The 55,871-nt window shown below is 62.1% G+C and carries 55 protein-coding genes, 1 pseudogene and 1 riboswitch (2 of these 57 only partly in view); of the genes and pseudogenes, 20 read left to right on the top strand and 36 right to left on the bottom strand.

The window, feature by feature from the left end; genetic code table 11:
- The 5 genes and pseudogenes from metG to PVA39_RS06205 all read left to right on the top strand — a co-directional run.
- A protein-coding gene (metG, locus tag PVA39_RS06225; protein ID WP_274123274.1) for a methionine--tRNA ligase crosses the window boundary here: on the top strand, positions 1-184 show its 3' end. Its footprint begins 1,850 nt before the window's first position; only the last 184 of its 2,034 coding nucleotides appear in the window; its start codon lies off the left edge, out of view; the stop codon is at positions 182-184.
- A 129-nt stretch (positions 185-313) separates the two neighbouring features.
- Positions 314-1,003 carry a DUF4349 domain-containing protein gene (locus tag PVA39_RS06220; protein ID WP_274123273.1) on the top strand — a complete coding sequence of 230 codons (690 nt, stop codon included), beginning with the start codon at positions 314-316 and terminating at the stop codon, positions 1,001-1,003.
- A gap of 52 nt (positions 1,004-1,055) precedes the next feature.
- A pseudogene (locus PVA39_RS23380) lies at positions 1,056-1,553 on the top strand (RnfABCDGE type electron transport complex subunit B); the annotation flags it as partial.
- A gap of 767 nt (positions 1,554-2,320) precedes the next feature.
- Positions 2,321-2,959 carry an endonuclease III gene (gene nth, locus PVA39_RS06210; protein WP_274123270.1) on the top strand — a complete coding sequence of 213 codons (639 nt, stop codon included), beginning with the start codon at positions 2,321-2,323 and terminating at the stop codon, positions 2,957-2,959.
- Positions 2,960-3,066: 107 nt separating this feature from the next.
- A complete protein-coding gene (locus tag PVA39_RS06205; RefSeq protein ID WP_013792455.1) occupies positions 3,067-3,246 on the top strand; it encodes a PA3496 family putative envelope integrity protein in 180 nt (59 codons plus the stop codon).
- 83 nt (positions 3,247-3,329) lie between these two features.
- Here PVA39_RS06205 and trxB read toward each other — a convergent pair whose 3' ends face one another.
- Positions 3,330-4,277 (bottom strand): thioredoxin-disulfide reductase, encoded by a 948-nt coding sequence (gene trxB / locus PVA39_RS06200; protein WP_443200937.1) that lies wholly within the window; start codon positions 4,275-4,277, stop codon positions 3,330-3,332.
- A gap of 227 nt (positions 4,278-4,504) precedes the next feature.
- On the opposite strand from trxB, the gene cysZ reads away from it, so the two are divergent.
- Both cysZ and PVA39_RS06190 read left to right on the top strand, forming a co-directional pair.
- Complete coding sequence (gene cysZ / locus PVA39_RS06195; protein ID WP_274123269.1) at positions 4,505-5,272, top strand: sulfate transporter CysZ; 768 nt, start codon at positions 4,505-4,507, stop codon at positions 5,270-5,272.
- Positions 5,273-5,311: 39 nt separating this feature from the next.
- Entirely contained in the window at positions 5,312-6,517 is a 1,206-nt protein-coding gene (locus tag PVA39_RS06190; RefSeq protein WP_274123268.1) for a glycosyltransferase family 4 protein, read from the top strand.
- A 39-nt stretch (positions 6,518-6,556) separates the two neighbouring features.
- Here the strand turns inward: PVA39_RS06190 and PVA39_RS06185 are convergent, their stop codons facing one another.
- Entirely contained in the window at positions 6,557-7,039 is a 483-nt protein-coding gene (locus PVA39_RS06185; protein ID WP_013792459.1) for a glutathione peroxidase, read from the bottom strand.
- A gap of 139 nt (positions 7,040-7,178) precedes the next feature.
- Entirely contained in the window at positions 7,179-7,664 is a 486-nt protein-coding gene (locus PVA39_RS06180) for an FKBP-type peptidyl-prolyl cis-trans isomerase (RefSeq protein WP_070887949.1), read from the bottom strand.
- Here PVA39_RS06180 and PVA39_RS06175 point away from each other — a divergent pair.
- The 4 genes from PVA39_RS06175 (at position 7,557) to PVA39_RS06160 (ending at position 12,303) form a co-directional block, all read left to right on the top strand.
- Positions 7,557-7,976: a DUF3565 domain-containing protein gene (locus PVA39_RS06175; protein WP_274123263.1), complete on the top strand. Its 420-nt coding sequence runs from the start codon at positions 7,557-7,559 to the stop codon at positions 7,974-7,976. The two genes, PVA39_RS06180 and PVA39_RS06175, sit on opposite strands and share 108 nt — an antisense overlap.
- Positions 7,977-9,161 (top strand): acetate kinase, encoded by a 1,185-nt coding sequence (locus tag PVA39_RS06170; protein ID WP_274123261.1) that lies wholly within the window; start codon positions 7,977-7,979, stop codon positions 9,159-9,161.
- 13 nt (positions 9,162-9,174) lie between these two features.
- On the top strand, positions 9,175-11,268 hold the full coding sequence (pta, locus tag PVA39_RS06165; protein ID WP_274123259.1) for a phosphate acetyltransferase: 2,094 nt from the start codon (positions 9,175-9,177) through the stop codon (positions 11,266-11,268).
- A gap of 135 nt (positions 11,269-11,403) precedes the next feature.
- On the top strand, positions 11,404-12,303 hold the full coding sequence (locus PVA39_RS06160; protein ID WP_274123258.1) for an acyltransferase: 900 nt from the start codon (positions 11,404-11,406) through the stop codon (positions 12,301-12,303).
- Positions 12,304-12,555: 252 nt separating this feature from the next.
- On the opposite strand, the gene PVA39_RS06155 is transcribed toward PVA39_RS06160, so the two are convergent.
- From PVA39_RS06155 to PVA39_RS06135, 5 genes are all read right to left on the bottom strand, one after another.
- Positions 12,556-13,212, bottom strand: a complete 657-nt coding sequence (locus tag PVA39_RS06155; protein ID WP_274123257.1) for an OmpA family protein — start codon at positions 13,210-13,212, stop codon at positions 12,556-12,558.
- 127 nt (positions 13,213-13,339) lie between these two features.
- Positions 13,340-13,984 (bottom strand): MBL fold metallo-hydrolase, encoded by a 645-nt coding sequence (locus tag PVA39_RS06150; RefSeq protein ID WP_274123255.1) that lies wholly within the window; start codon positions 13,982-13,984, stop codon positions 13,340-13,342.
- Between the two features lie 169 nt (positions 13,985-14,153).
- A complete protein-coding gene (locus tag PVA39_RS06145; RefSeq protein WP_274123253.1) occupies positions 14,154-15,521 on the bottom strand; it encodes a DUF1329 domain-containing protein in 1,368 nt (455 codons plus the stop codon).
- A 28-nt stretch (positions 15,522-15,549) separates the two neighbouring features.
- Positions 15,550-17,460 carry a DUF1302 domain-containing protein gene (locus PVA39_RS06140; protein WP_274123252.1) on the bottom strand — a complete coding sequence of 637 codons (1,911 nt, stop codon included), beginning with the start codon at positions 17,458-17,460 and terminating at the stop codon, positions 15,550-15,552.
- A gap of 212 nt (positions 17,461-17,672) precedes the next feature.
- On the bottom strand, positions 17,673-19,352 hold the full coding sequence (locus PVA39_RS06135) for a fatty acid--CoA ligase (RefSeq protein ID WP_274123251.1): 1,680 nt from the start codon (positions 19,350-19,352) through the stop codon (positions 17,673-17,675).
- 181 nt (positions 19,353-19,533) lie between these two features.
- Between PVA39_RS06135 and PVA39_RS06130 the strand changes: the two genes are divergently transcribed.
- On the top strand, positions 19,534-20,709 hold the full coding sequence (locus PVA39_RS06130) for an acetyl-CoA C-acyltransferase (protein ID WP_274123250.1): 1,176 nt from the start codon (positions 19,534-19,536) through the stop codon (positions 20,707-20,709).
- Positions 20,710-20,794: 85 nt separating this feature from the next.
- Here the strand turns inward: PVA39_RS06130 and PVA39_RS06125 are convergent, their stop codons facing one another.
- On the bottom strand, positions 20,795-21,424 hold the full coding sequence (locus tag PVA39_RS06125) for a LysE family transporter (protein WP_274123249.1): 630 nt from the start codon (positions 21,422-21,424) through the stop codon (positions 20,795-20,797).
- A 106-nt stretch (positions 21,425-21,530) separates the two neighbouring features.
- Between PVA39_RS06125 and PVA39_RS06120 the strand changes: the two genes are divergently transcribed.
- The 3 genes from PVA39_RS06120 (at position 21,531) to PVA39_RS06110 (ending at position 24,451) form a co-directional block, all read left to right on the top strand.
- Positions 21,531-22,496 carry a 2-hydroxyacid dehydrogenase gene (locus PVA39_RS06120; RefSeq protein WP_274123247.1) on the top strand — a complete coding sequence of 322 codons (966 nt, stop codon included), beginning with the start codon at positions 21,531-21,533 and terminating at the stop codon, positions 22,494-22,496.
- Between the two features lie 72 nt (positions 22,497-22,568).
- The gene (locus PVA39_RS06115; protein WP_274123245.1) at positions 22,569-23,567 is read left to right on the top strand and encodes a class I SAM-dependent methyltransferase; all 999 of its coding nucleotides are present in this window, start codon (positions 22,569-22,571) and stop codon (positions 23,565-23,567) included.
- 61 nt (positions 23,568-23,628) lie between these two features.
- Positions 23,629-23,773: riboswitch (yybP-ykoY riboswitch) on the top strand.
- A gap of 90 nt (positions 23,774-23,863) precedes the next feature.
- Entirely contained in the window at positions 23,864-24,451 is a 588-nt protein-coding gene (locus PVA39_RS06110; RefSeq protein ID WP_093504271.1) for a TMEM165/GDT1 family protein, read from the top strand.
- Between the two features lie 92 nt (positions 24,452-24,543).
- Here the strand turns inward: PVA39_RS06110 and PVA39_RS06105 are convergent, their stop codons facing one another.
- The 4 genes from PVA39_RS06105 to PVA39_RS06090 form a co-directional block, all read right to left on the bottom strand.
- Positions 24,544-25,362, bottom strand: coding sequence for a M48 family metallopeptidase (locus PVA39_RS06105; RefSeq protein ID WP_093503817.1), 819 nt, complete (start codon positions 25,360-25,362; stop codon positions 24,544-24,546).
- A gap of 67 nt (positions 25,363-25,429) precedes the next feature.
- Positions 25,430-26,047, bottom strand: a complete 618-nt coding sequence (locus PVA39_RS06100) for an SOS response-associated peptidase (protein WP_274123242.1) — start codon at positions 26,045-26,047, stop codon at positions 25,430-25,432.
- Positions 26,048-26,080: 33 nt separating this feature from the next.
- Complete coding sequence (locus PVA39_RS06095) at positions 26,081-26,341, bottom strand: putative signal transducing protein (protein ID WP_274123241.1); 261 nt, start codon at positions 26,339-26,341, stop codon at positions 26,081-26,083.
- Entirely contained in the window at positions 26,341-26,523 is a 183-nt protein-coding gene (locus PVA39_RS06090) for a CPXCG motif-containing cysteine-rich protein (protein ID WP_075929669.1), read from the bottom strand. Before PVA39_RS06090 ends, PVA39_RS06095 begins: the two co-directional genes overlap by 1 nt.
- Positions 26,524-26,668: 145 nt before the next feature.
- Between PVA39_RS06090 and PVA39_RS06085 the strand changes: the two genes are divergently transcribed.
- Entirely contained in the window at positions 26,669-27,832 is a 1,164-nt protein-coding gene (locus PVA39_RS06085; RefSeq protein WP_093503821.1) for a 1-acyl-sn-glycerol-3-phosphate acyltransferase, read from the top strand.
- 63 nt (positions 27,833-27,895) lie between these two features.
- Here PVA39_RS06085 and PVA39_RS06080 read toward each other — a convergent pair whose 3' ends face one another.
- Positions 27,896-28,480: a YajG family lipoprotein gene (locus PVA39_RS06080; protein WP_274123239.1), complete on the bottom strand. Its 585-nt coding sequence runs from the start codon at positions 28,478-28,480 to the stop codon at positions 27,896-27,898.
- Positions 28,481-29,302: 822 nt separating this feature from the next.
- On the opposite strand from PVA39_RS06080, the gene mqo reads away from it, so the two are divergent.
- Positions 29,303-30,805 carry a malate dehydrogenase (quinone) gene (mqo, locus tag PVA39_RS06070; protein ID WP_274123235.1) on the top strand — a complete coding sequence of 501 codons (1,503 nt, stop codon included), beginning with the start codon at positions 29,303-29,305 and terminating at the stop codon, positions 30,803-30,805.
- 119 nt (positions 30,806-30,924) lie between these two features.
- Here the strand turns inward: mqo and rpoS are convergent, their stop codons facing one another.
- The 7 genes from rpoS to ispF form a co-directional block, all read right to left on the bottom strand.
- Positions 30,925-31,935, bottom strand: coding sequence for an RNA polymerase sigma factor RpoS (gene rpoS, locus PVA39_RS06065; RefSeq protein ID WP_093503828.1), 1,011 nt, complete (start codon positions 31,933-31,935; stop codon positions 30,925-30,927).
- Positions 31,936-32,044: 109 nt separating this feature from the next.
- A complete protein-coding gene (locus PVA39_RS06060) occupies positions 32,045-32,863 on the bottom strand; it encodes a peptidoglycan DD-metalloendopeptidase family protein (RefSeq protein WP_274123435.1) in 819 nt (272 codons plus the stop codon).
- An 89-nt stretch (positions 32,864-32,952) separates the two neighbouring features.
- Positions 32,953-33,882, bottom strand: coding sequence for a DUF368 domain-containing protein (locus PVA39_RS06055; RefSeq protein ID WP_274123233.1), 930 nt, complete (start codon positions 33,880-33,882; stop codon positions 32,953-32,955).
- Positions 33,883-33,904: 22 nt separating this feature from the next.
- Positions 33,905-34,540: a protein-L-isoaspartate(D-aspartate) O-methyltransferase gene (locus PVA39_RS06050; RefSeq protein ID WP_274123231.1), complete on the bottom strand. Its 636-nt coding sequence runs from the start codon at positions 34,538-34,540 to the stop codon at positions 33,905-33,907.
- 29 nt (positions 34,541-34,569) lie between these two features.
- On the bottom strand, positions 34,570-35,322 hold the full coding sequence (surE, locus tag PVA39_RS06045; protein WP_274123229.1) for a 5'/3'-nucleotidase SurE: 753 nt from the start codon (positions 35,320-35,322) through the stop codon (positions 34,570-34,572).
- Complete coding sequence (truD, locus tag PVA39_RS06040) at positions 35,310-36,368, bottom strand: tRNA pseudouridine(13) synthase TruD (protein WP_274123228.1); 1,059 nt, start codon at positions 36,366-36,368, stop codon at positions 35,310-35,312. The genes surE and truD overlap by 13 nt, the downstream gene beginning before the upstream one ends.
- Positions 36,365-36,838 carry a 2-C-methyl-D-erythritol 2,4-cyclodiphosphate synthase gene (ispF, locus tag PVA39_RS06035; RefSeq protein ID WP_192288625.1) on the bottom strand — a complete coding sequence of 158 codons (474 nt, stop codon included), beginning with the start codon at positions 36,836-36,838 and terminating at the stop codon, positions 36,365-36,367. The genes truD and ispF overlap by 4 nt, the downstream gene beginning before the upstream one ends.
- A 218-nt stretch (positions 36,839-37,056) precedes the next feature.
- Here ispF and PVA39_RS06030 point away from each other — a divergent pair, with 218 nt between their 5' ends.
- Positions 37,057-37,614, top strand: a complete 558-nt coding sequence (locus tag PVA39_RS06030) for a Dps family protein (protein ID WP_274123227.1) — start codon at positions 37,057-37,059, stop codon at positions 37,612-37,614.
- Positions 37,615-37,790: 176 nt separating this feature from the next.
- Here the strand turns inward: PVA39_RS06030 and fghA are convergent, their stop codons facing one another.
- A complete protein-coding gene (fghA, locus tag PVA39_RS06025; RefSeq protein WP_274123226.1) occupies positions 37,791-38,636 on the bottom strand; it encodes an S-formylglutathione hydrolase in 846 nt (281 codons plus the stop codon).
- Between the two features lie 60 nt (positions 38,637-38,696).
- Positions 38,697-39,809, bottom strand: coding sequence for an S-(hydroxymethyl)glutathione dehydrogenase/class III alcohol dehydrogenase (locus tag PVA39_RS06020; RefSeq protein ID WP_274123225.1), 1,113 nt, complete (start codon positions 39,807-39,809; stop codon positions 38,697-38,699).
- A gap of 124 nt (positions 39,810-39,933) precedes the next feature.
- Here PVA39_RS06020 and PVA39_RS06015 point away from each other — a divergent pair, with 124 nt between their 5' ends.
- Entirely contained in the window at positions 39,934-40,821 is an 888-nt protein-coding gene (locus PVA39_RS06015) for a LysR substrate-binding domain-containing protein (RefSeq protein ID WP_274123224.1), read from the top strand.
- A 129-nt stretch (positions 40,822-40,950) separates the two neighbouring features.
- On the top strand, positions 40,951-41,274 hold the full coding sequence (locus PVA39_RS06010; protein ID WP_274123222.1) for an HPF/RaiA family ribosome-associated protein: 324 nt from the start codon (positions 40,951-40,953) through the stop codon (positions 41,272-41,274).
- A gap of 15 nt (positions 41,275-41,289) precedes the next feature.
- Here PVA39_RS06010 and ispD read toward each other — a convergent pair whose 3' ends face one another.
- The 13 genes from ispD to lpxD form a co-directional block, all read right to left on the bottom strand.
- On the bottom strand, positions 41,290-42,000 hold the full coding sequence (gene ispD, locus PVA39_RS06005; RefSeq protein ID WP_093503852.1) for a 2-C-methyl-D-erythritol 4-phosphate cytidylyltransferase: 711 nt from the start codon (positions 41,998-42,000) through the stop codon (positions 41,290-41,292).
- The gene (ftsB, locus tag PVA39_RS06000) at positions 41,997-42,275 is read right to left on the bottom strand and encodes a cell division protein FtsB (RefSeq protein ID WP_027903495.1); all 279 of its coding nucleotides are present in this window, start codon (positions 42,273-42,275) and stop codon (positions 41,997-41,999) included. The genes ispD and ftsB overlap by 4 nt, the downstream gene beginning before the upstream one ends.
- Positions 42,276-42,430: 155 nt before the next feature.
- Positions 42,431-43,720 (bottom strand): phosphopyruvate hydratase, encoded by a 1,290-nt coding sequence (eno, locus tag PVA39_RS05995; RefSeq protein WP_274123221.1) that lies wholly within the window; start codon positions 43,718-43,720, stop codon positions 42,431-42,433.
- 141 nt (positions 43,721-43,861) lie between these two features.
- Complete coding sequence (gene kdsA, locus PVA39_RS05990) at positions 43,862-44,707, bottom strand: 3-deoxy-8-phosphooctulonate synthase (protein ID WP_013792499.1); 846 nt, start codon at positions 44,705-44,707, stop codon at positions 43,862-43,864.
- Between the two features lie 3 nt (positions 44,708-44,710).
- Complete coding sequence (locus PVA39_RS05985) at positions 44,711-46,348, bottom strand: CTP synthase (RefSeq protein ID WP_274123220.1); 1,638 nt, start codon at positions 46,346-46,348, stop codon at positions 44,711-44,713.
- A gap of 292 nt (positions 46,349-46,640) precedes the next feature.
- Complete coding sequence (gene tilS, locus PVA39_RS05980; RefSeq protein WP_274123218.1) at positions 46,641-47,951, bottom strand: tRNA lysidine(34) synthetase TilS; 1,311 nt, start codon at positions 47,949-47,951, stop codon at positions 46,641-46,643.
- Positions 47,952-48,027: 76 nt separating this feature from the next.
- A complete protein-coding gene (locus PVA39_RS05975) occupies positions 48,028-48,978 on the bottom strand; it encodes an acetyl-CoA carboxylase carboxyltransferase subunit alpha (RefSeq protein ID WP_147174937.1) in 951 nt (316 codons plus the stop codon).
- 241 nt (positions 48,979-49,219) lie between these two features.
- The gene (gene dnaE / locus PVA39_RS05970) at positions 49,220-52,759 is read right to left on the bottom strand and encodes a DNA polymerase III subunit alpha (RefSeq protein WP_274123215.1); all 3,540 of its coding nucleotides are present in this window, start codon (positions 52,757-52,759) and stop codon (positions 49,220-49,222) included.
- Positions 52,760-52,835: 76 nt separating this feature from the next.
- Complete coding sequence (rnhB, locus tag PVA39_RS05965) at positions 52,836-53,444, bottom strand: ribonuclease HII (protein WP_147174935.1); 609 nt, start codon at positions 53,442-53,444, stop codon at positions 52,836-52,838.
- Complete coding sequence (gene lpxB / locus PVA39_RS05960; RefSeq protein WP_274123213.1) at positions 53,444-54,577, bottom strand: lipid-A-disaccharide synthase; 1,134 nt, start codon at positions 54,575-54,577, stop codon at positions 53,444-53,446. The genes rnhB and lpxB overlap by 1 nt, the downstream gene beginning before the upstream one ends.
- Positions 54,578-54,580: 3 nt before the next feature.
- Positions 54,581-55,357 carry an acyl-ACP--UDP-N-acetylglucosamine O-acyltransferase gene (gene lpxA, locus PVA39_RS05955; protein ID WP_070884107.1) on the bottom strand — a complete coding sequence of 259 codons (777 nt, stop codon included), beginning with the start codon at positions 55,355-55,357 and terminating at the stop codon, positions 54,581-54,583.
- A complete protein-coding gene (fabZ, locus tag PVA39_RS05950) occupies positions 55,354-55,794 on the bottom strand; it encodes a 3-hydroxyacyl-ACP dehydratase FabZ (RefSeq protein WP_013792507.1) in 441 nt (146 codons plus the stop codon). Before fabZ ends, lpxA begins: the two co-directional genes overlap by 4 nt.
- A gap of 43 nt (positions 55,795-55,837) precedes the next feature.
- On the bottom strand, positions 55,838-55,871 hold the 3' end of the coding sequence (gene lpxD / locus PVA39_RS05945; protein WP_274123211.1) for a UDP-3-O-(3-hydroxymyristoyl)glucosamine N-acyltransferase. It continues 1,028 nt past the right edge of the window; the window shows 34 of its 1,062 coding nt (coding positions 1,029-1,062); the start codon falls outside the window, past its right edge — the gene reads right to left on this strand; its stop codon occupies positions 55,838-55,840.

The raw sequence follows: 55,871 nt of genomic DNA, 5'->3' as shown, positions 1-55,871 counted from the left end.
GAGCGCCTACCCGGACCCCAGCAAGCTCGAAGGCCGCCTGACCCTGTACGTGGCCAACCTAGCCGCGCGCAAGATGAAGTTCGGCGTCTCCGAAGGCATGGTGCTGGCTGCCGGCCCCGGCGGCGAGGAAATCTACCTTCTCAGCCCGGACAGTGGCGCCAAGCCGGGCCAACGCGTCAAGTAACCGATCTGGAGCAAGGATGCTGATCCAACGAACCTGGTTTCTCGCCTCTGCCCGGCCCTGCTGACCCTGGTCGGCTGCTCGCCGTCTGGTGACGGTCGCGCACCGGCGGGCGCCGGGCTGCAGGGTGAAATGGCGCAACAGGGCGTCTTTCTCGCCTACGAACACAGCGTCGGCATTCGCCTGCCGGTCGAGCAGGTCGAACCGCGCCTGGCAGCGGTACGTGAAGCGTGCAGCAGCCAGCGTTTCGGCCAATGCGATTTGCTGGCCATAGAGCAGAACCAGGGCGCCTACCAGGCTGCCAGTATTACCGTGCGAATCGCGCCAGCGGGTGTCGAACCGCTGGTTGGTTTTGCCGGCGAAGGCGGCGAATTGCAGAGCCGCCATACCCGCGCCGAGGACCTGGCTCAGGCAGTCAGCGATACCGAACAGCAACGCCAACGCCTGGAACGCCAGCAGAAAACCCTGCTGCTCTATCAGGCGCGCACCGACCTGAGCGTCAGCGACATGCTCGCCCTGGCCCGCGAACTGGCCGAGGTAGAGGTGCAACTGGCAGGTAATGCCCAGCAGTCAGCACAGCAGCAACGTCGCCTGACCACCAACCTGCTGACCCTGAGCTTCAGCACCGAAGGCGAACCTGTTGGGCGCCTGGCGCGTATCGGCGACGCGGCAAGTGGCATGCTCGACAACGCGACTGAGGGGGCCACCGAAGCGCTCAAGCTGCTTGGCTACGGCATCCCCTTCGTGATCATTCTGTTCCCGCTCGCCCTGCTGGTTCGCTGGCTGTGGCGTAAGGCGAGCCGCGCACGCAACAGCGCATGAGTGAGCGCTGGCGTGGCCGTGCCGCTGTACCGGGCGCGGTCCATGCCGGATAATGCCCGGCTCACGCGCCAGCCAGACCTGCAACAGCGATGATCGACTCCCGCAACTTTACCTATCCGTACCGCCATGGGGCGTTCCCGTGCCGGCGCGCCTGGGTGCGCCCGTGAGGGGCGCTCAGCGTATTGCCGCCATCGACGCGCTGCTGCCGCAGACGCAATGCGGCAAGTGCGGTCATCCGGGCTGCCTGCCCTACGCAGAGGGCATTGCTGCGGGTGAGGCGATCAACAAGTGCCCGCCCGGCGGCACAGCGACCATCCATGCCCTGGCCGACCTGTTGCAGGTGCCGGAGCTGCCCCTGGCGCTGCCGGCAACGCCGCCGCAGGTGGCGGTGATCCGCGAGGCCGAGTGCATCGGCTGCACCAAGTGCATCCAGGCCTGCCCGGTGGACGCCATCGTTGGCGCGGCCAAGCTGATGCACACGGTGATCAACGATGAATGCACGGGCTGCGAGTTGTGCATCGCCCCTTGCCCGGTGGACTGCATCGACCTGATCGCCCTGGCGCCGCCCGAGGCCGAGGAGCAACGCGCGCGCGCCGACCTATTCCGTACCCGCCACCAGAATCGTCTGGCCCGCCTGGCGCGCAACGATGCCCGTCGCCGCGCGGCCCGCCCGGTACGTCCTGCGCCTGTAGAGGCGCCTGCTGTCGCGCCCCTGCAGACCTACGGTGCGTCCTCGCTTAAACAGGCGAAGATCGATGCCGCCATGAGCCGGGCTCAGTTGCAGAAGGCCCTGAAAGCCTTTGGCGACTCGCCCAGTGACGCGCAGCGCCAGCAACTCGCACTGTTGCAACAGGCGGCCGAGCGCGATCAGCAGCGCCTCGCCGAGCTGCAGGCGGCGCCCGTACAGCACGTGCCAAGCCCCGGCGAGCAGGCGCTCAAACAGGCCAAGATCGACCTGGCCAGCCACCGCATGGCCCTCAAGGCTGCCGAACGCCGCGGCCTCGACGAACAAGCTCTGGCGCCGTTGCGCAGCGCCTATGCCAAAGCCCAAGAGGCGCTGCACCTGGCAGAAGAGCGTTGCGGCAAGCCAGCGCCCACTCGCACGCTGATCGACAAGGCCGGTCTCAGCGCGCAGCTGCGCCAGTTGAAAACCGACCTGGCCTACGCCCGCGCCGAGCTCAGCAAACTGCAGCGCAGCGAGCCGGCTGACTGCAGCAAGATACGCGATGCCCAAGAGTGCCTTGCAGCGGCAGAAAGCCGCCTGCAGGCGCATACCAGCGCCAGCTAGAGCGCCACGATGGACCCTGATGCCCAACCATGAACGCCGCCAAACGCCTTGAAATCTTCCGTCGCCTGCACGAAGACAACCCAGAGCCCAAGACTGAACTGGCCTACAGCACACCCTTCGAGCTGCTGGTGGCGGTCACGCTGTCGGCCCAGGCCACCGACGTCAGTGTCAATAAGGCCACGGCCAAGCTGTTTCCCGTGGCCAATACGCCAGAGGCCATCTACGCCCTGGGTGTCGAGGGGTTGAGCGAATACATCAAGACCATCGGCCTGTACAACAGCAAGGCGAAGAACGTCATCGAAGCCTGCCGCATCCTTATCGAAAAACACGGCAGCCAGGTGCCGGACAACCGCGAGGATCTCGAAGCCCTGCCAGGCGTGGGCCGCAAGACCGCCAACGTGGTGCTCAACACCGCCTTTCGGCAGCTGGCCATGGCCGTGGACACGCACATTTTCCGGGTCAGCAACCGCACCGGCATCGCCCCTGGCAAGAACGTGGTGGAGGTCGAGAAGAAACTGCTCAAGTTCGTGCCCAGGGATTATCTGCTCGACGCCCACCACTGGTTGATCCTGCATGGCCGCTACGTGTGCCAAGCACGCAAGCCGCGCTGTGGCAGCTGCCGTATCGAAGACCTGTGCGAATACAAGCAGAAGACTTCGGACGATTGATGCTTCATAGCTTTCTGATATGAGTTGATTGAAAAAATCTTTTTTACTCCCTTCACGTTTGCCCTTATAAGGTCGGCAAATGGCCCCTGTAGCCGGGAGTGAAGCGCATGAGCAACGGCAAAGAAGACCTGGAACTGGACGACGACTTCGTCAGCGACGAAACGGACAGCAGCGAAGCCCCGGTGGAAGTGGCGAAAACCAACCTCACCAAGCGACGCATCATCGACAATTTCCTCGAGGAGCGACGCCTGCACAAGCAGCTGGCCGAGTACGATTTCGATCTGTAAACCGGTCACCAGCGGCGAGACATGAAAAAATGCCCGTATCCATGGATACGGGCATTTTTCGTTGCGGGACTCGCACCGGACATTTACAGCCCGTCGAGAAAACGCTCCACATCCAGCGCCGCCATGCAGCCGGCACCTGCCGAGGTGATGGCTTGGCGGTAAACGCTGTCGGCCACATCGCCAGCAGCGAACACGCCCGGCATGGTGGTCGCCGTGGCATTGCCATCACGCCCACCATTGACCTGCAGATAACCGTCCTTGAGCGCCAGTTGCCCTTCGAACAACGCGGTATTGGGCGTGTGGCCGATGGCCACGAACAGGCCATCCACGGCCAGATCGCGTGTACCGCCATCCTGCTCGCGAATGCGTACGCCGGTAACGCCCGAGTCGTCGCCCAGTACCTCGTCCACCTCGGCATTCAGCGCCAGCACGATACGCCCTTCGGCCACCCGCGCCTGCAGCTTGTTCTGCAGGATCTTCTCGGCGCGAAAGGCGCCACGGCGGTGGATCAGCGTGACCCGGCTGGCGATGTTTGCCAGGTACAACGCTTCCTCTACGGCGGTATTGCCGCCACCGACCACCGCCACTTCACGGTTGCGGTAGAAGAAGCCGTCACAGGTGGCGCACGCCGAGACGCCCTTGCCCATGAAGGCAGTCTCACTCGGCAAGCCCAAATAGCGGGCACTGGCCCCGGTAGCGATGATCAGCGCATCGCAGGTGTAGGAAATACTGTCGCCTACCAGGGTGAAGGGAAGCGCGGCCAGGTCCACGGCCTGGATATGGTCGAAGACGATCTCCGTCTCGAAGCGCTCGGCATGGGCCTGCATGCGCTGCATCAGCTCCGGACCGGTCAGGCCATGGGCGTCGCCTGGCCAGTTGTCGACCTCGGTGGTGGTGGTCAGTTGCCCACCGGCCTGCAGGCCGGTGATCAGCAGCGGCTTGAGATTGGCCCGTGCGGCGTAGACCGCCGCACTATAGCCGGCCGGGCCGGAACCGAGAATGATCACGCGGGCGTGTCGGGTACTCGACATCAGAGACTCCTCACAGCGCAGTGCTGCAAAAAAGCCGCCACCGACCGCAAGCGGTCGGACATCGGCGGCTGAACAAGGGACGCGAGCAGACTAGGCTGCGCGGCCCGTGCCATGGAAATGTACTTTGCCAATCCCCGGGATAGCCGCGCGCTATCGCCCTGCCCGGCTTTCACCCACGCCACAAAATGGGTAAGGTCGCGCCACGATCACTTGTTGGAGACCCCCCGATGCGCGCTCCCGTGCTGTCCGGCCCGCAATACCTGGGCGAAGGCCTGAAGCTGGTCATGAGCCCCGGCCTGCGGCTGTTCGTGCTGTTGCCGCTGGCGATCAACCTGATCCTGTTCAGCCTGATGATCGGCTTTGCCGTGCAGCAGTTCAGCGGCTGGGTGGACACCTTCATGCCGTCGCTGCCGAGCTGGCTGAGCTTTCTGCAGTACATCCTCTGGCCACTGTTCGTGGTGCTGGTCATTCTCATGGTGTTCTTCACCTTCACCATGGTAGCCAATATCGTCGCGGCGCCCTTCAACGGCTTTCTCGCCGAGAAGGTCGAGGTGGTGGTGCGCGGCCAGGACAACTTTCCGCCGTTCAGCTGGGGCGAGCTGATCGCCATGGTGCCGCGCACCCTCGGCCGCGAGGGGCGCAAGCTGGCGTATTTCCTGCCACGTGCCCTGGGCCTCTTGATCCTGTCGTTCATTCCGGTGGTCAACCTGGTCGCGGCGCCGCTATGGCTGCTGTTCGGCGTGTGGATGATGGCCATCCAGTACATCGACTACCCCGCCGACAACAACAAGGTCAGCTGGCAGGACATGCTCGCCTGGCTGCGCGAGAAGCGCTGGCAGTCACTGGGCTTTGGCGGCATCACCTACGTTGCGCTGCTGGTGCCCTTCGTCAACATCCTGATGATGCCGGCTGCGGTGGCGGGCGCAACACTGTTCTGGGTGCGCGAAGGTGGGGTGAGTTCGGGAACGAGCGCTGTCACGCAAACGCCACGCTGATGTCACAAACGCTACATGACGGCAGCACAGACTGCTGTCATGAGCACTTCCCCGCTATTCATCGCCCTGGTCAGCGAGACCTACAGCCCCGAAATCAACGGCGTGGCCAATACCCTTGGCCACCTGGTCAAGGGCTTGCGTGCCCGCGGCCATCGCCTGCAGTTGATCCGCCCCCGCCAGCACCAGGACGCCCCCGCCGCCAATGACGACGACCTGCTGCTCACCCGCGGCTGGCCGCTGCCCGGTTACCGCGGCCTGCAGTGGGGCCAGTCGGCGCGCCACAAGCTGCTGCGCCTGTGGCGACGCCAGCGCCCGGATGTGCTGTATATCGCCACCGAAGGCCCGCTGGGGCTGTCCGCCCTGCGCGCAGCACGGCGTCTGCAGATACCGGTGATCAGCGGCTTTCACACCAACTTCCAGCAGTACACCGGGCATTACGGCATCACCCTCTTAACCCGCCTGCTGACCAATTACCTGCGCTGGTTTCACAACGCCTCACGCATGACCCTGGTGCCAAGCCTCAGCCAGCGCTGCGAGCTGCAACGTCGCGGCTTCGAGCGCCTGGAACTGCTCGCCCGCGGCGTGGATGCCGGGCTGTTCAACCCGTCACGGCGCAGCGAAGAGCTGCGCCGCAGCTGGGGCCTGGGCGAGCAGGACATCGCCGTGCTGCATGTCGGCCGGCTGGCCGCCGAGAAGAACCTGGATCTGCTGGTCAGTACCTACCAGGCGCTGCAGCACCAATCTGCCGGCAAGCGCCTGCGACTGGTGATGGTCGGTGACGGGCCGCTGCGTGAGGGCCTGCACAAGCGGCTGCCGGATGCGCTGTTCTGCGGTACCCAACGCGGCGAGGCGCTGGCGCAGCATTACGCCAGCGGCGACATCTTCCTGTTCCCGAGTCTTTCGGAAACCTTTGGCAATGTGCTGCTCGAAGCCATGGCCTCGGGGCTTGGCGTGGTCGCCTTCGATCAGGCCGCCGCCGCCCAGCATGTCGAGGATGGCCACAACGGTATGCTGGCCAGCGCCGATGATGAACGTACCTTTATCGACGCGGCCGGCTGGCTGCTGGAGAACAGCGAGAACCTGCGCCGGGTGCGCCTCAACGCGCGTCAGCATGCGGCCAGGCAAGGCTGGTCGAGCATCGTCGAACAGTTCGAACAGCACCTGTACACCGCGCGGCTGGACAGCAGCGTGCCGAAGGACAGCCGCAAGCCAACCCTGGCGATCGAGAGCAAACGCGCGAATTGAGACCGGGAAGATGAAGGGCCGCTGGCCGCGGCCCGAGAGTCAGGCCAGGGCCTTCTCGATGGCCTGGATCAGCGCCGGATCATCCGGCGCGGTGCGCGGCGAGAAACGCGCGAGCACACGGCCATCCTGGCCCACCAGAAACTTCTCGAAATTCCAGGTGATGTCGCCGGGAAACTCCGCGCCCTCACCGGCCAGCAGACGATACAGTGGATGACGACCGCTGCCGTTGACTTCCAGTTTGCTGCTCAGCGGAAAGGTCACGCCGTAGTTCAGGCTGCAGAACTGGGCGATGGCTGCCTCGTCATCCGGCTCCTGCCCGGCGAACTGGTTGCAGGGCACGCCGAGCACGCTGAACCCCTGGGCGGCGTAGGTCTGCTGCAAGCGCTCGAGGCCGGCATATTGCGGCGTGAGGCCGCATTTGGAGGCGACGTTGACCACCAGCACCACCTTGCCCTTGAGCGGCGCCAGCGGCAGCTCCTGGCCATCTAATGCGTGCAGTGTCAGGTCGTGGAAGGCGCTCATGATGGGTGCTCCGGGTAACGCGAAAGGCAGCGAAGATGAAACGAAAAAGGCGCCTGAAAAGGCGCCTTTTCATGACTGCAGCTTAGCAGTCACTCATGACCATCTGCCAGCAGCGAAGAATCGGCTGCCGACATACGGATCAGTGGTGGTGACCACCTTCGCCATGGATGTGACCATGGGCGATTTCTTCCTGGCTGGCGTCGCGCACATTGACGACCTTGACCGCGAAGTTCAGGCGCTGGCCAGCCAGCGGGTGGTTGCCGTCGACGATCACGTCATCGCCTTCCAGCTCACGGATGGTGACGATCTGCATGCCACCATCCGGGCCGGAAGCGTGGAACTGCATGCCGACTTCCAGCTCGTCGACGCCTTCGAACATCGAACGATTCAGGGTGGCAACCAGCTCGGCGCTGTACTCGCCGTATGCTTCTTCGGGCTCGACGGCAACCTTGACCTCGTCGCCAGCCTGCTTGCCGACCAGGGCCTTCTCGAGGCCGACGATGATGTTGCCGGCACCGTGCAGGTAAACCAGCGGCGCGCCGCCAGCGGAACTATCGATCACCTCACCGGCATCGTTGGTCAGGGTATAGTCGATGGAAACGGCCTTGTTGGCGGCGATCTGCATGGGGCGAACCTTTTGCTCGAGGAAAATGAACGTGTAAGTGTAACCAACGGCGGTGGCGAAAGCGACCCAAGCCCAGACGGGCGGGCCGCATCCGCGGTCGTCGTGGTCGGTTTTGAGCAAGATCATGACGGCTATTGGGTGGCTGTCCTATCTTGTGGCCATACTCAACACTTGCGCCATCAACCGCCCTGGCAAAATCGCGCCTGGGTGCTCGACGCCACGCAGCGTCAGGCGCGAATCGGCACGAACTTCACCTGTGGCTGGTGTGTCGCAACAGCAGCTTCAACGCCATCCAATGCTAAGGATTCCTGAATGCCCGCACGCAATATTCTGGTGATCAACTGCGGTAGCTCCTCCATCAAGTTCGCCCTGGTCGACCCCGATCAGCAGGCGTTCGCCATTAGCGGCCTGGCGGAGCGGCTCGGCAGCGCCGATGCGGTGCTGCATTGGCAACTGGGCGGCATCAAACACAGCCAAGCCATTCCCGGCGATGACCATCGCGCCGCACTGGCCCACCTGTTGCAGCGCGTGCAGGAGGCCACTGGCGGCCAACTGCACGGCATTGGCCACCGGGTGGTACACGGCGGTGAACACTTCACCAGCGCCCAACGTCTTGACGACGCGGTGATCGCCGCGATCCGCGCCGTCGCGCCCCTGGCGCCGCTGCACAATCCGGCGGGCCTGCTGGGCATCGAGGCGGCCCTGGCGCTGTACCCCGAGCTGCCCCAGGTGGCGGTGTTCGATACGGCCTTCCACCAGAGCCTGCCCGAGCACGCCTTCCGCTACGCGGTGCCGGAGCAGCTGTATCGTGATCACGGCGTACGCCGCTATGGCTTCCACGGCACCAGCCACCGCTTCGTCAGTGCCCGCGCGGCCGAACTCACCGGTCTGCCGGCGAGCGACAGCGCCTGGCTGGTCGCCCACCTGGGCAATGGCTGCTCGACCTGTGCGGTGGTCAATGGTCAAAGCCGCGACACCAGCATGGGCCTGACGCCACTCGAAGGCCTGGTGATGGGCACGCGCAGCGGCGACGTCGACCCCAATCTGCACAGCCACCTCTCGCGCACCCTGGGCTGGAGCCTGGAGCAGATCGATCGCATGCTCAATCACGACAGCGGCCTGCTGGGCCTGTCGGGGCTTTCCAACGATATGCGCAGCCTCGAGCAGGCGCGTGAGGAAGGTCATGCCGGTGCCACCCTGGCCATCGAAGTATTCTGCTATCGCCTGGCAAAATCCCTGGCGGCCATGAGCTGCGCCCTGCCGCGCCTGGACGGCATGATCTTCACCGGCGGCATCGGCGAGAACTCACCGCTGATCCGCAGCAAGACGGTGGCGCACCTGAGCCTGCTCGGCCTCAAGCTCGACGAAGCGGCCAACGCCCGCTGCCTGCGCGGCGTCAGCGGGCCGATCCACGCGGAGGACCATACGCGGGTGCTGGTGGTGCCCACCAACGAGGAGCTCCAGATCGCCCTCGACACCCTGGCGCTGCTCGACTGAACCGGAGAACCCCATGCACACCTTTTTCATTTCGCCGACCGGCTTCGGCGTCGGCCTCACCTCCATCAGCCTGGGCCTGGTCGGGGCGCTCGAACGCGCCGGCCTCAAGGTAGGGTTCTTCAAACCCATCGCCCAGCCGCACCAAGGTGACGCCGGCCCCGAGCGCTCCAGCGAACTGGTAGCGCGCACCCACGGCCTGCACTCGCCCAAACCGCTGGCACTCGCCCATGTCGAACGACGCCTCGGCGACGGCGACCTGGACGAACTGCTGGAAGAAATCATCAGCCTCTACCATGAGGCCGCCAAAGACAAAGACGTGGTGATCGTCGAAGGCATGGTGCCGACGCGCCAGGCCAGCTATGCGGCGCGGGTCAACTTCCACCTGGCCAAGAGCCTGGACGCCGACGTGATCCTAGTCTCGGCCCAGGAGCAGGAAAGCCTTGGCGAGCTGTGCGACCGCGTGGAAATCCAGGCCCAGCAATTCGGCGGCCCGAAAGATCCCAAGGTGCTCGGCGTGATCCTCAACAAGATCCGCAGCGACGACGGCCTGGAGGCCTTCACCGCGCGCCTGCGCGAACAGTCCTCGCTGCTGCGCCACCCGGAATTCCGCCTGCTGGGCTGCATCCCCTGGCTCGACGAGCTGAATGCACCGCGCACTCGCGACATCGCCGAACTGCTCGGCGCGCGCATCCTCAATGCCGGCGACTACGAGCAGCGGCGCATGCTGAAAATCGTGCTGTGCGCCCGCGCCGTGGCCAACACCGTGCAGTTGCTCAAGCCCGGCACCCTGGTGGTCACGCCGGGTGACCGCGACGACATCATTCTGGCCGCCAGCCTGGCCGCCATGAACGGCATGCCGCTGGCCGGCCTGCTGCTGTGCAGCGACTTCGCCCCCGACCCGCGCATCATGGAGCTGTGCCGCGGCGCCCTGCAGAGCGGCCTGCCGGTGATGACGGTGAGCACCGGCTCCTATGACACGGCCACCAACCTCAATCGCCTGAACAAGGAAATCCCGGTCGACGACAAGGAGCGCGCCGAGAAGGTCGCCGACTTCGTCGCCAGCCACCTGGATCACGACTGGCTGGCCGCCCGCTGCGGCAACCCACGGGAGCTGCGCCTATCGCCGCCGGCGTTCCGTTACCAGCTGGTTCAGCAGGCCAAGGCCGCCAACAAACGCATCGTTCTGCCCGAAGGCGCCGAGCCACGTACCGTGCAAGCTGCGGCGATCTGCCAGGCCCGCGGCATCGCCCGCTGCGTGCTGCTGGCCAAGCCCGAGGAGGTGCACAGCGTCGCGCAGGCTCAGGGTATCGAGCTGCCGCCGGGGCTGGAGATTCTCGACCCGGACCTGATTCGCGAGCGCTACGTCGAGCCGATGGTCGAGCTGCGCAAGGGCAAGGGTCTCAACGCGCCAATGGCCGCCGCACAACTCGAAGACACGGTGGTGCTTGGCACCATGATGCTGGCTATGGACGAGGTCGATGGTCTAGTCTCCGGCGCCGTGCACACCACCGCCAACACCATCCGCCCGGCGCTGCAGCTGATCAAGACCGCGCCGGGCTACAACCTGGTGTCGTCGGTGTTCTTCATGCTGCTGCCTGATCAGGTGCTGGTGTATGGCGACTGCGCCGTCAACCCGGACCCCAACGCCGAGCAACTGGCGGAAATCGCCCTGCAGAGCGCCAGCTCCGCCCAGGCATTCGGCATTCCGCCGCGGGTAGCCATGCTCAGCTATTCCACCGGTGATTCGGGCAGCGGCGAGGAAGTGGAAAAGGTTCGCGAGGCCACACGACTGGCGCGCGAAGCCAACCCGGAGCTCCTGGTCGACGGCCCGCTGCAGTATGACGCCGCGGCCATCGAAAGCGTCGGCCGGCAAAAGGCGCCCAACAGCCCGGTGGCTGGTCGCGCCACCGTGTTCATCTTCCCCGACCTGAACACCGGCAACACCACCTACAAGGCGGTGCAGCGCAGCGCCGACTGCATCAGCGTCGGCCCCATGCTGCAGGGCCTGCGCAAGCCGGTGAACGACCTGTCGCGCGGCGCGCTGGTGGACGATATTGTCTTCACCATCGCCCTGACCGCCATTCAGGCCGCCAACATGCGCCACTGAATACGGCCCGATCCGAACGCGGGTGAAACACCCCGCATTCGGATCGGCTTGCAGTTCCCCCGCCAATCGTTACCCTGTGCGCCATTCACGCCCGCTCTGCTTGCGGGCGCCAACCTGCCTGAGGTTCGCACGCCCATGCTGCACTTTCTGCCTGCCCCCTTGCTTGGTCTCTTGGGCAGCCTCTCCCTGGCGCTGAACACGCTGTTCTGGTGCTGGCCCCTGTTCGCCGTAACCCTGCTGCGTATCCTGCTGCCCCTGCCGCTGGTGCAACGCGCCTGTGACCGGCTGATGATCTTCATTCAGGAAGGCTGGATCGGCTGCAACAAGGCGTGGATGAACTTGCTGGGCAAGACCCGCTGGCATATCGAGGGCAACCAGAATTTCGATTACGAGCATTCGTACCTGGTGACCAGCAACCACCAGAGCTGGGTGGACATCCTGGTGCTGCAGTACCTGCTCAACCGACGTATCCGTCCGCTGAAGTTCTTTCTCAAGCAGGAGCTGATCTGGGTGCCGGTGATCGGCCTGTGCTGGTGGGCGCTGGGCTTTCCCTTCATGAAGCGTTATTCGAAGGAATACCTGGCCAAACACCCGGAGAAGAAAGGCAAGGATCTGCAGACCACGCGCCGCACCTGCGCCAAGTTTCGCCACAACCCGGTGGGCATCTTCAACTTCGTCGAGGGCACCCGCTTCACCCCGGCCAAACACCAGGAACAGCAATCACCCTACCGCTATCTGCTCAAGCCCAAGGCCGGCGGCCTGGCCTTCGTGCTCGATGCCATGGGTGAGCAGCTGCACGGCATGATCAACGTCACCCTGCATTATCCCCAGGGCAGCCCCGGCTTCTGGACCCTGCTCAGCGGTCAGCTGGACCAGGTGGTTGTGGTCGTCGAGCAGCTGGAAATCCCCGCCCGCTTCATTGGCCGCACCTACGATCAGGACGAGGCTTATCGCAAGGATTTCCAGCAGTGGGTCAATGCGCTATGGGAAACCAAAGACGCCCTGCTGGATGACCTGCACCAGCAGCATTCCTAAAGTCAGTCCGCCCTTTCGTGAAAGCGTACCGGCCCCGTTTAGCAGGCCTTCAGCTGCGCCGCCGCACGGGCGATACCGATACTGAAGCTAAGCGCGACAGCTCTCGTTCCAAGGTCAGTTCGACTGACTTGCACCGAGCGGGGCAATCTGTCGAGCCTCACAGCCTAGCCAGCACGCACCAGGCAGGCGACAGAAATGAGGCAGGCATTAGAACTCCCCGCCCATAGCAGGGGGTTCTAATGGGCAGTTGATCTACAGCGGCCGCAGGTTGATTTCCACGCGGCGGTTCTGTGCGCGTCCAGCTTCATTGGCGTTGCTGGCAATAGGCTGGTTCGGCCCGGCGCCGTAGGCCGAGATGCGCGAGGACGCCACGCCGTTGGCCGCCAGGTAGGACGCCACGCTCTGGGCACGGCGGGTGGAGAGATTCTGGTTCAGTTCCGCCGAGCCGGTGCTGTCGGTATGGCCGACGATGCTCACACCGTTCTTGTTGAATTCCTTGAATGTCAGCACCAGGGAATTCAACGTCGGGTAGAAGCTGCTGGAAATGTCCGCCGAATTGCTAGCGAAGGTGATATTGCCAGGCATGATCAGAGTCAGGTCATTGCCGTTACGCTGCACCTGCACGCCGGTACCCTGCAGCTGTTGGCGCAGCTTGGCTTCCTGGGTATCGACGTAGTAGCCGTAACCACCGCCTGCGGCGCCACCCACGGCGGCACCGATCAGGACGCCTTTCTTACGGTCCTTCTTGCTCGAAGTGGCGGCGCCGACGGCCGCACCGGCCAGCGCGCCCACACCACCGTAGATACCGGCTTTGCCCGCCTGGCTTTCACCGGTATAGGGGTTGACCGTACAGCCGGACAGAACAACGAGAACGGCCGTTGCGGCAATCAGGGAGCGGCACTTGAACATGGGTAATCCTTAGAGTCGTGTTACGGAATGGAGGCAGTTTTATTCGCGGCTTCGAGCCAACGAACGCCGCCAAGTTCCCGACCAAGGCTAACAATCACCACGTAGAAAATCTGTAACCGCTTGTTTTTCAAGCCCGCACAAATGGATTTTCGCGCATCTCGTCACCCAACCGCGTGTCCGCGCCATGGCCGGTCACCACGGTGGCGTCCTCATCCAGGCGATACAGACGTTGCTTGATGGAGCGCTCGATGGTCGAGTAGTCACCACCCCACAGATCGGTACGGCCTATGCCACGGCGAAATAGCGTGTCGCCGGCAATCAACAGTTTGGCTTCGGGGAACCAGAAGCTCATGGAGCCCGGCGTGTGTCCCGGCGTATGCAGGGCCACACCGCAGCCGCAGGCCAGTGCCTCGTCATCGGCCAGCCATTGATCGGGCGCGGGTACGGGCGTGTAGGGAACACCGAACATCTGGCACTGCATCTCCAGGTTGTCCCAAAGGAACTGGTCATCCTTGTGCAGGTGCAGAGTGGCGCCGGTCTTTTCTTTCATCTGCCCCGAGGCCAGGAAATGATCAAGATGTGCGTGGGTATGGATGATGCTCACCACCTTGAGGCCGTGGGCCTCCAGCCGCGCCATGATCAGATCGGGATTGCCACCCGGGTCAACCACGATGGCTTTGCCGCTGATGGAATCGCCAATGATGGTGCAGTTGCACTGCAAAGGGCCGACGGGAAAGGTTTCGCGGATCAGGGCAGGTGAAGTGAGTTGCATAAGGATTTCCTGTAACGCGGATGGCAGGCGATAGCCGATTGTAACCGTCGCGCGTTGGAACGGCAGGTCGCCTATCGCCGTCAGCTACCTAGCACCCTGGCCTCGAAAGCCAGTCGAACAGGCAACAAAAAGCCGGCCCGAGGGCCGACTTTCTGGTTTCAAGCAGCGATCAACGCACGCCGGACTGACGCAATGCTGCCGGAGTGTAGTCGCTCTCCTTGGCAGGATAATCGAACTCGTAGGCCTGCTTCTCCTCGTTCTTCAGGCCCAGGGCCAGATAGCGACCGGAGAGCAGATCGTGGATCACCTCGACGGCATACCACGGCACCTGCTTGTCGTAGTAGTACTGTGCGTGGGCTTCCGCCACGCGCCACAGAGTACCGCGACCGTCGTAGTGGTCGATGGCAGCGGCCTGCCAGGTATCCTCGTCGATGTAGAAGTCACGCTTGGCATAGATGTGGCGCTCGCCCTGCTTGAGGGTGGCGGTCACGTGCCAGACGCGGTGCAGCTCGTAGCGGGTCAGATCCGGGTTCAGATGGCCTGGCTTGACGATGTCGGTGTACTTCAGCTTCGGCGAATCGAGACGATAGCTGTTGTAGGGAATGTAGATTTCCTTCTTGCCCAGCAACTGCCAGTCGTAACGATCAGGCGAGCCGTTGTACATATCCAGGTTATCGGAGGTACGCAGGCCATCGGCCGCAGTGCCCGGACCGTCGTAGGACACCTGAGGCGCACGGCGTACACGACGCTGACCGGCGTTGTAGAGCCACGCCATGCGCGGCTCCTTCACCTGGTCGATGGTCTCGTGCACCAGCAGTACGTTACCCGCCAGACGCGACGGTGCGGTTACCCGCTGTTTGAAATAGAACAGGATGTTGCTCGGCTGACTGGTATCGACGCCTTTCATCATGCTGCGGAAGGCGAACTCTTCTTCCAGGCTGACCGGGCTGAACGAGCCATTGGCCTGCGGCGTCACCTGCACCACATGACGACGTACGCTGGCACCACGGTAGCGAGTGATGTGGTTCCAGATAGCTTCCAGGCCGTCCTTCGGAATCGGGAACGGATTGGCAAACTTGAAGTTCTCCAGCCCTTCGCCACCCTGAATCAGCTTGGTGTTGGTGGCATTTTCCTTGGTCGCCGCGATGATGCTGTCCGGCACGTTCGCCGTGCGGTGCGTGGTGTAGACCGGCATCCGGTAGGTTTCCGGGTAGCGCTTGAACATCGCGTACTGGCCAGGCGTCAGCTTGTCCTTGTATTGCTCGACGTTCTGCGCGGTGATGGTGAACAGCGGCTTTTCGTTTGGGAACGGATCGGCCAGAAAGCCAGCCGAATCAACCGCACCGGCATTGACCGGCAGCCCGCCGGTCCAGGCCGGGATGCTGCCATCAGCATTGCCTGCCTTTTCCGCACCAACCGGCGTCAGGGTATTACCCAGCTTGGCCGCCTCATCCGCAGACACTGCAGCCATCACACCAGTGGCCAGCAGCGAAAGAGTCAGAGCGCCAGTTTGCAACAGCCTTTTTGTTGTTTTCATGAATACGTTTTCCTATGAATACGGGCGCTTAGAAGTTCATACCGAAGCTGAGGGCCAGGAAGTCACGATCGACAAGGGTGTTGTATTTGCCGCCGAAGAAGTCGGTGTAGGCGAGGCTGGCGGTGTAGGTGTTCTGATACTCAGCATCCAGACCCAGACTCACAGCTTTTGCACCTTCAGTGAACAAGCCATTGGGGCCATAACCATTCACATCATGAGACCAGGCGACGTTGGGTTTAAGGTTCACGCCTGCAAATACATCTGGGTACTCCCAAATTGCACGTGCGCGATACCCCCACGAGGTACTGGTTACGAAGCCGTCGTTCTCACAATACCGGGAAACGTTTTTCCTTGACGCCCCACCGAGCGTAGACCCGTTTAGCGTTTCACATGTATTGACGACTGTCCCGGGTGCAACTTGTGTGGGCGGTAACGGCCCTGGGCCGAAAACGGGATCACGGCCGTAACGAGCCTCGGATGTACTTTCCAACCCGCCTACATGCACAACACCTATTTCTCCAACAACTGTAAAGCGGCTAGCCCCCATTACCTGATCAAAGAAATGCGTAAAAGTTGTCTGAAACTGAGTAATTTCCTTGCGCCGATAACCATGTAAATCCTGCCCAGCAGCACCATCCAACACAGATGCATTACCGAATAGCCCGCCCAGAGACCCAACACCGGCAAAGAGAATATCTGTAGTATTCAGCTGAACAGGAGCATTGGGACGATAGCTGACTTCACCACTCCACGCCGTACCAGTGGGCAATGTGGTAGAGAAGCTTAGACCGTAGAGCTGTATATTTTCGGGGTATTCAATAAAATAACGAGAGGACCCAGCCACCGCTAAAGGCCTTAAGTTTGCCGGGTTATTAGCACCTAAAGCAGGAACGTTTGGTAACCCCGCATTAATCGCATTTAGTTGCGCTTGGGTAGCGCTAGTACCGCTAAACACTGGGTTGCGGCTATGATAATTCATAAAATAAGCACCGAACTCAGTATCAAGGGGCGCAACGTAATACCTGAAAGCCGTTCCCCATTGCCCACTATCAGACGGATCCCTGTCACCCCCTCGCCGAACCAAAACCCCCTCTTCATTGGCATTTACACCGAAATTCCCTAACGCCCCCAGGGCAGCGGTACTTAAGGAAGAAGCAGGACGAAGAACCCTCAAATTGTCATCGCATCCATCGGCTACGATATCTGCCTGAGAAAAAAACGTGCCGCAGTTCTCGACAACTGTTTGATCCCACTCGAGTTGATAAAAAAACTCAGCAGATAAGTTTTCTGTCAACCCCTGAGAAACATAGAACATGTTAACCGGGATCAGAGCTTCTTTAATCTCGGACCCTGGGCGACGAAAAGCGGCGACATCAACAGGGTTTATAGAATTGATACTATTCTGTAGGAAAGTACTCTCCCCCCAACTGACAACTTGCTTGCCAAGACGGACAGAACCTGGCTGATCCGCAATTGAATAGTTATGGTAGACAAAAGCGTCAAGCAGCTGCGCACCGGACGATTTCGCGCCCTCTTTCCGATTAGAATCGCTGATATCCTTAAACTCGCGCCCTTCATCTTTCAGCTCGAAGTCATACCAGTATTTACCTCGAACAAAAACACCGGTATCTCCGTACTTTAACTCCAGATCATGGATGCCTTTAAAAATCTTCGAGAACGTTTCACCACGCTTGAAATTGAGATGCCCATCATCAGACGTCTGCGACAGTCCACGCCCCCCATTATTTGAGCCAATCAAATCTTTGTTCGGCGAAGCCATCGACCAACTAGCCCCCACCGACAACGACGAGTCAAACTGACCTTCGATTTCCCCGATATTGAAGTTCACCGCGAATGCCGGGCTGGCAAGAGTTGATGCGAGGCTGACGGCCAGCGGCAGTTTTGCCAGACGCCAGAACGGCCTTGTTGTGTTGGTCATCGACGCTACTCCATTTGTTTTTGTTATGGCTGATTGACTAAATCCAGCGAGCCTTCCCACGAGTGGCTTGCAGTGCCCGAGACACTCTGGCTCGCCGGTTTAGAGGGATCAGTCCCATCCGTGACAAGCCAAGGATGGTCCGAATCCAGCAATTAGCAAGCCAAACGTTTGTTTGACTGACCAGTCACTTTTTTGGCGTTGAAATTCGTGCCTTACAGGGACGATAAAAACTCGCTTCCGGCCTCCTGCCACTGCGCCAGATCAACGCGGATACGCTTTTTGTCCAGCTTGCCCACACTCGTCTTGGGAATTTCGGTAACAAGGGCTATCTGTGAGGGAATCGCCCACTTGTTGATTACGCCCCGCTCGACGAATGGCTTGAGATGCTCCTTGAGTAGGCCTGCGTTCAGCGACTGGCCTTCCTTCGCGACAATCAGGGCGAACGGGCGCTCGCCCCACTGCGAGTCGACCACGCCCACGACAGCCACTTCCTTGACCGCAGGCTGACGGCTGATCAGGTCTTCCAGCTCCAGCGAGGAAATCCATTCGCCGCCAGTCTTGATCACATCCTTGAGGCGGTCGCGAATGTCGATAACGCCCATTTCGTCCAGGGTTGCTACGTCGCCGGTGTGCAACCAGCCGTGGGCCCACAACTCCTGTCCCTTCTCCGGCTCGCGGAAGTAACCCTGAGTCAGCCAGGGTGCGCGCAGCACCAGCTCGCCCTGGGTCTCACCATCAGCAGGAAGGCGATTGCCCTCGCTGTCCATGATCGCCGCCTCGACCAGCGGCACGGGAACTCCAGCCTTGATGCGATAGGTCGTACATTGCTCATCGCCCGCAGCGAGCAACTCGTCACTCAGGTAGCCACAGGAAATCAGCGGGCAGGTCTCGGACATTCCATAAGCGGCCGTCAGCTGAATACCCCTGGCCTTGGCCGCGTCATACAGCGCGCGGTTGAGCGCGCTGCCACCGATGATCACTTTCATACCCTTGAAGTCATGGCCTTGAGCGCCTGGTGCGGCCAGCACCATCTGCAGGATGGTCGGTACGCAATGGGAAAAGGTCACATGCTCTTGCTTGATCAGTTTGCAGAGCATCTCCGGCTCGTAGCGCCCTGGATAGACCTGTTTTACACCCAGCATCGTCGCCACATAGGGCGCCCCCCAGGCATGCACGTGGAACATGGGCGTGATGGGCATGTACACATCGTCGGTGCCCATCAGGCGGATGCTGTCCAGGCTGCCCAGGGTGGTGGCCATCGACAGGGTGTGCAGTACTAGCTGGCGGTGGGTGAAGTAAACGCCCTTCGGGTTGCCGGTGGTGCCGGTGGTGTAGAACGTGGTGGCGACGGAGTTCTCGTCGAAATCGGCGAATGCGTAGCTAGGCTCGGCTGCCGCCAACAGGCTCTCGTATTCACCGACCGAACCGGGAAGCTCGACGGAGGCAGCATTGTCAGTCAGCAGCATGGTGCCGGTCACCGTGGTGAGCTGCCCGACGATGCCCTGGTACAACGCTGCGAAATCGCTGTTGACCAGCACGAAGCGATCTTCGGCGTGGTTCATGGTGTAAAGAATCTGCTCGGGCGACAGACGAATGTTGATGGTGTGCAGTACCGCCCCCAGCATCGGCACCGCGAACATGCACTCCAGGTAACGGTGACTATCCCAGTCCATCACCGCCACGGTATCGCCGGCCTTAACACCGGCCTCGGTGAGCACATTGGCGAGGCGCGCCACCCGTTCGTTGAAAGCTGCGTAGTTGTAACGCAAGGTGTCGCGATAGACGATTTCCCGATTTTTTTCGTAGCGGCTGCCTGAAAGCAGCAAGCTCTTGATCAACAGCGGGTATGGGTGGGCATTTGCGGCGGGGGGAATGATGCGAGTCTGCAACATGGGCTCACCTGTTCTGGACTATTGTAGAAAGCGTCGAAATTGAAGCGAAACCTGATCGTTAATGGGCACCTTGCCTAACAGTAGCCTGCACCAGCGTCTGCTCAATCAGCCGAAAGGAGGATTGTGGCCCAAGCCAAGCACAGGCCGGTTTCGCCCCTTCACTGCGAATTGAGGTGGATTCATGTCAGATATTGTTATCGTCAGTGGCGCTCGCACGCCGATGGGTGGTTTTCAGGGTAGCCTGTCTTCGCTAAGCGCAACGGATCTTGGTGCAGCGGCGATTCGCGCCGCCATCGCTCGGGCGGGTGTAGCGGCAGACGACGTACAGGAAGTGATCATGGGCTGCGTGTTGCCTGCCGGCCTCAAGCAGGGCCCGGCGCGTCAGGCATCGCTGGCCGCTGGCCTACCGAGCGCCACGGGTTGCACCACCATCAACAAGCTCTGCGGCTCGGGCATGAAGGCGGTGATGCTCGCCCACGACCTGATCAAGGCCGGCAGCGCCGAGGTGATGATCGCTGGCGGAATGGAGAGCATGTCCAACGCGCCCTATCTGCTGCCCAAGGCACGCGGCGGCCTGCGCATGGGCCATGGCGAAGTGAAGGATCACATGTTCTTCGACGGCCTGGAGGACGCGCGCACCGGCCGGCTTATGGGTTCCTTCGCCCAGGAAACCGCGGATCGCTACGGCATTACCCGCGAGGCGATGGACGCTTACGCCATCGAATCGCTACGCCGCGCGCAGCAGGCCATGCAGTCCCGTGTACTGGCCGATGAGATCGTACCTGTGACCGTGGCGAGCCGTAAGGGCGATACCGAAGTGAACGAAGACGAACAGCCGCTGAACGCCAGGATAGACAAGATCGCCAGCCTGAGGCCGGCCTTCAGCAAGGACGGCAGCATTACCGCGGCAAATGCCAGCTCGATATCCGATGGCGCCAGCGCGCTAATGCTGATGAGCGCCGAGCACGCCAGGGCACGCGGCCTGCAACCGCTGGCGCGTATCGTCACCCACGCCACCCAGAGCCAGGATCCCAGCGAATTCACCATCGCGCCCATTGGCGCCATCAGCAAGGTGTTGCACAAGTCCGGCTGGCGGAAGAACGAGGTCGACCTGTTCGAGATCAACGAAGCGTTCGCCATGGTCACCATGCTGGCCATGCGCGAACACGATCTGGATCACGCCAAGGTGAATATCTACGGCGGCGCCTGCGCTCAGGGGCATCCGGTCGGTTCCACCGGCTCGCGCATCATCGTCACGCTGATCAACGCCCTGCGCCAGACCGGCGGCAAGCGCGGCATCGCCTCGCTGTGCATCGGCGGCGGCGAAGCAACGGCGGTCGCGGTTGAGGTGTTGTGAGAGACCAGTCAGGGGCGCGCTCGCGCCCCTTAGAACCTATTCAAAGTCTGCTGCGCGTCGGCACTGCTGCGTTAAAAACAGGCTCTTATTTCAACTCGGTAAACGCCAGCTTGATCCCCAGGCCGACCAGCACCGCGCCCATCAGACGATCAAACCAGTGGCCCAGACGCGCGAAGCCTTCGCGCACGCGCTGCTGACTGAACAGCATTGCCACCAGGCAGAACCACAAGGCCGTCGCCACGGCCAGGTAAACGCCATAGCCGCCCTGCACGAGCAGCGGGGTGTGCGGGTCGATCACCACGGTAAACAGCGACAGGAAGAACAGCGTCGCTTTGGGGTTAAGGCCATTGGTCACGAAGCCGGTAACGAACGCGCCACGCGGCGACCTCGCCGGGGCGTCGGCTTGCTCCTGAACCGCGCCGGGCGCTGCTGGTCGCGCCTGCAATGCCTTGAAACCGATATACAGCAGGTAGGCGGCGGCCAGCCACTTCAGCGCGTTGAACAGCACGATCGACTGGGACACGATCAGGCCGATGCCCAGTAGCGAATAGGCTACGTGCACAAAAATTCCGGTGCCCACGCCCAGCGCACAGAACACACCGGCACGGCGCCCATGGGCCACGCTCTCACGCACCACGATGGCGAAGTCCGGTCCCGGGCTGGCCACGGCCAGCAGATGGATGAGAGCAACGGTAAAGAATTCCATCCAGTACACGGCGACTCCAGGATTGGCTAGTGGGTCCAAGGGCGCACTCTGCGGCAGAGCACTTCTGATAGGCTGCACTTTACTTCCCGACAGGACAGCCAGAAAGGTACAGCTGATGAGTAAAACAGGCCGCGCAGTGTTTCTCGATTATCGCTCCCTCGACCTCGGCGATCTGGACATGGCGCCGCTGCGCGAGCCCTTCGCCGAGCTGGTACTGCACGACCAGAGCAGCCCGGTGCAGATCATCGAGCGTCTGCAGGGCGCCCGCGTAGCGATCAGCAACAAGGCGGTGATCGATGCGGACGTGTTGGCAGGCTGCCCCGAGCTCGAACTGATCCTCGTTGCTGCCACCGGCACCAATAACATCGACCTCGCCGCCGCCCGGGCGCATGGCGTCACCGTGTGCAACTGCCAGGGTTACGGCACACCTTCGGTGGCCCAGCACACCCTGACACTCCTGCTCGCCCTGGCCACAAGTCTGCAAGACTATCAGCGTGATGTTCGCGCTGGCCGTTGGCAGCAGTCGCCCATGTTCTGCCTGCTCGACCACCCCATCGTCGAGCTCGAAGGCAAGACGCTGGGGCTGCTCGGTCATGGCGAGCTGGGCGGCGCAGTAGCCAGATTGGCCGAAGCGTTCGGCATGCGCGTGCTCTATGGCCAACTGCCGGGGCGCCCGCCCCGCGCTGATCGGCTCGCGCTGGACGAGTTGCTCACCCAGGTCGATGCCCTGACCCTGCACTGCCCGCTCACCGAACAGACCCGCAACCTGATTGGAGTCCGCGAGCTCGATCTGCTCAAGCCAGGCGCCTTCGTGATCAACACCGCCCGCGGCGGCCTGATCGACGAACAGGCTCTGGCCGACGCCCTACGAGCGGGAAAGCTGGGCGGTGCAGCCACCGACGTGCTGACCCAGGAGCCACCCAGAGAAGGCAATCCATTGCTGGCCGACGACATTCCGCGACTGATCATCACCCCGCACAGCGCCTGGGGCGCTCGCGAGGCGCGCCAGCGGATCGTCGGCCAACTGGCGGAAAACGCCGCGGGCTTTTTCGCAGGCCATGCCAAACGCCAAGTCAACTGATCCTTTGGTGCCTCGGGCTTGCAGCTTAAGGTCCACGCCCCTACCCTTCGCGCTTTTGCCGGGGTATAGCTGATGGATCCGCGAAGTGAAGTACTGCTGCGCCAGGCCGAACTGTTCGCTGGCCCCGCCCTGCTCGCGGGCTTGCCGGCCGATGATCTGCTCGGGCAGTTACCACAGGCTGCAGGCTGGAGCTGGCATGCAGGCGATCACGCCCGACTGGACGGGCGTTTTGCCGGGCGTAGCGCCTTTGGCGTCATGCCGCCGGCGGCCGCCCGCGAAACGGCCGTGCTGTTCCTGCCTAAGTCCCGCGAATTGACGGCCTATCTGCTCGACGCCCTGGCCGCCCACCTGCCCGGCAAACTGCTGTATCTGGTGGGCGAGAAGCGCGCCGGCGTCGAACGTGCCGCCAAGCAGATGGCCGCCTACGGCAAGCCGCGCAAGCTCGACAGCGCACGCCACTGCCAGCTGTGGGAGGTGCGGGTTGATCTGGCTCCGGCCGAACCCGACCTGAACGCACTGGCTCAGCGCTACAGCCTGCCGCTGGCTGACGGCCCCCTCGAGATAGTCACCCTGCCCGGTGTATTCAGCCACGGCCGCCTGGATATCGGCAGCGCACTGCTGCTCGAATACCTGGATCAATTGCCAGATGGCCATCTGCTCGACTTCGGCTGCGGCGCAGGCGTGCTCGGTGCAGTGCTCAAGCGCCGCTATTCACAGAGCCAGGTCACGATGCTGGACGTCGACGCCTTCGCCGTCGCCAGCAGCCGCCTGACCCTGGCCGCTAACGGGCTGCAGGCCGAGGTAATCAGCGGCGACGGTATTGCCGCCGCGCCCTTCGAACTGAGCGCGATTCTGAGCAACCCGCCCTTCCATCAGGGCGTACATACTCATTACCAGGCCAGCGAAGACCTGCTGCGCCAGGCCTCGCAGCATCTGCGCAAGGGCGGCCAGATCCGCCTGGTGGCCAACCGCTTTCTCAAGTACCCGCCGCTGATCGAACAGCATATCGGCCCCTGCCAGACCCTGGCCGATGCCGATGGCTTTCGTATCTACCAGGCGACCCGCCCGTAACGCAGGTCGCCTGCGGCAGAGCGGCGCAGGCCTTGCCCAACGTGAGACGTTTGGGCAGAATGCGCGCGTCCTAGGGGAGTAGTCTCCCGCGAGCACCAGCTCGCCCGGCATGCATCAACATACTTGGTCCACAGACCATGGTGCGTGCGACCCAAGATCCGCCGAGATGGATCTGCGCCGTTCGGCTCGAACGCCGCGCAGGGTTTGACAAGACCTATGACACGAACACCTTACCCGGGGCGGGGAGGCTGTACGTGTCATAGCCGTGTCTACCCGCCCCTTTAGGAAGCCTGATGCTGGAATCTCTGTTCGTTCCCACTCTGATCGTTGCCCTGGCGGAAATCGGCGACAAGACGCAACTGCTCGCCCTGTTGCTGGCCGCGCGCTTTCGCAGGCCCTGGCCAATCATCTGGGGCATGGTCGCCGCCACCCTCGCCAATCACCTGGCCGCCGGCGCGGTGGGCAACTGGGTCGCAGGTCTGCTCTCGCCCGCGCTGCTGAGCTGGATTCTGGCGGCGTCCTTTATCGCCGTGGCACTGTGGACGCTGATCCCCGACAAGCTCGACGATGACGAAAGCTCCAGCCTCAAACGCTATGGGCCGTTCCTGACCACCCTGGTGGCCTTCTTCCTGGCGGAGATGGGTGACAAGACTCAGGTGGCGACAGTAATGCTCGCCGCCCAGTACCCACACTTCATCATGGTGGTGCTGGGGACTACGCTGGGAATGCTGATTGCCAACGTACCGGTGGTGCTGGCAGGCAACTTTGCGGCCGACCGCCTGCCGCTCACTCTGATTCGCCGACTTGCCGCCCTCGCCTTCGCCGTACTGGCGATCTATGCGGCGTACCAGGCCATGCTGTTGAGTGGCTTTTTAAACGGCTGAACTCCTCAGGGACAAAACCAACGCCGGCACAAGGTTTTGGCCTTGAAGCTGAGCCGCCACCAAGCAGACGGTGGCGGCTTTTCACATCGTGATCAGCCTTTCTTGGCCTGCTGATACAGGGGCATGACTTTCGGGATAGCCGCCTGCAGCGAGGCGATACGGCTCGACGAGGACGGGTGCGTGCTCATGAACTCTGGCGGCGCACCTTCGCTGGCCTTGGCCATCTTTTGCCACAGACTGACCGCCGCATTGGGGTTGTAGCCTGCACGTGCAGCGAGTTCAAGGCCGATCAGGTCGGCTTCGTTCTCGTTGCCGCGGCTATTGGGTAGCGTCATACCGTAATTCACTGCAGCATCAGCCAGTGCCATCTGGTCCGAGCTGACGCCCAGTAGCGCGGCAGCGCCCTGCTTCGCCAGGTTCACACCATAGGCCTTGGACATCGCTTCGCGGCCGTGCTCGCGCAGGGCATGGGCGATCTCATGGCCCATGACCGCGGCGATTTCGTCATCGGTAAGATTCAGCTTGTCGATAATGCCGGTGTAGAAAATGATCTTGCCGCCTGGGCCGCAGTTGGCGTTCAGCTCAGGGCTCTTGATCAGGTTGACCTCCCATTGCCACTGGGCCGCATCCGGACGGAACAGCGGCGCCTGCTTGATCAGGCGGTCGGCCACGCGCTGCAAGCGCTTGGCCTCGGCACTGTTCTTGTCCAGCGCGCCCTGGCTGGAGGCTTCCTTCAACGTTTGCTGATAGGACTGGGCATACATCTGGTTGACCTCATCGGTCGACAGCGCACTGAACATGTACTGTTTGCGCTCGACGCCGACCGAGCCACCGCTGGTGGTATTGACGGCTTGGCATCCTGCCAGCAGCAGAGCCGCGGTCAGCGTGGTGATGGACAACGACGGTTTCATGCTGGATCTCCCTGGTAACTAAGAAAGGTATGCTAGGGGCTGCCCGTATTTCAGTGCAAGCAAAGCCTCAGGCAGGCGTCAGGCACTCCGGCCCGTCGAGCTTCGGGTCATTGACCAGATTGCTCAACACGCGTTCGCGCAGCGCTATCGGCTTGGCGACGAGCAGCGCCTGCAATTCCTCAAGCGGCGTATCGGCGGCCAGCCAGCGCTGCCGTTGCTCGGTATCGAGAATCAAGGGGCGACGCAGCGTCGCGGCCGCCTGGGTGATCATGGCCGTGCTCAGGTACACGTGCCCTTCCACTGGATAAGCCTCCCACACCGCTGCGAAATACAGCAGCGAATCCTCGCCGCTCAGCCAGTACGGGCGCTTGCGCGCCGCGCCGCGCCATTCGTAGAAACCGTTGGCAGGAATCAGGCCGCGGCGCAGACGAAACGCATCGCGAAACATCGGTTGCTCGCTCAGGGTTTCGGCGCGGGCGTGGGATGGCGTCTTCGACAGATCCTTGAGCCATGGGGGAGTCAGCCCCCAGCGCGCACGAACCAGAGCGGGCTGCTCATGTGCGCTGCGCAGCAGCAACACCTGGGAGCCAGGTGCCAGGTTCCAGTGTGGTAGCTGGTCAGCGGGAAAACCAGGCTGCGCCGCGAAGGCGGGCGTCCAGCGAAACAGCGCGAAGCGTCCACTCATGAAAGGCTCATCGGGATGGGTGGCGCAAGCTGCTCAACACAGCAGTACGCCCTGAAAAGAGTCCGGCTCGTCACCGGGTAGCGGTTGCGCGCCATTGTACTCGCCGATCAACCAGCGGGCGCGCTCGGCGTCGACGTCCTCGACCAGCATGCCAAGCAGCCCGCAGGCCGGCAGTTCGCCCACGGCGCCAGACAGATGGGCGCCGACCAGATGTGCCTGGATGCCTTCGCTGGCCAGCATGGCCTTGAGCAACTCGCCCTCCATCAAGTCCTGCGGCTCGTAAACGCGCTTCATCAATCGTTCTCCCCGCGCACATCCAGATGCCAGCTCTGTCCATCGGTTTCGAGCAGAAAGACGATGGGCCTGCAGCATACCGGGCAGTCCTCGATGTATTGCTGATCACCGGCCGACAAATCCAGCACAGCCTCGACCGGTTCACCGCAATAGGGGCACTGGTAATCCTGGGTTTCCAACATGGGGCGCCTCCGGGTGACTTGCAGGGTATAATGCTCGACCACTTGCCGCTCCCGGGTTGCCGTCACGCTGTCATCAGGCGTTATCACGGCACGGGGCGCAGCGCTTTCAACTCTTCAATCGCAGCGATAATCACAAGAGATCATGATGGGCGAATTCGACAGCATCCGACCCTATGCCGACGCGGAAATTCCAGCGGTTCTGGCGCGTCTGTTGGCCGACGATGCGTTTCTCGACATCCTTACCCAGTTTCGTTTTCCGCGCCTGGCCGGCCCGTTTGGCTGGGCGCTCAAACCTCTTATAGCTCATCGGCTGCGTTCGCAGTTCCGCCATATCGATTCGGTTCGCGCGCTGCAGGAATCTATCGAGCCGTATATCGACCGCACCGTCGAGCACGCCACCGATGGCGTGACCTACTCGGGCGTGGAAACGCTGAAGGCCGGCAGCCCCTACCTGTTCCTGGCCAACCACCGCGACATCGTCATGGACCCGGCCTTCGTCAATTACGCCGTGTATCACGCCGGCCTACAGACGCCGCGCATCGCCATCGGCGACAACTTACTGCAGAAGCCTTTCGTCAGCGACCTGATGCGCCTGAACAAGAGCTTCATCGTGCACCGCTCGATCACCGGGCGTCGCGAAAAACTCGCGGCCTACCAGCTGCTGTCGGCCTACATCAGCCACTCGATCGGGCAGGATGGCGAATCGATCTGGATCGCCCAGGCAGAAGGCCGCGCCAAAGACGGTGATGACCGCACCGATTCGGCAATCCTCAAGATGTTTCACATGAGCCGCAAGGACGAGCCGTTCGCCGACGTCATCGCCAGCCTCAAACTGACCCCGGTGTCGATCAGCTACGAGTACGACCCCTGTGACCAGGCCAAGGCGCGAGAGCTGTACACCCGCGCTACTACCGGCAGCTACACCAAGCAGCCGGGCGAGGATGACAAGAGCATCGGCCTGGGCATCACCGGCTACAAGGGCCGCGTACATGTGCATTTCGGCGACCCGATCACCAGCGGCTTCGAGGATGCCAAGCAGCTGGCAGCGCTGACCGATGCGCAGATCCTCACCGGCTACCGGCTGTTCCCGGTACACTACCTGGCCTACGCCATGTGGAGCGAGCGCGATCCGCAGCTTGAAGTGCCGGCAGCCGAATCGCTGTTCGGCGCAGACGAACTGGCCGCCGCCAAGGAACAGTGGCAACAGCGCCTGAGCCGCTGCCCGAGCGAACAACAGCCTTACCTGATCCTGCAGTACGCGATGCCGGTGCGTAACCAATATCGCGTCAAGGCCGGTCTGCCGCTCTGATTCAGCTGCCCCGAAAAACGAAAAAGCCCCGACGAGTCGGGGCTTTTTTACATCTGCCGGCAGTTACTGACCGTTGAGGATCTGCCCCAGGGTCGGGTCCTTGAATGCACGGGTGAGCGCGTCGCTCAGCACATCACTGACCAGCTTGGTGTTGGTTTCCTGGTTCGGCGCCATGCCGAAACGCTGGTTCAACGAAGCGCCGTAGCGACCGCTGTAACGACGACTGCTGTTCTGCACATCAGCTCGGAAGCTGGCGGTCATGTCGGCCTCAGTCACGTACATGCCTTCCTTGGGCGACTGATATTTCAGCTCGGCCAGGGTCAGGGTCAGTTGCGGTGCGTTATAAGCGTTTGGCGTCGGGGTGAAACCCAGCAAACGCACAGCAGCTTCGGCCTGCGCCTGCAGCTTGGGCAGAATGTCCTGGCCGGAAACGCTGATCGCGCTGGTTTCAGGGTACAGACCGCCTCGGGTGCCCAGCACCGGAGAAGGACGTCCATCGACCACCCGCACCACCACAGGCTGACCCTGGCCTACCGCGTTGAGCGGCCCGGTCAGTTTGGGCTGCGGGCTGAGTTGCTGCGGGCTGTGGGCACAACCAACAAGAGCCAGACTGAAAACGGCAACCAGACCAAACAACAGGCGTTTCATACTCGGTTCTCCATGAGGGGCGCTAAAGGCTGGCGAAGTATAACGAATCGACCTGTAAACGGTCAGCGCGGTTCCGCGTCACCCACTCGTCACATGCTAGCGGTATAAGACTTTGGTCGCTTTGCATGAACGGAGCTTGTTTGATGCGTGCATTCCTCAAGAAAGTCGCCAGCGCGCCTAACCCGCGCATTTTTGCCTGTCTGGACGAACACGGCATTTGCCGGGCCTTTCGCCAGAGCGCCCAGCCGCCGGGCCCTACAGGCTGGCATGAGGTCAACGAGCAACGTCTGAGCTGGCTTGGCGCGCCCTTACCGAAAAGCGCATTTACCCGCCACTGAGCGCTCATAGGGGCGTTTTCCTACCCTGATGCGTGTGCAATAAAAGTCACACGCAGCTGATCACTTCCCCCGCTTTCGCCTTATAATCGCGCCCCGATTATAAGGACGCCTCCTGATCGGCATCGCCGTACCGCTGATGCACTCATGCCATCGGCAACGCCACAGAGAGTCGCCCACTTCGTGCTGCTCGATATCGAAGGCCATCACCCGCTGCAGAAGCTGCGTTTTCGCGGAACATCTGCCGGCTGAGACGGCCCAACAGGCACATGAACTTTTGAGGTTCGCGTTCCAAAAGAACGTGAAAAAACGGTTTCAATAACTTCACAAGAGTGTGGCGAACATATGAATCAGCTTGCGGCAGGACAAGGCGACCTCCTTCCGTCATCCCATTCCTCATTACAGCTCTGCAACCGCTGCTGACAGGCGCCTTTGACGCCCAGGCCGACGGCCTATGACTGGACGCTGATTTTTTGGAGATGTGGTAATGGCGCAGAACGATTACGAAGCTGTAGATGTAGTGCTGGTCGGTGCCGGCATCATGAGCGCAACGCTGGCCGTGCTGCTCAAGGAGCTCGACCCTGGCATCAAACTGGAAGTCGTCGAGGCAATGAGCGCCGGCGCGGCAGAAAGCTCCAACCCGTGGAACAACGCGGGCACCGGGCATGCCGGTTTGTGCGAACTCAACTACACCCCCGAGTCCGCCGACGGTTCCATCGACATCAAGAAAGCCGTGAGCATCAATGCTCAGTTCGAGGAGTCCAAGCAGTTCTGGGCCCACCTGGTCAAGAAAGGCACCTTTGGCTCGCCCAAGTCCTTTATCAACCCGGTACCGCACCTGAGCTTCGTCCGCGGCCAGAAAGGCATCGACTACCTCAAGAAGCGCTTCGAGGCGCTGCACGTGCATCACGCTTTCGAAGACATGGTGTACAGCGAAGACCGCGCCACCATGAGCGAGTGGATGCCGTTGATGATGCCGGGCCGTGACCCGAACGAGCCGATTGCAGCGACCCGCATGGCCAATGGCACCGATGTCAACTTCGGCGCGCTGACCAAGAGCCTGCTCGATCATCTGGTTCAGCAGAGCAATGCCCGTGTGACCTTCAATCAGCGCGTCACTGATCTCACTCGCAACGAGCACGGCTGGCGTGTGAGCACCAAGGATCAGCAAAGCGGTAATCATCGCCAGATCCAGGCGCGCTTCGTATTCCTCGGCGCCGGCGGCGGCGCCCTGCCCCTGCTGCAGATGTCCGGCATCGCAGAGGGCAAGGGTTTCGGTGGCTTCCCGGTCAGTGGCCAGTGGCTGCGCTGCGACAACCCGGAGGTGGTCAACCAGCATCAGGCCAAGGTATACAGCCAGGCCGAAGTCGGCTCACCGCCCATGTCGGTACCGCACCTGGATACCCGTGTGGTCGACGGCAAGAAATCGCTGCTATTCGGGCCTTATGCCGGCTTCACCACCAAGTTCCTGAAGAAGGGCTCGTTCCTGGACCTGCCGATGTCGGTGCGCCTGAACAACATCGGCCCGATGCTGGCCGTTGCCCGCGACAACTTCGACCTGACCCGTTACTTGGTCAAGGAAGTCATGCAGTCCCAGGAGCAGCGCCTCAATACCCTGCGCGGCTTCTACCCGGAGGCCAAAGCCAGCGACTGGCGCCTGGAGATTGCTGGTCAACGTGTGCAGATCATCAAGAAGGACGCCAAGAAAGGCGGCATCCTGCAGTTCGGTACCGAACTGGTGGCGGCTCAGGACGGCTCCATCGCCGCTCTGCTGGGTGCCTCTCCAGGCGCCTCGGTAACCGTTTCGATCATGCTCGACCTGATTCGCCGCTGCTTCCCCGAGCAGGCGGCCTCAGCCGAGTGGAGCACCAAGCTGAACGAGATCTTCCCGGTGCCTGCCTCGGTCCTGATCAAGGATGCCGAGCAGTACCGTGCTGTTCAGGCGCAGTCCGATACGCTGCTGCAGCTGCGAGATGTCTCGCCGGTCTGATCGATGGCCTGACGAAAACGGCGCCCTTGAGGCGCCGTTTTCATTTCTCCATCCAAAGCCCGAGACAATAAAAAAGCCAGTCAGCAAGCTGACTGGCCGAGGGCCTGGCAGGCCGGGCGTTACTGGAACAGCGAGTCGGCGGAAAGGCCGTTTTTCTCAAGTATTTCGCGCAGGCGCTTGAGTGCTTCGACCTGGATCTGCCGCACGCGCTCACGGGTGAGGCCAATTTCCTGGCCTACCTCTTCGAGCGTGCAACTCTCGTGGCCACGCAGACCGAAGCGGCGTACCACCACTTCACGCTGCTTGTCAGTGAGCTCCGAAAGCCACTGGTCGATGCTCTGGGACAGATCATCGTCCTGCAGCAGCTCGCAAGGATCCGTAGGACGGTCATCGGTCAGAGTATCGAGCAGCGTCTTGTCGGAATCTGGGCCCAGCGACACATCCACCGAGGATACGCGCTCATTCAGGCCCAGCATGCGCTTGACCTCTCCAACCGGTTTTTCCAGCAGGTTGGCGATTTCTTCCGGGGAAGGCTCGTGGTCGAGCTTCTGGGTAAGCTCCCGCGCGGCGCGCAGGTAGACGTTAAGTTCTTTTACTACGTGAATAGGCAGGCGGATGGTGCGGGTCTGATTCATGATCGCCCGCTCGATTGTCTGCCGGATCCACCAGGTTGCGTAGGTGGAGAAACGGAAACCGCGCTCCGGGTCAAACTTCTCGACAGCGCGAATCAGGCCCAGGTTGCCTTCTTCAATCAGGTCCAGCAGCGACAACCCGCGATTCACGTAGCGCCGGGCGATCTTCACCACCAGCCGCAGGTTGCTTTCGATCATGCGTTTGCGCCCGGCGGGGTCGCCCTTCTGCGCGAGACGCGCGAAGAACACCTCTTCTTCCGGGGTAAGCAGGGGAGAAAATCCTATTTCGTTGAGGTAAAGCTGAGTGGCGTCGAGCGCCCGGGTGTAGTCGATGTACTTATGCTGCTTGCTGCCGGCCGGCTGCTTGGCCTTGCTGCGCGTGGCGACCTTGGCACAGGCCGCTTTGTCATTAGCCTCGTCAAGATCGATGTCAGGCTCCATCAGGAGCACGGCGTCATCGATGTCAAACTCCGGCGCTGCCTTGGTATCGAGTGCCATTTTATTATTCCGTCCCTTGCTGAGTTCGACCAGCAAGCTCCGATGTGCCCGTCTCCTTGGCTACATCCGAGCCCGTCCATCCCACGTGAGCGGGTGAACGAGCGACAGATCAACGGCTTGGCAGGTATTGCATTGGATCTACAGGCTTACCTTGGCGGCGAATTTCAAAGTGAAGTTTCACCCGGTCAGTTCCCGTAGAACCCATCTCGGCAATCTGTTGCCCGACCTTGACCTGCTGCCCCTCCCGTACCAACAGCCTGCGGTTGTGACCGTAGGCACTCACGTAGGTATCGCTGTGTTTGATGATCACCAATTCGCCGTAGCCCCGTAATCCACTCCCGGCGTATACAACGGTTCCACCAGACGCAGCAAGGACAGGCTGTCCCAATTCCCCTGCTATATCAATGCCTTTATTCAAACTACCGTTTGAGGAAAATCGGCCGATAATCGCACCACCAGCGGGCCATGCCCAGCCAGTCGAAGAGCGAGGAACGCTCTGCACGGGTGTGGTCGCAGGTGTCACTACAACCGGTGTCGAGGGCCGCGCAGGCGTTTGTGCTGGAGGAGTCTGCACTGACGTGGATGGCCGGCTGGGCGTGCTCACCACAGGTGTTGAGGCAGTCGGCGTGGAAGCCACGACAGGCCTGCTCGCTCCCCCCGAGCCGAAGCGAATAACCTGGCCAACACGGATCATGTAAGGCGGTGCGATGCTGTTGTGCGCCGCCAGTGCTTTCCAGTCCCAGCCATAGCGAAAGGCGATGGAGTAAAGTGTGTCGCCACGTTGCACACGGTATTGGCCGGATGTAACCGGCTGACGCTGCGCCGCCGCGTTGTTGCGATCGACGACCTGCACACCACCGGATGGCGAGCTGGCGCAGCCGGCGGACAACGCACCCACGGCGACCAACACCAGCAGGTTGCGCAGCATGCCCGAGGAACGGTGTCCTTGTTTGGCTGTGGAACTCACCCCAATCTCCCTTGCAGACGGCCTCGAGCGACCAGTAAAGAATGTCAGGCTCACGCCACGTCGACCTGGCGGCGGCGTGCCAGCCACTCCACACCCAGTACCAGAATGATGGCGCACAGGCTCAGCGCAACGGCCAATAGCAACTGCGCATTCTCACCCGTGATCTGAGCGAACTGCCATGGCAATAGATTGACCTGCTCAAGGGGAAACGATTCACCGTGGCGATTGGTCTGCCAGGTCAGCGTCTGCTTCCAGGGCCAAACCTTCACCAGAGAGCCCAGCATCAGCCCGGCCAGAAACGCCATGGTCAGGTCTCGCATACGGGCCAGCAGCCAACTCAGCAGCTTGGAAAAACTCAGTAGGCCCAGCAGGCAGCCGGCGGAGAATACCGAGAGTACCGCAACATCGAGATTTTTGATCGCCCCTAACACCACGGGATAGAGCCCCAACAGCACCAGAATGAAGCTACCGGAGATACCCGGGAGGATCATGGCACTGATGGCGATGGCGCCGGCCAGAAACAATGTCAGCGGGTCGGCGGAAAGCTGGACGGGCGCGGCCAGGGTGATCCACAAGGCAAATATCAGACCGAGAGCAAAACTGACCACACGGTTGCTGCACCATACCGCCACTTCACGCCCGACCAAGTAGACGGAAACCAGCACCAGCCCGAAGAAAAAGGCCCACAGCTGTATGGGGTGTTCATACATCAGGTAGCTGATGAGGCGCGCCAACGTGAAGATGCTGCTGAGAATGCCCAGCATTACTACCAGCAGAAAGGTGGCATTGCACACCTGCCAGGCTGCCACGATGCGCCCACGTAGCATCAGCATCAGCGCTTGGGGAATAGCGGCGAACGAAGCGAGAAGTTTGTCGTATATACCGGTGATCAGGGCAACGGTGCCGCCAGAGAAACCAGGCACCACATCGACCGCGCCCATCGCCATTCCTTTGGTATACAGCAACAAGGTTTTCTTCATGCATCCTTCCGTTCTATTTGAATCAGGCCAACGGGCCGCTAAGCAGGGGCACAAACCGTACTGCGTCGAGTACGTGCCGGGAGAAACCCTGTTCCTCACGAATGATCAATAACAGTTGCTGAACATCGCCTGAACCGACCGGTATCACCAAACGACCACCCGGAGCCAGTTGATCCAGCAGCGCCTGGGGTACTTCCGAGGCAGCCGCGGTGACGATGATGCCGTTATAGGGTGCCAGCGCCGGCCAGCCTTCCCAGCCGTCGCCCCATCGAAAGACCACATTACGCAGGCTGAGTTTGACCAATCGTTCCTTGGCCCGTTCCTGCAAGCCCTGAATGCGCTCGACGGTGAAAACCCGTTCGACCAGTTGCGCCAGAATCGCCGTCTGGTAGCCGGAGCCGGTGCCGATCTCCAGCACCTTGTCCAGCGGGCCAGCGGCAAGCAGCAGCTCGCTCATACGCGCGACCATATAAGGCTGCGAGATGGTCTGGTTGTGGCCGATGGGCAGCGCCGTGTCTTCATAGGCGCGATGGGCCAGGGCTTCGTCGACGAACAAATGCCGCGGCGTGCGCCGGATCACCTCGAGCACGCCGGCGTTGGACAGCCCTTCTTCGTAGAGTCGCTGGATCAGGCGTTCGCGGGTACGTTGCGAGGTCATGCCAATCCCGTGGCGGTCATGCTCCCGATTCATTTCATCAACCCCTCCAACCAGGGTTTGAGGCGGTTGAGTCCATCCTGATAAGTACGGTCGAGCTGCAACGGCGTGACCGACACATAGCCCTGCATCACGGCGTGGAAATCGGTGCCCTCGGCGCCGTCTTCGACGTCACCGGCAGCGGCGATCCAATAGCCGGCTTTGCCGCGCGGATTGACGTCCCGCACCGGTGCGGCGGCGCGGGCGCGATGGCCCAGGCGGGTCAGCTGCACGCCACGGATACGCTCAAGCGGCAGGTTCGGTACGTTGACGTTGAGCACGGTGCGCGGCGGCAGGTCTAGCTGCTCATGGGCCGCGACCAGCTTGCGGGCGAAATGGGCGGCAGTGCCCAGATTCTCGGCCGACCGCGAAACCAGCGAAAAGGCGAATGCCGGCCGGGCCAGAAAACGGCCTTCGAGCGCGGCGCCGACGGTGCCGGAATACAGCACGTCGTCACCCAGATTGGCGCCCATGTTGATGCCCGAGACGACCAAGTCCGGCACGTCGGGCAGCAACCCGTTGATACCCAGGTGCACGCAGTCGGTGGGCGTGCCGTTGAGGCTGATGTAACCATTGGCCAGCGTGCACGGATGCAGCGGGCGATCTAGAGTCAGCGCGCTGCTGGCGCCGCTGCGGTCACCATCAGGGGCAATCACCGTGCAGTCGGCGTAATCAGCCAGCGCAGCATGCAACGCGGCGAGGCCCGGTGCGGCCACGCCGTCATCGTTAGAAATCAGAATACGCATGGGTTGTCCGTCTGCCCTGCCGGCAAAAGCTCGACGATTTCGCGCACCAGAGCGGTGGCGAAACATCCAGCCGGCAGGACGAATTCCAGTTGCAGAATGTCAGGCTCGGGATAATGCCACGTCAAACCGCTAATGGGGAGGCGCAGGATACGCCGTTCGTGCGCCATGTCCGCTTGTGCGAGCCACGCCGTCAGCTGTGGCTCGGTAGCAGCGACGCGCTGCTCGAGATCGAGCGTGGCGCCCAGGGCAGGCGAAGCGCCCTCGCCCCACAGCGGCCCGGTGGGATGCAGGTCCAGTTCAGCCAGACGAGGATCCCGGCATTCGGCCTCACCAGCGGCGAAAAAGCTGCGGCTGTCGGTGAATGCCAACAGGTCGCCGGGCAGCGCCTGGTTCCAGGTGCCGGCCGCCACACGCTCGGCCAATACACGGTTGAACAGAAAGCTGCGCGCCGCCGACAGCACCCGCGAGCGCACATTGCGCTTTTCCGGCAGCTCACCGCGTTCGGCGAAATGTCGGGCATGGGCGACGTTACCGCCCTCGAAACCGAAGCGCTGGGCGCCATAGTAATTGGGAATGCCTTGCTTGCGGATCGCCTGCAGGCGCTGTTCCAGCGCGGCCTGCTCGGCCTTGAGCTGGGTCAGACGCAGGGTGAAGCCATTGGCGGCATGGGCGCCGCGTTGCAGCTTGCGGCTGTGACGCACCTGTTTGAGGATCGTCAGGGTATCGTCCTGGGCGGCGCTCAGATCAGGATCGTGCTTGCCCGGCAGATGCAGGCTGAACCATTGTCGGGTCAGCGCCTGCTTGTCCTTCAGGCCGGCGTAGCTGATCAGCCGGATCGGTACGCCCGCGGCGCGCGCCAGGCGACGTGCGGCATCCTCGGTATTCAGCCCGCGTTTCTCGACCCACAGCCACAGGTGCTCACCGGCGCCAGACAGTTCGATGTCCAGCACTTCATCGACCTGAAAATCCTCGGCCGTGGCCTTGAGAACGGCCTGACCGCAGGGTTCGCCATGGGCGCGCGGGCCGAGCAGCTCCTGTTCGGTCATGCGCTGACCAGCAGCGCGACGGCGTGTACGGCGATGCCTTCCTCACGGCCGACGAAACCGAGTTTTTCGGTGGTCGTGGCCTTGACGTTGACCTGATCGAGTTCGACCTGCAGGTCTTCGGCGATCAGCTTGCGCATGGTCTCGATATGCGGCGCCATCTTCGGCGCCTGGGCCTCGATGGTGGCGTCGACGTTGCCAACCTTCCAGCCCTTGGCGTGCACCAGGCCGACCACGTGACGCAGCAGCACGCGGCTGTCGGCGCCCTTGAAGTTGGGGTCGGTATCCGGGAAGTGCTTGCCGATATCGCCGAGCGCCACGGCGCCCAGCAGCGCATCGCTCAGGGCATGCAGCACCACGTCGCCATCGGAATGAGCAACCAGGCCGAACTTGTGGGGAATGCGCACCCCGCCCAGGGTGATGAAATCCCCGTCGCCGAACCGGTGCACGTCGTAACCATGGCCAATCCGCATGAGCCGCTGCCCTCGCAAAAAGGCCGATTCTACCCGAAAGCGCGGGGCGAGGCGGACTTGCACCGCAATCAGGCCAGGCGGCGAGGCTGTGATTTCGCCCGGCGATTACCGGCGAAACCTGCGCCGCGAAGTGAACGCGTCGAAAAACGTGGGAATGTTTTGCCAAGTTGGGGAGTCGACAAGAGAGAGCAGAATTTCTAGCAACCATGGAGACCATCATGGCCGTAGCAAAGAAACCGGCAGTAGCCAAACCCAAGAGCAAAGCTGCACCCAAGGCTGCACAATCTAAACCCAAGGGCGATGGCCTGAGCATCAACACCAGCGTTGATCGCGGTGCTCGCGAGAAGGTCGCCGAGGCCCTGACCAAGGCAGTGGCCGACAGCTACACCCTGTATGTGAAGACACTGGGTGTGCACTGGAACGTGCAAGGCGCCAACTTCTATGGCCTGCACAAGCTGACCGATGAGCAGTACAACGAACTGCATCAGGCCGCCGACGAAATTGCCGAGCGCATCCGCGCCTTGGGCAAGCTGGTACCGACTGGCGGAGAAACCTTCCGCTCGCTGACCGTTATTGATAACGAGGCGCCCCACGGCACCACGCCGCAAATGATCAAGCAACTGGTGCTGGACAACGAAACCGCTGCCCGTCGCATGAGCGAGTTCGCGGAGCTAGCCGAAGAGGCTGGCGACCTGTTCAGCCACGACATGCTGGTAGCGCGCATCGGCGTGCACGAGCAGAACGCCTGGATGCTGCGCTCCAGTCTGGGAGAGTAATCGTCAGGCGTTAAAAGGGCGCTGCGGACTTGGTCTGCAGCGCCCTTTTTCCGTTCTGTGCTTTCACTATCGCTTCGCGGGCATGGCCCGCTCCAACAATATAAGCGAAAACCTTTGGCAGCGGGCGGGCACGCCCAGTCCATGCCCGCGAAAGTCTCTCCTATCGAGGAACTACTTCAGCCTGCCAACGCCTCGGCATGATGGCGCAGGTGATCTTCGATGAAGCTGGCAATGAAGTAATAGCTGTGGTCGTAGCCCGGCTGCATCCGCAAAGTCAGCGGGTGCCCTGCCGCCTTGGCGGCTGCCTCCAGCGCCTGGGGCTTGAGCTGACCATCGAGAAAATCATCGCGATCACCCTGATCAACCAGAATCGGCAGTTTCTCCCCGGCCTCGGCGATCAGGAGGCTGGCATCCCACTCGCGCCAGCGCGAACGGTCCTCACCCAGATAGTTGCTGAAAGCTTTCTCGCCCCACGGGCAATTGACCGGGTTGGCGATCGGCGAAAACGCCGATACCGACTGGTAACGACCCGGGTTCTTCAGCGCACAGATCAGCGCACCGTGGCCGCCCATGGAGTGGCCGGCGATACCGCGCTTCTCCGATACTGGGAAGTTGGCCTCGATCAGCGCCGGCAACTCCTGCACCACGTAGTCGTACATGCGGTAATGGCGTGCCCAGGGTTCCTGGGTGGCGTTGACGTAAAAGCCGGCGCCGAGGCCGAAGTCATAAGCGCCATTGGCGTCATCCGGCACGCCCTCGCCCCGCGGGCTGGTGTCCGGCGCGACGATGATCAACCCCAGCTCGGCGGCCATGCGCTGGGCGCCGGCCTTCTGCATGAAGTTCTCGTCGGTGCAGGTCAGACCACTGAGCCAGTACAGCACCGGCAACTTGGCGCCTTTTTCGGCCTGCGGCGGCAGGTAGACGGCGAACACCATGTCGCAGTTGAGGCTGGAGGAGCGGTGCTTGTAGCGCTTGTGCCAGCCGCCGAAGCTCTTGTTGCTGGAAACGATTTCCAAGGTCATGGCAAATCCTCACGGGCGGAGGATAGCGCCCTCTTGCGAAGGCGCCATCCGCCCCACTGATCAGTAGTGGATGACGGTGCGGATGCTCTTGCCTTCATGCATCAGGTCGAAGGCGTCGTTGATCTTGTCCAGGCCCATGGTGTGGGTGATGAAGGTGTCCAGCGGAATCTCGCCGCTCTGCGACTTCTCGACGTAGCTTGGCAGTTCGGTACGGCCTTTGACGCCGCCGAAGGCGCTGCCGCGCCAGACGCGACCGGTCACCAGCTGGAACGGACGAGTGCTGATCTCCTGGCCAGCGCCGGCCACGCCGATGATCACGCTCTCGCCCCAGCCCTTGTGCGCGCATTCCAGCGCAGCACGCATCAGTTGCACGTTGCCGACGCACTCGAAGCTGTAGTCCACACCGCCGTCAGTGAGCTCGACGATGACGTCCTGGATCGGCTTGTCGTAATCCTTCGGATTGACGAAATCGGTCGCACCCAGCTCCCGAGCCACGTCGAACTTGGCCGGGTTGATGTCGATGGCGATGATGCGCGAGGCCTTGGCCATCTTGGCGCCGATGATGGCCGCCAGGCCGATGCCGCCCAGGCCAAAGATCGCCACGGTGGCGCCCTCTTCCACCTTGGCGGTGTTGAGCACGGCGCCGATGCCGGTGGTCACGCCGCAACCGAGCAGGCAGACCTTTTCCAGCGGCGCTTCCTTGGGAATGACGGCCAGGGACACTTCCGGCAGTACTGTGTACTCGGAGAAGGTCGAGCAGCCCATGTAGTGATAGATCGGCTCGCCGTTGTAGCTGAAACGCGTGGTGCCATCGGGCATCAGGCCCTTGCCCTGGGTGGTGCGCACCGAACTGCACAGGTTGGTCTTGCCGGACAGGCAGAATTTGCACTTGCGGCATTCGGCGGTGTACAGCGGGATCACGTGATCACCGACGGCCACCGAGGTCACGCCTTCGCCGATAGCCTCGACGATGCCGCCGCCTTCATGACCGAGAATCGACGGAAATACGCCTTCGGAGTCAGCGCCGGACAAGGTATAGGCATCGGTATGGCACACGCCGGTGGCGACGATGCGCACCAGTACTTCGCCGGCCTTTGGCGGCTCGACATCCACTTCGACGATTTTCAGCGGCTCATTGGGGGCAAATGCTACAGCGGCGCGCGACTTGATCATGTTTCGGCTCTCCAGATGAATTGCGATGGCGACGAGTGTAGTAGAGCCATCGATTGAGATAATCAGGCAGAATGCAAAACATTATTGCTCTACAGGGATAATCGATAATGTCGCGAGTGATGCCGTGAACCGCTGGGAGGGGCTGGACGAATTCGTTGCCGTCGCCGAATGCGGCCAGTTCACGGCAGCGGCAGAACGCCTGGGGCTTTCGTCTTCGCAGGTGAGCCGGCAGATAGCGCGCCTCGAAGAACGCCTGCATACCCGCCTGTTCTACCGCACCACCCGCAAGGTGGCGCTGACCGAAGCCGGCCAGACCTTTCTGCAGCACTGCCAGCGCCTGCAGGACGCGCGCGAGGAGGCGCTGAACGCCATCGGCGATCTGGGCAGCGAGCCCAAGGGTCTGCTGCGCATGACCTGCGCGGTGGCCTACGGCGAGCGCTTCATCGTGCCGCTGGTGACCAGCTTCATGGCGCGCCACCCCAGGCTTTCCGTGGAAATCGAGCTGAGCAATCGCACCCTCGATCTGGTGCAGGACGGCTTCGATATCGCCATCCGCCTCGGCCGTCTGCAGGATTCACGCATGCTGGCCACCCGCCTGGCACCTCGGCGCATGTACCTGTGCGCATCGCCGGACTATTTGCAGCGCTACGGGCGCCCCCACAGCCTGTCGGAACTGGCTCGGCACAATTGCCTGATCGGTAGCAGCGACGTCTGGACCTTCCAGCTCGAAGGTCGCGAAGCTTCGCAGCGGATCAATGGCAACTGGCGCTGCAACAGCGGCCAGGCCGTTCTGGACGCTGCCCTGGCCGGGCTCGGTCTGTGTCAGTTGCCGGATTACTACGTGCTCGAGCATCTGCGCAGCGGCGCCCTGATATCGCTGCTCGACAATCACCAACCGCCCAACACCGCGGTGTGGGCGCTGTATCCCCAACAGCGTCACCTGTCGCCCAAGGTCAGGCAGTTGATCGACGCATTACGTTACGGTCTTGCCAAGCGCCTTGAATACGCCTGATGCCGGTGCCTGCAAGCCCAGCGCTCACAGAATGTCACAAGCGCCGGCGAACACCGCCGCCGACACTCCGTCGGAATCCATGAGGCCCCTGCTCGGGGCGTTGCAAACCACCAGCATGAGGACAGGGTTATGCAAGTCATGGTCAACAGCGGAAAGCACGTCGACACCTCAATGGCATTCAAGACCGACATTCGCAGTCGAGTGCGTGACAAACTCCAGCGCTATGAAGAGCATCTCACCCGGGTGGAAATCCACCTCTCGGACGAGAACGCCCTCAAGAGCGGCCCCCAAGACAAACGCTGCAAGGTCGAAGCACGGATGAAGGGTCGCGACCCGATGTCGGTGTCTTTTGATGCCTGCGAATTGCAGCAGGCTATCGACGGCGCCATGAACAAGCTAACTTCGGTGCTGGAACGCAACATCGGCAAGAACGCCAAGAAGTGGATTCACTAAGCTCCAGACTGTGACTCAGTGGCGGCCTCGCCAGAGGCGCTCCAGATAGTGCAAGTCTTCCGGGCGGGTGACCTTGAGGTTGTCCGCCCGGCCCTCGATCAGCCGCGGCGCTTGCCCTGCCCATTCCATGGCCGAGGCCTCATCGGTGACCGCGACGTCCGACACCAAGGCTTCAGCCAGTGCCTGATGCAAGGCGCCGAGACGGAACATCTGCGGCGTGTAAGCCTGCCAGATTACCGAGCGATCAATGGTTTCGCGCACGCGTCCATCGCTACCCACGCGCTTGAGGGTATCGCGGGCCGGCACGGCGAGCAGCCCGCCGATGGCGTCGTCGGCCAATTCGGCCAGCAGCAGATCCAGATCGGACTGAGCCAGATTCGGCCGTGCGGCATCGTGCACCAGCACCCAGTCCTGTTCACCAGCACCCAGCTCGGCCAGACGCAGCAGGGCGTTGAGTACCGAGTCAGCGCGTTCGGCCCCGCCGGCAGCGGTGTGGATTCGCCCATCATGGGCGCAATCGAGCGATGGCCAGAACGGATCGTCCTCGGCCAAGCTGACCACCACGCCACGCAAGCACGGGTGATCGAGAAAACAGTGGAGGGTGTGTTCGAGAATGCTTTTACCGGCCAGCTGCAGATACTGCTTGGGCCTGTCGGCACGCATGCGGCTGCCGATACCGGCGGCCGGAATCACCGCCCAGAACGGCGGCAGATCAGGTGTGTTCATTCAGCCAACTGATAGAGGGTTTCGCCGTCCTTGACCATACCCAGCTCGTGGCGGGCACGCTCTTCGACGGTTTCCATGCCTTTCTTCAGCTCCATCACCTCGGCTTCGAGGATGCGGTTGCGTTCGAGCAGGCGCTCATTCTCGCCCTGCTGATCGGCGATCTGCTGCTGCAGCTCGCTCACTTGCGCCAGACTGCCCTCGCCCACCCACAGGCGATATTGCAGGCCTGCAAGCACGAGGATCAGAACGGGAAAGAGCCAGTAGGGACTACGCATGGCAGGTGAGGCACTCGGGTTGGAAAGGGTCGCTGCGGCGGACATCCGTGGATTCTCCCTGCGTCATTGCTATCCGGCAAGGCCGCCAGTGAGCCTGGCGTTACTCCAGGGAAGCCCGCGCGGCAGGAAATACATCCCTGCCGCGCGAACCTGACTCAGCCGCGGAACTCGCTGCGACCGCGGTACAGCGCCTTGGCGCCCAGTTGCTCTTCGATACGCAGCAACTGGTTGTACTTGGAGACGCGGTCGGAACGGCACAGCGAACCGGTCTTGATCTGACCAGCGGCAGTACCGACAGCCAGATCGGCAATGGTGCTGTCTTCGGTTTCGCCCGAGCGATGCGAGATCACTGCGGTGTAACCGGCCGCCTTGGCCATCTGGATAGCTTCCAGGGTTTCGGTCAGCGAGCCGATCTGGTTGAACTTGATCAGGATCGAGTTACCGATGCCCTTGTCGATGCCTTCCTTGAGGATCTTGGTGTTGGTCACGAACAGGTCGTCACCCACCAGCTGAACCTTGGCGCCGATCTTGTCGGTGAGGATCTTCCAGCCCGCCCAGTCGGACTCGTCCAGACCATCTTCGATGGAGATGATCGGGAAGCGCTCAGTCAGCCCCTTGAGGTACTCGGCGAAACCTTCCGCATCGAAGGATTTGCCTTCGCCGGACAGGTTGTACTTGCCATCTTCATAGAACTCGGAAGCCGCGCAGTCCAGGGCCAGGGTCACGTCACTGCCCAGCTTGTAGCCAGCGTTGGCTACGGCTTCGGCGATGGCGGACAAGGCGTCTTCGTTAGAGGTCAGGTTCGGTGCGAATCCGCCTTCGTCACCTACCGCGGTGTTCAGGTCACGAGCCTTCAGCACAGCCTTGAGGTGATGGAAGATTTCGGTGCCCATGCGCAGGCCGTCGGAGAAGGTCTTGGCGCCTACCGGCTGCACCATGAATTCCTGGATGTCGACGTTGTTGTCGGCATGCTCGCCGCCGTTGATGATGTTCATCATCGGCACCGGCATGGAGTACTGGCCCGGGGTGCCGTTGAGGTTGGCGATGTGCGCGTACAGCGGCAGATCCTGATCCTGAGCAGCAGCCTTGGCAGCGGCCAGGGACACGGCGAGGATGGCGTTGGCGCCCAGCTTGGCCTTGTTCTCGGTGCCATCGAGCTCGATCATGGTCTTGTCGAGGGCTTTCTGGTCGACCGGGTCCTTACCCAGCAGTGCGTCGCGGATCGGACCATTGATGTTGGCCACGGCCTTCAGCACGCCCTTGCCCAGGTAACGGCTCTTGTCGCCATCACGCAGTTCCAGCGCTTCGCGCGAACCGGTGGAGGCACCGGACGGCGCACAGGCGCTGCCAACGATGCCGTTGTCGAGGATTACGTCCGCTTCCACGGTGGGGTTGCCACGGGAGTCGAGAACCTCACGACCCTTGATGTCGACGATCTTTGCCATTCTTGTAAGCTCTCCAGAAGTTGTCGAAAACGCACTGCTGCATTCGCTGATCGCGACCGGCCGCACGCGATGGCAGCCAGCCGGACATACAAACCCGGCCAAAAGGCCGGGCGGTGAAACAGACGAGACCGGGAAACGCCATCAGGCGGTTTCGATCGGATCCTGACTTTTGATCAGATCATCCAGCTGCTTGAGCTGCGCCAAGAACGGCTCCAGCTTGTCCAGACGCAATGCGCACGGGCCGTCGCACTTGGCGTTTTCCGGATCCGGATGCGCCTCGAGGAACAGACCTGCCAGGCCCTGACTCATGCCGGCCTTGGCCAGCTCGGTGACTTGGGCGCGACGCCCGCCGGCGGAATCCGCACGACCACCCGGCATCTGCAGGGCATGGGTAACATCGAAGAACACCGGGTATTCGAAAGCCTTCATGATGCCGAAGCCGAGCATGTCGACCACCAGGTTGTTGTACCCGAAGGACGAGCCACGCTCGCAGAGGATCAACTGATCGTTACCGGCTTCGACACACTTGGCGAGAATATGTTTCATCTCCTGGGGAGCCAGAAACTGCGCCTTCTTGATGTTGATCACCGCGCCGGTCTTTGCCATGGCAACCACCAGGTCGGTCTGCCGGGACAGGAAGGCTGGCAGCTGAATGATGTCGCAGACATCGGCCACCGGTTGCGCCTGGTAGGGCTCGTGCACGTCGGTGATCACCGGCACGCCGAAGGTCTTCTTCACTTCTTCGAAGATCTTCATGCCCTCTTCAAGGCCGGGGCCGCGGAAGGACGTCACCGAGGAGCGGTTGGCCTTGTCGAAACTGGCCTTGAACACGTAGGGGATGCCGAGCTTGTCGGTAACCCGCACGTATTCCTCGCAGGCACGCATGGCCAGGTCACGGGACTCCAGCACGTTGATGCCGCCGAACAGCACGAATGGCTTATCGTTGGCGATGTCGATCTTGCCGACACGGACGGTTTTCTGTGCCATGGGTCAGGCCTTCTTGGCTTTAGCTTGATGGGCGAGCGCCGCGTTGACGAAACCGCTGAACAGCGGGTGGCCATCACGAGGCGTGGAAGTGAATTCCGGGTGAAACTGGCAGGCAACGAACCATGGATGGTCAGCGCTCTCCACCACTTCGACCAGGGCGCCGTCGCCAGAGCGACCGGTAACCTTGAGGCCCGCGTCGATGAGTTGTGGCAGCAGGTTATTGTTCACTTCGTAACGGTGACGGTGACGCTCGACGATCACGTCCTTGCCGTAGCAGGCATGTACCTGAGAGTTCGGCAACAGCTGGCAGTCCTGAGCGCCCAGGCGCATGGTGCCGCCCAGATCGGAAGCTTCGGTGCGCAGTTCGGTGGCGCCGGTGGCGTCCTGCCATTCGGTGATCAGGCCGACCACCGGGTGACCGCTGGCGATATCGAACTCAGTGGAGTTGGCATCGCTCCAGCCCAGCACGTTACGGGCGAACTCGATGACAGCCACCTGCATACCGAGGCAGATACCCAGATAGGGAATCTTGTTCTCGCGCGCATATTTGACGGTGGTGATCTTGCCTTCCACACCGCGCAAGCCGAAACCGCCCGGCACCAGAATGGCATCGACGCCCTGCAGCAGATCGGTGCCCTGGTTCTCGATGTCTTCGGAGTCGATGTAACGCAGGTTGACCTTGGTACGGTTCTGGATACCGGCGTGGCTCATCGCTTCGATCAGCGACTTGTAGGCATCCAGCAGCTCCATGTACTTACCGACCATGGCGATGGTGACTTCCTTTTCCGGGTTCAGCTTGGCGTCCACCACGCGGTCCCACTCGGAAAGGTCGGCACCGCGGCAATCCAGGCCGAAACGCTCGACGACGAAGTCGTCCAGGCCCTGAGCATGCAGCACGCCTGGAATCTTGTAGATGGTGTCGACGTCTTCCAGGCTGATCACCGCGCGCTCTTCGACGTTGGTGAACAGGGCGATCTTGCGACGCGACGATACGTCGATCGGATGATCGGAGCGGCACACCAGCACGTCAGGCTGCAGGCCGATGGAGCGCAGCTCCTTGACCGAGTGCTGGGTCGGCTTGGTCTTGGTCTCGCCGGCGGTGGCGATGTAGGGCACCAGGGTAAGGTGCATCAGCATGGCGCGCTTGGCGCCCACTTCCACGCGCAGCTGGCGGATCGCCTCTAGGAACGGCTGGGATTCGATGTCACCGACCGTACCACCGATCTCGACCATGGCGACATCAGCATCACCAGCACCCTTGATGATGCGGCGCTTGATCTCGTCGGTGATGTGCGGAATGACCTGGATGGTCGCACCCAGGTAGTCACCACGGCGCTCCTTGCGCAGTACGTCTTCGTAAACGCGGCCGGTGGTGAAGTTGTTGCTCTTGGTCATGGTGGTGCGGATGAAACGCTCGTAGTGACCCAGGTCCAGGTCGGTCTCGGCGCCATCGTGGGTGACGAACACCTCACCATGCTGGAACGGGCTCATGGTGCCCGGATCGACGTTGATGTACGGATCCAGTTTGAGCATCGTGACCTTCAGGCCCCGCGCCTCCAGGATTGCCGCCAAGGATGCCGAGGCGATGCCTTTCCCCAATGAAGAAACAACACCACCCGTGACGAAAATGAAGCGCGTCATGAAAAACCCTAAGAAGTCAGCAGTGGCGGTCGTGCCGCCGGGGAGCAGAGAAGGCCTTGGTTCACCTTAGCAAACATGGCGAACCATGCCGGCAAATAGCAAACATCCACCGCTTCCGGAAGAAGCAGCGAATACCTGAATAGAGACGGGAGCGTAGTCTACCGGAAAGGTCCTGAGGGGGGAAGAACGGCAAGCTGGTACGGCTCGAAAACGGCTACCGGTGTAACTTCCGAGCCGGGGATAACTTTCAACAAATCAGCGAGTTAGCGCCGAGCAAAAACTACGACCGGCGTTACCACGCCCTAACAGGCGTCACCACCGATGAGAATTGCCAGCGCAGTTCTGCGCCAGAAGGATCCAGCCGCAAATTGGCCACCGCGACGACCTGGCCATCACGCCTCAACAGCGGCAGCCGCGGGCGGATGAACTCAGGCACGCCAGCTTCCTGAAGCAACTTTTTCAGATCACGCCGGCCACGCCCTGGAAGGTCGAGCACCTCCCCGCCCTGCCGATAAGCGATGCTCAGCCGCCCATCGGGAACTGGCCCGGCAAAGGCAACGATGCCGTTGCCGGGCAGCTCGAGCGGGCGTTCACCATTAGGCCAAGGTTGCTCCTGGCTCACCCATGGCGCGCCCCATGCTTCGCCAAGCCACAGCAGCTGATCGCCATGGCGGCGCAGCTCGCCGCTTTCCAGCCGCCACACGGGCGACGCATCGGCGGCAGCATCACGCAGATCCGCCCAGCCCTGCCAATGCCGGCTGTCCGGCATACGTGTTTCATTGTCCAGCCAGTGCCTGAGCAGGTTGCGCTGCCGCGCCTCGGTGAGCTGGCGCAGCGCCGACAGATCCACACAGGGAGTACCCAGCCAGGAAATCTCCAGCTGCCCGCGACAGCGCTCAAGATCGATTTCCGCCAGATCCCGCAGCAACCCGTGAGCCTCAGCCTGATGCGCCGCGGCGCGGGCCAGTACCGCCGGTGCACCGGGCCAATGACCGGCCAGCTGCGGCAGGATGTCTCGACGCAGAAAGTTGCGGGCGAAACCGCTGTCGTCGTTCGAGGGGTCTTCCACCCACTGCAGCCCATGACGAGCGGCGTAGGCTTCCAGCGTCTTGCGAGGCACCTCCAGCAGCGGTCTGACCGCATGCCCCGCACCCAATGAACGACTCTGCGCCATCGCCGCCAGCCCGCGCACACCGGCGCCACGCAGCAGCCGATAAAGCAGGGTTTCCGCCTGGTCATCCTGATGCTGGGCCAGCAAAAGCACTTCGTCCGCCGCCATCAAATCGGAAAACGCTGCGTAGCGCGCCTCACGCGCCGCACGCTCCAGGCTCGCTCCAGGCGCTACCTGCACAGTCACGATATCCAGGGGAACACCCAGCTCATCGCAAATTCGCTGACAGTGAGCAGGCCATTGCTCGGCCACCGCCTGCAACCCATGATGGATGTGAACGGCGCGAATGGGCGGCAGCTCGCGGCGCTGCGCCGACGTGGCGAGAATATGTAGCAGAGCGGTGGAATCGAGGCCGCCGGAAAAGGCTACCCGCCAGCACGGCGCATCACGCCAGGCCGCAAGGCGTGCAAGCACTGCGGATTCGAGAGACATTGGACAGATCAGTGGAGCAACCCCGCAAGCATGGCGGCCATCGAGGCGATTGGCCTGCTTGCGGAGTGAAGCGGCATCAGGCGATACCGTAGCTCATCAGGCGCTCGTAGCGACGGGCCAGCAGCGCGTCGGTGTCGAGCTTGCGAAGGTCCTCGAGCTGAGCGGCCAGCGTCTGACGGATCGATTCGGCGGCAGCGGCCGGATCACGGTGTGCACCACCCAGCGGCTCGGCAATCACCTTGTCGACGATACCCAGGCCTTTCAGGCGCTCGGCGGTAATGCCCATGGCTTCGGCAGCATCCGGCGCTTTCTCGGCGGTCTTCCACAGAATCGAAGCGCAGCCTTCCGGCGAGATCACCGCATAGGTCGAGTATTCGAGCATGTTGAGGTTGTCGCACACGCCAATGGCCAGTGCACCGCCGGAACCACCCTCACCAATCACGGTGGAGATAATCGGCGTTTTCAGGCGCGCCATGACACGCAGGTTCCAGGCGATCGCCTCGCTCTGGCCACGCTCCTCGGCATCGATACCCGGGTAGGCGCCCGGGGTGTCGATGAAGGTCAGGATCGGCATCTTGAAGCGCTCGGCCATTTCCATCAGGCGACAGGCCTTGCGGTAGCCTTCCGGGCGGGGCATGCCGAAATTGCGACGCACCTTCTCACGTACCTCACGCCCCTTCTGATGGCCGATGACCATCGCCGGCTGGCCATTCAGACGGGCAACGCCACCCACGATGGCGGCGTCGTCGGAGAAGTGGCGGTCGCCATGCAACTCGTCGAACTCGGTGAAGATGTGTTGCAGGTAGTCCAGGGTGTACGGACGCTGCGGGTGGCGCGCGAGGCGAGCGATCTGCCAGCTGGTCAGATTACTGAAGATGCTCTCGGTGAGCGTGCTGCTCTTGTCCTGCAGGCGGGCAATTTCGTCGCCGATGTTCAGGGAGTTGTCGTTACCGACCAGACGAAGCTCTTCGATCTTGGCTTGCAGGTCGGCAATCGGCTGTTCGAAATCGAGATAATTCGGGTTCATAGGCATCCGTCATGCGTCGACGGCCAAAAGGGCCGGGGAGCGTGTATCCAATTGGCGCCTACCTTATAGGAACAGGCGCCTTCAGGTCGACACCTGCAGTGCACTTCCGGCGAAAATGCCGGCAAATGCGCCAGGCATTCGCACGGCGGCAAATCATAAGATTTGCGCACACCAGGGGCAAACATGCAGTGTCAGGGCTGAAAAGACGTGGCCTGAGCCCTACCTTTTCAGCGCCGCCATATCAGCGGTATTGCAGGAAGACGTTGTCTCGCCCGAACTGGTCACGTAACGCTTGAATCAAGCTGTCGGCCGGGTCGATTCGCCACTCTTCGCCAAACTGCAGCAGGGCTTTGGCATCGGCACCGGTGTAATCCAGGGTGATCGGACAAGCCCCGCGATGGCGTTGGCAAAGCTCGCCCAGCCAGCGCAGCCGGTCGCCCTTGAGCGCCGCGGCCTGCACCTTGACCCGCAGGCTTTCGGCCAGGCCGGTGCGCGCTTCTTCCAGGCTCATCACCCGTTTGGCGCGCAGACGCATGCCACCGGAGAAGTCGTCGTTACTGACCTCACCCTCCACCACCACCAGGGCGTCACTCTGCAGCAGCGCCTGGTTGCTGGCGAAGGCATCGGCGAACAGCGAGGCCTCGATGCGCCCAGAACGGTCGTCCAGGGTGATGAAGCCCATTTTGTCGCCTTTCTTGTTCTTCATCACCCGCAGGTTGACGATCAGACCGGCGATGGTCTGGGTGTCGCGAGCCGGCTTGAGGTCGACGATGCGCTGGCGGGCGAACCGCCGCACTTCGCTTTCGTATTCGTCGATCGGGTGGCCGGTCAGATACAGACCCAGGGTGTCCTTCTCGCCCTTGAGGCGCTCCTTGAGGGACAGCTCGCGCGCCTTGCGGTGGTTGGCGTAGACATCCGCCTCGGGGCTGGCGAATACGCCTCCGAACAGGTCCATATGGCCACTGTCATGGCTGCGCGCAGTCTGCTCGGCGGCCTGCACGGCTTCTTCCATCGCCGCCAGCAGCACGGCGCGGTTGCGGTCGATATTAGCCTGGTAGGCTTTGATCTCGTCGTGGAAGTGCGGGCCCAGGCGATCCAGCGCGCCGCTGCGAATCAGCGCTTCCATGGTCCGTTTGTTGATGCGTTTGAGGTCGACGCGCGAGCAGAAGTCGAACAGGTTCTTGAACGGGCCGTCCTGACGCGCTTCGACGATGGCTTCCACCGGGCCTTCGCCCACGCCCTTGACTGCACCGAGGCCATAGAGGATGCGCTGGGTCTGGTTCGCGTCGTGGCTGACGGTGAACTTGAACTCCGAAGCGTTCACATCCGGCGGATCGATGCGCAGCTTCATGCTGCGGCATTCCTCGATGAGGATCACCACCTTGTCGGTGTTGTGCATATCCGCCGACAGCACCGCGGCCATGAATGGCGCCGGGTAATGCGCCTTCAGCCAGGCGGTTTGGTAGGACACCAAGCCGTAAGCGGCGGAGTGGGATTTGTTGAAGCCGTAGCCTGCGAACTTTTCCACCAGATCGAAGATGTTGCCCGCCAGATCGGCATCGATGCCGTTGTTGGCACAACCTTCGATGAAGCCGCCACGCTGCTTGGCCATTTCCTCGGGCTTCTTCTTGCCCATGGCGCGGCGCAACATGTCCGCCTGGCCCAGGGTATAACCGCCCATTACCTGGGCGATCTGCATGACCTGTTCCTGATAGAGGATGATCCCGTACGTCGGCTTGAGCACCGGTTCCAGGCCCGCGTACTGGTAATCAGGGTGCGGGTAGGATAGCTCGGCGCGGCCGTGCTTACGGTTGATGAAGTCGTCCACCATGCCGGACTGCAGCGGACCGGGGCGGAACAGCGCCACCAGTGCGATCATGTCCTCCAGGCAGTCGGGCTTGAGCTTCTTGATCAGCTCCTTCATGCCGCGCGATTCGAGCTGGAAGACTGCCGTGGTTTCGGCTTTCTGCAGCATCTGGTAAGTCGGCTTGTCATCGAGTGGAATGAAGTCGATGTTGACCAGATCCTCTTCGGCGACGCCGGCCGCGCGCTGGTCGCGGTGAATGGTTTCCAGTGCCCACTTGATGATGGTCAGGGTGCGCAGGCCGAGGAAGTCGAACTTCACCAGACCTGCCTGCTCAACGTCGTCCTTGTCGAACTGAGTCACCAGGCCGGCGCCCTCCTCGTCACAGGCGATCGGCGCGAAATCGGTCAGCTTGGTCGGCGCGATCACCACGCCCCCGGCGTGCTTGCCGGTACCACGCACGATGCCTTCGAGCTTGAGGGACATGTCCCAGATCTCGGCAGCCTCCTCGTCGACCTTGAGGAAGTCGCGCAGCGGCTCTTCCATTTCAAAGGCCTTTTCCAGCGTCATGCCGACTTCGAAGGGGATCATCTTCGACAGACGATCCGCCAAGCCGTAGGACTTGCCCTGTACCCGCGCCACGTCGCGCACTACCGCCTTGGCCGCCATGGAGCCGAAGGTGATGATCTGGCTCACCGCATTACGCCCGTACTTCTCGGCCACGTAATCGATGACCCGGTCACGACCGTCCATGCAGAAGTCGACGTCGAAGTCGGGCATGGAGACCCGCTCGGGGTTGAGGAAGCGCTCGAACAGCAGGTCGTAGGCCAGCGGATCGAGGTCGGTGATCTTCTGCACGTAGGCCACCAGCGAACCGGCACCTGAACCACGGCCCGGCCCCACTGGCACGCCGTTGCTCTTGGCCCACTGGATGAAGTCCATAACGATCAGGAAGTAACCGGGGAAGCCCATCTGGATGATGATATCCAGCTCGAAATTCAGCCGGTCGATGTACACCTGCTTCTTGGCGTCGTAATCCGGCGTGTCCTTGGGCAACAGGACCTCAAGGCGCTCCTCGAGGCCGTCGAACGAAACCTTGCGGAAATACTCGTCGATGGTCATGCCTTCCGGTACCGGGAAATCCGGCAGGAAGTATTTGCCCAGCTGCACGTCGATGTTGCAGCGCTTGGCGATCTCGACGGTGTTCTGCAGCGCGTCCGGCAGGTCGCTGAACAGCTCGGCCATTTCCTCTGGCGATTTCAGGTACTGCTGGTCGGAGTAGATCCGCGGGCGGCGCGGGTCGTCGAGGATGCGGCCTTCGCCGATGCACACGCGGGTCTCGTGGGCTTCGAAATCGCTCTGCTTGAGAAAGCGCACGTCGTTGGTGGCCACCAGCGGCGCGCCGGTCTTGTCGGCCAGGGCAACGGCGGCGTGCACGTGCTCTTCGTCGTTGACGCGACTGGTGCGCTGCACTTCGAGGTAAAAGCGCTCGGGGAACACCGCCAGCCACTCCTGCAGCAGCGCTTCGGCCTTGGCCAGCTCGCCATCGAGCAGCGCATGGCCGATCTCGCCCTCCTTGGCGCCGGACAGGGCGATCAGCCCTTCGCTGGCTTCCTTGACCCAGTCGCGCTGGATGATCACCAGGTCATTGCTCTGCCCCTCGCTCCAACCGCGCGAGATCAGTTCGGTCAGGTTGCGATAGCCCTTGGGGTTCATCGCCAAGAGAGTCATACGCGTCAGCGGGCCATCTTCGTAGGCGCTGGCCAGCCAGATGTCGGCACCGCAGATCGGCTTGATGCCGGCGCCCATGGCCGCTTTGTAGAACTTCACCAGCGAGCACATGTTGCTCATGTCGGTGACCGCCACGGCGGGCATGCCGCCGCCAGCCACGGCCTTGACCAGTGGCTTGACGCGAACCAGGCCATCGACAAGGGAGTATTCGGTGTGCAGGCGAAGATGAACGAAGGAAACAGCCATGAAGAAGCCCTGCAGGAAAAGCGACAAAACGCTGATTGTACCGTAACTGGAAGGATCGACAGCGGCCTGAGTACGCTCAGTTGCCGCTCGCGGCTTCCAGCAGGCGACGTACCGGCGCGAAGGAGCGCCGGTGGATGGGAGTCGGGCCCAAACGGGTGAGGGCCTCGAGATGAACGAGCGTCGGGTAGCCCTTGTGCAGTGCGATGCCGTAACCCGGGTAGAGTGCATCTAGCTCGCGCATTTCGCGATCGCGACTAACCTTGGCGAGGATCGAGGCCGCAGCGATGGCCGGCACTTGGGCATCGCCGCCGACCACCGGCGCACTGGGCACCGAGAGTTTCGGACAGCGGTTACCGTCGATCAGCGCCAGCTTCGGCGTTACACTCAGGCCCTCGACCGCGCGCTGCATGGCCAGCATGGTGGCATGCAGAATATTCAGGCGATCGATCTCTTCTACTTCCGCGCGGGCGATGCACCAGGCCAACGCCTTTTCACGGATCTCGTCGAACAGCTTTTCACGCCGCGCTTCGGTCAGCTTCTTGGAGTCGTTGAGCCCGAGAATCGGCCGTGCCGGGTCGAGGATCACCGCAGCGGTTACCACCGCACCACACAGCGGGCCACGGCCGACCTCGTCGACGCCAGCGACCAACTCCTCGACGGTAGCGAAATCCAGGCCCAGCTGCATCAGCCACGCCCCAGCAGACCGAGCACGGCAGCCGCGGCACGCTGGGAAGCGTCACGGCGCAGGGTGCGGTGAATGGCATCGAAACCTTCGGTCTGCACTTCACCGTCGACCAGCAGCGGTGAAACGGTCTGAGCCAGCGCTTCGGGCGTGGCGGCATCCTGAATCAGCTCGGGCACCAGCAGGCGCTGGGCGAGCAGATTGGGCAGCGAGATGTACGGGCTCTTCACCAGCCGCTTGAGAATGCGGAAGGTCATCGGCGCGACGCGGTAAGCCACCACCATCGGCCGCTTGTAGAGCAGCGCTTCGAGCGTAGCGGTTCCAGAGGCGATCAACACTGCATCGCAGGCTGCCAGCGCGTCGTGTGAGCGGCCGTCGAGCAAGTGCAGCGGCAGATCACGGCCGATCAGCATCTGCTCCAGCTGCTGGCGACGTTCGGCGCTGGCACAGGGCAACACGAAACGCACGCCCGGACGCAGCGCACGCAGGCGCTCGGCGGCATCGAGAAACAGACTACCCAGGCGCGCAACCTCGCCACCGCGGCTGCCGGGCAACAATGCGATGACCGGTAGGTCAAGGGGCAAGCCCAGCTGTTCACGGGCGGCGGCGCGATCAGCCTGTAGCGGAATCGCATCAGCCAGCGGATGGCCGACGAAGCAGACCGGCACCTGATGCGCCTCGTAGAACTGCGCCTCGAAGGGAAACAGGGTCAGCATCAGGTCGCAGGCATCGCGAATCTTCAACACGCGTTTCTGCCGCCACGCCCACACAGAGGGGCTGACGTAGTGCACGGTGCGAATGCCGGCCTGCCGCAACTTGAGCTCGACACCCAAGCTGAAATCCGGCGCATCGATGCCAATAAATACGTCGGGCTTACGCTCGATCAGGCTGGCGATCAGGCGGCGGCGGCGCGACAGCAATTCAGGCAGTCGGCCCAACACCTCGACCAGCCCCATGACCGCCAGGCGTTCCATCGGAAAATCACTGACCAGCCCCTCAGCCTGCATACGCGGTCCGCCAACACCGATGAACTCGACGTTCGGGTGCTGCGCCTTGAGCGCTTGCATGAGGCCGGAACCGAGAATGTCGCCCGATGCCTCGCCGGCGACCAGCGCGACACGCAATACCTCAGCCATGATTCAGCGGGTAATGCCGCGGCTGGAGGTCAGGATCGAATCACGGAAAACCGCCACTTCGGCAAACTGGGCAGCTACTTCTTCCAGCTCGACCAGCGCCTCTTCGATGGTGAAGCCCTGGCGATAGACGATCTTGTAGGCGCGGCGCAACGCCTGCATCGACTCCGCACTGAATCCACGACGGCGCAGGCCTTCGAAGTTCATGCTGCGCGCTTCGGCCGGGTTGCCGGATACCGTCACATAAGCCGGGACGTCCTTGCCGATCGCCGCCCCCATGCCGGCAAAGGCATGCGCGCCGATATGGCAGAACTGGTGCACCAGAGTGTAACCGGACAGGATAGCCCAGTCGCCGATGTGCACATGGCCGGCCAGAGCCACGTTGTTGACCAGAATGCAGTGATTGCCGACCACGCTGTCGTGACCGATATGGGCATAGGCCATGATCAGGTTGTGGTCACCGATGGTGGTTTCGTCACGATCCTGAATGGTGCCGCGATGCATGGTCACGCCTTCACGGATGATGTTGTGATCACCGATGACCAGGCGGGTAGGCTCGCCCTTGTACTTGCGATCCGGGGTGTCTTCACCGAGCGAGGCGAACTGGTAGATCTTGTTGTGCTTCCCGATCCGGGTAGGGCCCTTGATGATCACATTGGGACCCAGCACGCAGCCCTCGCCAATTTCTACGTCGGGCCCAATGATCGACCAAGGGCCGACGACGACGTCGTCGGCCAGCTTGGCGCTGGGATCGATGATGGCACGAGGGTCAATCAAACTCATAACTTGCGTTCCGCACAGATGATTTCGGCCGAGCACACTTCCTTGCCATCGACCGTGGCCTTGCATTCGAACTTCCAGATGCTGCGCTTGCTGCTGAGGAACTTGGCCTCGAGGATCAGCTGGTCACCGGGCACGACCGGTTGACGGAAGCGTAGCTTATCGGAGCCGACGAAGTAGTAGAGCGTGCCATCGGCTGGCTTCACATCCATCATCTTGAAGCCGAGGATACCGGCGGCCTGCGCCATGGCTTCGATGATGAGCACGCCTGGCATGATCGGGTGCTCGGGAAAGTGGCCGTTGAAGAATGGCTCGTTGACGCTGACATTCTTGTAGGCACGAACGCACTTGCCTTCCAGGTCCAGATCCGTGACCCGGTCCACCAGCAGGAACGGATAACGGTGCGGCAAGTACTCGCGAATTTCGTTGATTTCCATCATTTCCAGAGAAGCCCGTAATAAAGAGAAAGAGCCAGCCATTGGCTCAGGCATCAGATGAGGCATTCCCGCTCGAGGTC

The organism is Pseudomonas sp. CNPSo 3701, assembly GCF_028674975.1.
Lineage (GTDB): Bacteria > Pseudomonadota > Gammaproteobacteria > Pseudomonadales > Pseudomonadaceae > Aquipseudomonas > Aquipseudomonas straminea.
Note: the sequence above shows the minus strand (reverse complement) of the source record. Positions and strands in the feature narration are given on the sequence as shown.

Bases quoted from the DNA above. Each gene is read 5' to 3' on its own strand.
- eno (WP_274123221.1), bottom strand. From the start codon at position 43,720: ATGGCAAAGATCGTCGACATCAAGGGTCGTGAGGTTCTCGACTCCCGT.
- lpxA (WP_070884107.1), bottom strand. From the start codon at position 55,357: ATGAGTTTGATTGACCCTCGTGCCATCATCGATCCCAGCGCCAAGCTG.
- PVA39_RS06120 (WP_274123247.1), top strand. From the start codon at position 21,531: ATGAGTAAAACAGGCCGCGCAGTGTTTCTCGATTATCGCTCCCTCGAC.
- surE (WP_274123229.1), bottom strand. From the start codon at position 35,322: ATGCGTATTCTGATTTCTAACGATGACGGCGTGGCCGCACCGGGCCTC.
- PVA39_RS06180 (WP_070887949.1), bottom strand. From the start codon at position 7,664: ATGCAGATCGCCGCCAACAAGGCCGTTTCCATCGACTATACCCTGACC.
- PVA39_RS06060 (WP_274123435.1), bottom strand. From the start codon at position 32,863: ATGCTGCGCAACCTGCTGGTGTTGGTCGCCGTGGGTGCGTTGTCCGCC.
- lpxB (WP_274123213.1), bottom strand. From the start codon at position 54,577: ATGGCTGAGGTATTGCGTGTCGCGCTGGTCGCCGGCGAGGCATCGGGC.
- ispF (WP_192288625.1), bottom strand. From the start codon at position 36,838: ATGCGGATTGGCCATGGTTACGACGTGCACCGGTTCGGCGACGGGGAT.
- PVA39_RS06145 (WP_274123253.1), bottom strand. From the start codon at position 15,521: ATGAAAACAACAAAAAGGCTGTTGCAAACTGGCGCTCTGACTCTTTCG.
- PVA39_RS06115 (WP_274123245.1), top strand. From the start codon at position 22,569: ATGGATCCGCGAAGTGAAGTACTGCTGCGCCAGGCCGAACTGTTCGCT.
- rnhB (WP_147174935.1), bottom strand. From the start codon at position 53,444: ATGCAGCTGGGCCTGGATTTCGCTACCGTCGAGGAGTTGGTCGCTGGC.
- kdsA (WP_013792499.1), bottom strand. From the start codon at position 44,707: ATGGCACAGAAAACCGTCCGTGTCGGCAAGATCGACATCGCCAACGAT.
- PVA39_RS06170 (WP_274123261.1), top strand. From the start codon at position 7,977: ATGCCCGCACGCAATATTCTGGTGATCAACTGCGGTAGCTCCTCCATC.
- PVA39_RS06080 (WP_274123239.1), bottom strand. From the start codon at position 28,480: ATGAAACGCCTGTTGTTTGGTCTGGTTGCCGTTTTCAGTCTGGCTCTT.
- PVA39_RS06135 (WP_274123251.1), bottom strand. From the start codon at position 19,352: ATGTTGCAGACTCGCATCATTCCCCCCGCCGCAAATGCCCACCCATAC.
- fabZ (WP_013792507.1), bottom strand. From the start codon at position 55,794: ATGATGGAAATCAACGAAATTCGCGAGTACTTGCCGCACCGTTATCCG.
- PVA39_RS06130 (WP_274123250.1), top strand. From the start codon at position 19,534: ATGTCAGATATTGTTATCGTCAGTGGCGCTCGCACGCCGATGGGTGGT.
- trxB (WP_443200937.1), bottom strand. From the start codon at position 4,277: ATGTCGAGTACCCGACACGCCCGCGTGATCATTCTCGGTTCCGGCCCG.
- PVA39_RS06055 (WP_274123233.1), bottom strand. From the start codon at position 33,882: ATGAAGAAAACCTTGTTGCTGTATACCAAAGGAATGGCGATGGGCGCG.
- PVA39_RS06140 (WP_274123252.1), bottom strand. From the start codon at position 17,460: ATGACCAACACAACAAGGCCGTTCTGGCGTCTGGCAAAACTGCCGCTG.
- PVA39_RS06185 (WP_013792459.1), bottom strand. From the start codon at position 7,039: ATGAGCGCCTTCCACGACCTGACACTGCACGCATTAGATGGCCAGGAG.
- truD (WP_274123228.1), bottom strand. From the start codon at position 36,368: ATGACCGAACAGGAGCTGCTCGGCCCGCGCGCCCATGGCGAACCCTGC.
- PVA39_RS06010 (WP_274123222.1), top strand. From the start codon at position 40,951: ATGCAAGTCATGGTCAACAGCGGAAAGCACGTCGACACCTCAATGGCA.
- tilS (WP_274123218.1), bottom strand. From the start codon at position 47,951: ATGTCTCTCGAATCCGCAGTGCTTGCACGCCTTGCGGCCTGGCGTGAT.
- PVA39_RS06020 (WP_274123225.1), bottom strand. From the start codon at position 39,809: ATGATCAAGTCGCGCGCCGCTGTAGCATTTGCCCCCAATGAGCCGCTG.
- pta (WP_274123259.1), top strand. From the start codon at position 9,175: ATGCACACCTTTTTCATTTCGCCGACCGGCTTCGGCGTCGGCCTCACC.
- PVA39_RS06160 (WP_274123258.1), top strand. From the start codon at position 11,404: ATGCTGCACTTTCTGCCTGCCCCCTTGCTTGGTCTCTTGGGCAGCCTC.
- PVA39_RS06190 (WP_274123268.1), top strand. From the start codon at position 5,312: ATGAGCACTTCCCCGCTATTCATCGCCCTGGTCAGCGAGACCTACAGC.
- PVA39_RS06095 (WP_274123241.1), bottom strand. From the start codon at position 26,341: ATGAAGCGCGTTTACGAGCCGCAGGACTTGATGGAGGGCGAGTTGCTC.
- mqo (WP_274123235.1), top strand. From the start codon at position 29,303: ATGGCGCAGAACGATTACGAAGCTGTAGATGTAGTGCTGGTCGGTGCC.
- nth (WP_274123270.1), top strand. From the start codon at position 2,321: ATGAACGCCGCCAAACGCCTTGAAATCTTCCGTCGCCTGCACGAAGAC.
- PVA39_RS06105 (WP_093503817.1), bottom strand. From the start codon at position 25,362: ATGAAACCGTCGTTGTCCATCACCACGCTGACCGCGGCTCTGCTGCTG.
- rpoS (WP_093503828.1), bottom strand. From the start codon at position 31,935: ATGGCACTCGATACCAAGGCAGCGCCGGAGTTTGACATCGATGACGCC.
- PVA39_RS06090 (WP_075929669.1), bottom strand. From the start codon at position 26,523: ATGTTGGAAACCCAGGATTACCAGTGCCCCTATTGCGGTGAACCGGTC.
- fghA (WP_274123226.1), bottom strand. From the start codon at position 38,636: ATGACCTTGGAAATCGTTTCCAGCAACAAGAGCTTCGGCGGCTGGCAC.
- PVA39_RS06050 (WP_274123231.1), bottom strand. From the start codon at position 34,540: ATGACCTCGCAACGTACCCGCGAACGCCTGATCCAGCGACTCTACGAA.
- PVA39_RS06150 (WP_274123255.1), bottom strand. From the start codon at position 13,984: ATGCAACTCACTTCACCTGCCCTGATCCGCGAAACCTTTCCCGTCGGC.
- PVA39_RS06030 (WP_274123227.1), top strand. From the start codon at position 37,057: ATGGCCGTAGCAAAGAAACCGGCAGTAGCCAAACCCAAGAGCAAAGCT.
- PVA39_RS05975 (WP_147174937.1), bottom strand. From the start codon at position 48,978: ATGAACCCGAATTATCTCGATTTCGAACAGCCGATTGCCGACCTGCAA.
- ispD (WP_093503852.1), bottom strand. From the start codon at position 42,000: ATGAACACACCTGATCTGCCGCCGTTCTGGGCGGTGATTCCGGCCGCC.
- dnaE (WP_274123215.1), bottom strand. From the start codon at position 52,759: ATGGCTGTTTCCTTCGTTCATCTTCGCCTGCACACCGAATACTCCCTT.
- PVA39_RS06155 (WP_274123257.1), bottom strand. From the start codon at position 13,212: ATGTTCAAGTGCCGCTCCCTGATTGCCGCAACGGCCGTTCTCGTTGTT.
- PVA39_RS06220 (WP_274123273.1), top strand. From the start codon at position 314: ATGGCGCAACAGGGCGTCTTTCTCGCCTACGAACACAGCGTCGGCATT.
- PVA39_RS06100 (WP_274123242.1), bottom strand. From the start codon at position 26,047: ATGAGTGGACGCTTCGCGCTGTTTCGCTGGACGCCCGCCTTCGCGGCG.
- PVA39_RS05985 (WP_274123220.1), bottom strand. From the start codon at position 46,348: ATGACGCGCTTCATTTTCGTCACGGGTGGTGTTGTTTCTTCATTGGGG.
- PVA39_RS06205 (WP_013792455.1), top strand. From the start codon at position 3,067: ATGAGCAACGGCAAAGAAGACCTGGAACTGGACGACGACTTCGTCAGC.
- ftsB (WP_027903495.1), bottom strand. From the start codon at position 42,275: ATGCGTAGTCCCTACTGGCTCTTTCCCGTTCTGATCCTCGTGCTTGCA.
- cysZ (WP_274123269.1), top strand. From the start codon at position 4,505: ATGCGCGCTCCCGTGCTGTCCGGCCCGCAATACCTGGGCGAAGGCCTG.
- PVA39_RS06085 (WP_093503821.1), top strand. From the start codon at position 26,669: ATGGGCGAATTCGACAGCATCCGACCCTATGCCGACGCGGAAATTCCA.